The 57671-nt window shown below is 53.0% G+C and carries 51 protein-coding genes and 6 tRNA genes (2 of these 57 running past the window's edge); 41 read left to right on the top strand and 16 right to left on the bottom strand.

What is annotated here, in order from left to right:
- The 3 genes in view from pxpC to ybgI are tightly spaced (at most 15 nt apart) and all read right to left on the bottom strand, a layout consistent with a single transcriptional unit that may run on beyond the window.
- Nucleotides 1–671: the 5' portion of a 5-oxoprolinase subunit PxpC gene (gene pxpC, locus SK34_RS14060; RefSeq protein WP_032938517.1), read on the bottom strand. It extends 262 nt beyond the left edge of the window; the window shows 671 of its 933 coding nt (coding positions 1–671); its start codon is at nucleotides 669–671; the stop codon falls past the left edge of the window.
- The gene (pxpB, locus tag SK34_RS14055; RefSeq protein WP_003835457.1) at nucleotides 665–1321 is read right to left on the bottom strand and encodes a 5-oxoprolinase subunit PxpB; all 657 of its coding nucleotides are present in this window, start codon (nucleotides 1319–1321) and stop codon (nucleotides 665–667) included. The genes pxpC and pxpB overlap by 7 nt, the downstream gene beginning before the upstream one ends.
- A 15-nt stretch (nucleotides 1322–1336) precedes the next feature.
- Nucleotides 1337–2080: a radiation resistance protein YbgI gene (gene ybgI, locus SK34_RS14050; protein WP_003847346.1), complete on the bottom strand. Its 744-nt coding sequence runs from the start codon at nucleotides 2078–2080 to the stop codon at nucleotides 1337–1339.
- Nucleotides 2081–2369: 289 nt separating this feature from the next.
- Between ybgI and dtpD the strand changes: the two genes are divergently transcribed.
- The gene (dtpD, locus tag SK34_RS14045; protein ID WP_048233276.1) at nucleotides 2370–3851 is read left to right on the top strand and encodes a dipeptide permease DtpD; all 1482 of its coding nucleotides are present in this window, start codon (nucleotides 2370–2372) and stop codon (nucleotides 3849–3851) included.
- A gap of 50 nt (nucleotides 3852–3901) precedes the next feature.
- Here the strand turns inward: dtpD and SK34_RS14040 are convergent, their stop codons facing one another.
- From SK34_RS14040 to SK34_RS14025, 4 genes are all read right to left on the bottom strand, one after another.
- On the bottom strand, nucleotides 3902–4828 hold the full coding sequence (locus SK34_RS14040; RefSeq protein WP_048233275.1) for an Rpn family recombination-promoting nuclease/putative transposase: 927 nt from the start codon (nucleotides 4826–4828) through the stop codon (nucleotides 3902–3904).
- 160 nt (nucleotides 4829–4988) lie between these two features.
- Nucleotides 4989–6407 (bottom strand): deoxyribodipyrimidine photo-lyase, encoded by a 1419-nt coding sequence (gene phrB / locus SK34_RS14035; RefSeq protein WP_048233273.1) that lies wholly within the window; start codon nucleotides 6405–6407, stop codon nucleotides 4989–4991.
- A 20-nt stretch (nucleotides 6408–6427) separates the two neighbouring features.
- Nucleotides 6428–7381, bottom strand: a complete 954-nt coding sequence (locus tag SK34_RS14030; RefSeq protein ID WP_048233272.1) for a YbgA family protein — start codon at nucleotides 7379–7381, stop codon at nucleotides 6428–6430.
- A gap of 89 nt (nucleotides 7382–7470) precedes the next feature.
- Nucleotides 7471–7677, bottom strand: a complete 207-nt coding sequence (locus tag SK34_RS14025) for a YbfA family protein (RefSeq protein WP_003022870.1) — start codon at nucleotides 7675–7677, stop codon at nucleotides 7471–7473.
- Nucleotides 7678–7985: 308 nt separating this feature from the next.
- On the opposite strand from SK34_RS14025, the gene kdpF reads away from it, so the two are divergent.
- From kdpF to kdpE, 6 genes are read left to right on the top strand one after another with little or no spacing between them, the layout of a single operon-like run.
- A complete protein-coding gene (gene kdpF, locus SK34_RS24540; RefSeq protein WP_001670793.1) occupies nucleotides 7986–8075 on the top strand; it encodes a K(+)-transporting ATPase subunit F in 90 nt (29 codons plus the stop codon).
- Nucleotides 8075–9754 (top strand): potassium-transporting ATPase subunit KdpA, encoded by a 1680-nt coding sequence (gene kdpA / locus SK34_RS14015; RefSeq protein ID WP_048233271.1) that lies wholly within the window; start codon nucleotides 8075–8077, stop codon nucleotides 9752–9754. Before kdpF ends, kdpA begins: the two co-directional genes overlap by 1 nt.
- A gap of 20 nt (nucleotides 9755–9774) precedes the next feature.
- On the top strand, nucleotides 9775–11823 hold the full coding sequence (gene kdpB, locus SK34_RS14010; RefSeq protein WP_003022864.1) for a potassium-transporting ATPase subunit KdpB: 2049 nt from the start codon (nucleotides 9775–9777) through the stop codon (nucleotides 11821–11823).
- Between the two features lie 8 nt (nucleotides 11824–11831).
- Nucleotides 11832–12398, top strand: a complete 567-nt coding sequence (gene kdpC, locus SK34_RS14005; protein ID WP_003835531.1) for a potassium-transporting ATPase subunit KdpC — start codon at nucleotides 11832–11834, stop codon at nucleotides 12396–12398.
- A 10-nt stretch (nucleotides 12399–12408) separates the two neighbouring features.
- Nucleotides 12409–15093: a two-component system sensor histidine kinase KdpD gene (kdpD, locus tag SK34_RS14000; RefSeq protein ID WP_016149791.1), complete on the top strand. Its 2685-nt coding sequence runs from the start codon at nucleotides 12409–12411 to the stop codon at nucleotides 15091–15093.
- Nucleotides 15090–15767, top strand: coding sequence for a two-component system response regulator KdpE (gene kdpE, locus SK34_RS13995; protein ID WP_003022856.1), 678 nt, complete (start codon nucleotides 15090–15092; stop codon nucleotides 15765–15767). Before kdpD ends, kdpE begins: the two co-directional genes overlap by 4 nt.
- Before the next feature lie 100 nt (nucleotides 15768–15867).
- Here kdpE and pgm read toward each other — a convergent pair whose 3' ends face one another.
- Nucleotides 15868–17508 (bottom strand): phosphoglucomutase (alpha-D-glucose-1,6-bisphosphate-dependent), encoded by a 1641-nt coding sequence (pgm, locus tag SK34_RS13990; protein WP_003022854.1) that lies wholly within the window; start codon nucleotides 17506–17508, stop codon nucleotides 15868–15870.
- A 24-nt stretch (nucleotides 17509–17532) separates the two neighbouring features.
- Complete coding sequence (seqA, locus tag SK34_RS13985; protein ID WP_003022848.1) at nucleotides 17533–18075, bottom strand: replication initiation negative regulator SeqA; 543 nt, start codon at nucleotides 18073–18075, stop codon at nucleotides 17533–17535.
- A gap of 194 nt (nucleotides 18076–18269) precedes the next feature.
- On the opposite strand from seqA, the gene ybfF reads away from it, so the two are divergent.
- The 9 genes from ybfF (at nucleotide 18270) to SK34_RS13945 (ending at nucleotide 25912) form a co-directional block, all read left to right on the top strand.
- Nucleotides 18270–19043 (top strand): esterase, encoded by a 774-nt coding sequence (ybfF, locus tag SK34_RS13980; RefSeq protein WP_101739948.1) that lies wholly within the window; start codon nucleotides 18270–18272, stop codon nucleotides 19041–19043.
- Nucleotides 19044–19171: 128 nt separating this feature from the next.
- Complete coding sequence (ybfE, locus tag SK34_RS13975) at nucleotides 19172–19459, top strand: LexA regulated protein (RefSeq protein ID WP_003022842.1); 288 nt, start codon at nucleotides 19172–19174, stop codon at nucleotides 19457–19459.
- Between the two features lie 155 nt (nucleotides 19460–19614).
- The gene (fldA, locus tag SK34_RS13970) at nucleotides 19615–20145 is read left to right on the top strand and encodes a flavodoxin FldA (RefSeq protein WP_003022839.1); all 531 of its coding nucleotides are present in this window, start codon (nucleotides 19615–19617) and stop codon (nucleotides 20143–20145) included.
- 210 nt (nucleotides 20146–20355) lie between these two features.
- Entirely contained in the window at nucleotides 20356–20442 is an 87-nt protein-coding gene (locus tag SK34_RS24670) for a ryhB-regulated fur leader peptide (protein ID WP_049259739.1), read from the top strand.
- Nucleotides 20435–20881: a ferric iron uptake transcriptional regulator gene (fur, locus tag SK34_RS13965; RefSeq protein ID WP_003022836.1), complete on the top strand. Its 447-nt coding sequence runs from the start codon at nucleotides 20435–20437 to the stop codon at nucleotides 20879–20881. Before SK34_RS24670 ends, fur begins: the two co-directional genes overlap by 8 nt.
- Before the next feature lie 128 nt (nucleotides 20882–21009).
- Nucleotides 21010–21936 (top strand): tricarballylate utilization LysR family transcriptional regulator TcuR, encoded by a 927-nt coding sequence (gene tcuR, locus SK34_RS13960; protein WP_016149789.1) that lies wholly within the window; start codon nucleotides 21010–21012, stop codon nucleotides 21934–21936.
- A gap of 97 nt (nucleotides 21937–22033) precedes the next feature.
- Nucleotides 22034–23437, top strand: coding sequence for an FAD-dependent tricarballylate dehydrogenase TcuA (gene tcuA, locus SK34_RS13955; protein ID WP_016149788.1), 1404 nt, complete (start codon nucleotides 22034–22036; stop codon nucleotides 23435–23437).
- On the top strand, nucleotides 23424–24563 hold the full coding sequence (gene tcuB / locus SK34_RS13950) for a tricarballylate utilization 4Fe-4S protein TcuB (protein WP_003847369.1): 1140 nt from the start codon (nucleotides 23424–23426) through the stop codon (nucleotides 24561–24563). The genes tcuA and tcuB overlap by 14 nt, the downstream gene beginning before the upstream one ends.
- A 53-nt stretch (nucleotides 24564–24616) precedes the next feature.
- Nucleotides 24617–25912, top strand: coding sequence for an MFS transporter (locus SK34_RS13945; RefSeq protein ID WP_048233269.1), 1296 nt, complete (start codon nucleotides 24617–24619; stop codon nucleotides 25910–25912).
- A gap of 51 nt (nucleotides 25913–25963) precedes the next feature.
- Here the strand turns inward: SK34_RS13945 and chiQ are convergent, their stop codons facing one another.
- The 4 genes from chiQ to nagE all read right to left on the bottom strand — a co-directional run bounded on the left by chiQ (nucleotide 25964) and on the right by nagE (nucleotide 31991).
- Nucleotides 25964–26296, bottom strand: a complete 333-nt coding sequence (gene chiQ, locus SK34_RS13940) for a ChiQ/YbfN family lipoprotein (protein ID WP_048233268.1) — start codon at nucleotides 26294–26296, stop codon at nucleotides 25964–25966.
- A 49-nt stretch (nucleotides 26297–26345) separates the two neighbouring features.
- Complete coding sequence (chiP, locus tag SK34_RS13935) at nucleotides 26346–27752, bottom strand: chitoporin ChiP (RefSeq protein WP_003835544.1); 1407 nt, start codon at nucleotides 27750–27752, stop codon at nucleotides 26346–26348.
- A 435-nt stretch (nucleotides 27753–28187) separates the two neighbouring features.
- The gene (glnS, locus tag SK34_RS13930) at nucleotides 28188–29855 is read right to left on the bottom strand and encodes a glutamine--tRNA ligase (protein WP_003022809.1); all 1668 of its coding nucleotides are present in this window, start codon (nucleotides 29853–29855) and stop codon (nucleotides 28188–28190) included.
- A gap of 186 nt (nucleotides 29856–30041) precedes the next feature.
- Entirely contained in the window at nucleotides 30042–31991 is a 1950-nt protein-coding gene (nagE, locus tag SK34_RS13925) for a PTS N-acetyl glucosamine transporter subunit IIABC (protein ID WP_016149786.1), read from the bottom strand.
- Nucleotides 31992–32333: 342 nt separating this feature from the next.
- On the opposite strand from nagE, the gene nagB reads away from it, so the two are divergent.
- The 11 genes from nagB (at nucleotide 32334) to SK34_RS13870 (ending at nucleotide 39275) form a co-directional block, all read left to right on the top strand.
- A complete protein-coding gene (nagB, locus tag SK34_RS13920; protein ID WP_003022803.1) occupies nucleotides 32334–33134 on the top strand; it encodes a glucosamine-6-phosphate deaminase in 801 nt (266 codons plus the stop codon).
- Nucleotides 33135–33194: 60 nt separating this feature from the next.
- Entirely contained in the window at nucleotides 33195–34343 is a 1149-nt protein-coding gene (gene nagA, locus SK34_RS13915) for an N-acetylglucosamine-6-phosphate deacetylase (protein WP_003022800.1), read from the top strand.
- 8 nt (nucleotides 34344–34351) lie between these two features.
- On the top strand, nucleotides 34352–35572 hold the full coding sequence (gene nagC / locus SK34_RS13910; RefSeq protein ID WP_003022796.1) for a DNA-binding transcriptional regulator NagC: 1221 nt from the start codon (nucleotides 34352–34354) through the stop codon (nucleotides 35570–35572).
- A gap of 166 nt (nucleotides 35573–35738) precedes the next feature.
- Entirely contained in the window at nucleotides 35739–36491 is a 753-nt protein-coding gene (gene nagD, locus SK34_RS13905; RefSeq protein WP_003022792.1) for a ribonucleotide monophosphatase NagD, read from the top strand.
- Nucleotides 36492–36790: 299 nt separating this feature from the next.
- Nucleotides 36791–38455: an asparagine synthase B gene (gene asnB, locus SK34_RS13900; RefSeq protein WP_003835552.1), complete on the top strand. Its 1665-nt coding sequence runs from the start codon at nucleotides 36791–36793 to the stop codon at nucleotides 38453–38455.
- Between the two features lie 224 nt (nucleotides 38456–38679).
- Nucleotides 38680–38756, top strand: a tRNA-Met gene (locus SK34_RS13895).
- A 9-nt stretch (nucleotides 38757–38765) separates the two neighbouring features.
- Nucleotides 38766–38850: transfer RNA gene (locus tag SK34_RS13890), tRNA-Leu, on the top strand.
- Nucleotides 38851–38873: 23 nt separating this feature from the next.
- Nucleotides 38874–38948, top strand: a tRNA-Gln gene (locus tag SK34_RS13885).
- Between the two features lie 21 nt (nucleotides 38949–38969).
- Nucleotides 38970–39046 (top strand) — tRNA-Met (locus SK34_RS13880).
- 43 nt (nucleotides 39047–39089) lie between these two features.
- Nucleotides 39090–39164 (top strand) — tRNA-Gln (locus SK34_RS13875).
- A gap of 36 nt (nucleotides 39165–39200) precedes the next feature.
- A tRNA-Gln gene (locus tag SK34_RS13870) sits at nucleotides 39201–39275 on the top strand.
- A gap of 120 nt (nucleotides 39276–39395) precedes the next feature.
- Here the strand turns inward: SK34_RS13870 and ubiF are convergent.
- Nucleotides 39396–40571, bottom strand: coding sequence for a 3-demethoxyubiquinol 3-hydroxylase (gene ubiF / locus SK34_RS13865; RefSeq protein WP_003022782.1), 1176 nt, complete (start codon nucleotides 40569–40571; stop codon nucleotides 39396–39398).
- 145 nt (nucleotides 40572–40716) lie between these two features.
- Here ubiF and miaB point away from each other — a divergent pair, with 145 nt between their 5' ends.
- From miaB to rihA, 10 genes are all read left to right on the top strand, one after another.
- Entirely contained in the window at nucleotides 40717–42147 is a 1431-nt protein-coding gene (gene miaB / locus SK34_RS13860; protein WP_003022779.1) for a tRNA (N6-isopentenyl adenosine(37)-C2)-methylthiotransferase MiaB, read from the top strand.
- A gap of 206 nt (nucleotides 42148–42353) precedes the next feature.
- Complete coding sequence (locus SK34_RS13855) at nucleotides 42354–43400, top strand: PhoH family protein (RefSeq protein ID WP_003022776.1); 1047 nt, start codon at nucleotides 42354–42356, stop codon at nucleotides 43398–43400.
- Nucleotides 43397–43870, top strand: coding sequence for an rRNA maturation RNase YbeY (ybeY, locus tag SK34_RS13850; protein WP_003022773.1), 474 nt, complete (start codon nucleotides 43397–43399; stop codon nucleotides 43868–43870). The genes SK34_RS13855 and ybeY overlap by 4 nt, the downstream gene beginning before the upstream one ends.
- A gap of 157 nt (nucleotides 43871–44027) precedes the next feature.
- A complete protein-coding gene (corC, locus tag SK34_RS13845; RefSeq protein WP_003847383.1) occupies nucleotides 44028–44906 on the top strand; it encodes a CNNM family magnesium/cobalt transport protein CorC in 879 nt (292 codons plus the stop codon).
- A 24-nt stretch (nucleotides 44907–44930) separates the two neighbouring features.
- Nucleotides 44931–46469 carry an apolipoprotein N-acyltransferase gene (lnt, locus tag SK34_RS13840; RefSeq protein WP_003847385.1) on the top strand — a complete coding sequence of 513 codons (1539 nt, stop codon included), beginning with the start codon at nucleotides 44931–44933 and terminating at the stop codon, nucleotides 46467–46469.
- A gap of 409 nt (nucleotides 46470–46878) precedes the next feature.
- Complete coding sequence (gltI, locus tag SK34_RS13835; RefSeq protein WP_003022762.1) at nucleotides 46879–47787, top strand: glutamate/aspartate ABC transporter substrate-binding protein GltI; 909 nt, start codon at nucleotides 46879–46881, stop codon at nucleotides 47785–47787.
- Nucleotides 47788–47946: 159 nt separating this feature from the next.
- Nucleotides 47947–48687: a glutamate/aspartate ABC transporter permease GltJ gene (gene gltJ / locus SK34_RS13830; protein WP_003022759.1), complete on the top strand. Its 741-nt coding sequence runs from the start codon at nucleotides 47947–47949 to the stop codon at nucleotides 48685–48687.
- Nucleotides 48687–49361 (top strand): glutamate/aspartate ABC transporter permease GltK, encoded by a 675-nt coding sequence (gene gltK, locus SK34_RS13825; protein ID WP_003022757.1) that lies wholly within the window; start codon nucleotides 48687–48689, stop codon nucleotides 49359–49361. Before gltJ ends, gltK begins: the two co-directional genes overlap by 1 nt.
- On the top strand, nucleotides 49361–50086 hold the full coding sequence (gltL, locus tag SK34_RS13820) for a glutamate/aspartate ABC transporter ATP-binding protein GltL (RefSeq protein ID WP_003022754.1): 726 nt from the start codon (nucleotides 49361–49363) through the stop codon (nucleotides 50084–50086). Before gltK ends, gltL begins: the two co-directional genes overlap by 1 nt.
- A 116-nt stretch (nucleotides 50087–50202) precedes the next feature.
- Complete coding sequence (rihA, locus tag SK34_RS13815; RefSeq protein ID WP_048233267.1) at nucleotides 50203–51138, top strand: pyrimidine-specific ribonucleoside hydrolase RihA; 936 nt, start codon at nucleotides 50203–50205, stop codon at nucleotides 51136–51138.
- 96 nt (nucleotides 51139–51234) lie between these two features.
- Here rihA and SK34_RS13810 read toward each other — a convergent pair whose 3' ends face one another.
- The gene (locus SK34_RS13810) at nucleotides 51235–51717 is read right to left on the bottom strand and encodes a zinc ribbon-containing protein (protein WP_003022748.1); all 483 of its coding nucleotides are present in this window, start codon (nucleotides 51715–51717) and stop codon (nucleotides 51235–51237) included.
- 235 nt (nucleotides 51718–51952) lie between these two features.
- Between SK34_RS13810 and leuS the strand changes: the two genes are divergently transcribed.
- Genes leuS through nadD form a run of 4 tightly spaced genes read left to right on the top strand, consistent with a single transcriptional unit; the run spans nucleotide 51953 to nucleotide 56823 of the window.
- Entirely contained in the window at nucleotides 51953–54535 is a 2583-nt protein-coding gene (gene leuS, locus SK34_RS13805; protein ID WP_048998184.1) for a leucine--tRNA ligase, read from the top strand.
- 14 nt (nucleotides 54536–54549) lie between these two features.
- Nucleotides 54550–55149, top strand: coding sequence for an LPS assembly lipoprotein LptE (lptE, locus tag SK34_RS13800; protein ID WP_048233265.1), 600 nt, complete (start codon nucleotides 54550–54552; stop codon nucleotides 55147–55149).
- Complete coding sequence (gene holA, locus SK34_RS13795; protein ID WP_003022740.1) at nucleotides 55149–56180, top strand: DNA polymerase III subunit delta; 1032 nt, start codon at nucleotides 55149–55151, stop codon at nucleotides 56178–56180. The genes lptE and holA overlap by 1 nt, the downstream gene beginning before the upstream one ends.
- A 1-nt stretch (nucleotide 56181) precedes the next feature.
- The gene (gene nadD, locus SK34_RS13790) at nucleotides 56182–56823 is read left to right on the top strand and encodes a nicotinate-nucleotide adenylyltransferase (RefSeq protein ID WP_088732472.1); all 642 of its coding nucleotides are present in this window, start codon (nucleotides 56182–56184) and stop codon (nucleotides 56821–56823) included.
- Here nadD and cobD read toward each other — a convergent pair.
- A protein-coding gene (cobD, locus tag SK34_RS13785) for a threonine-phosphate decarboxylase CobD (RefSeq protein WP_044712712.1) crosses the window boundary here: on the bottom strand, nucleotides 56798–57671 show its 3' portion. Its footprint extends 221 nt past the window's final position; only the last 874 of its 1095 coding nucleotides appear in the window; the start codon falls outside the window, past its right edge; its stop codon occupies nucleotides 56798–56800. The two genes, nadD and cobD, sit on opposite strands and share 26 nt — an antisense overlap.

Below are 57671 nucleotides of genomic sequence, written 5' to 3'. Positions count from 1 at the left end.
AGCTCGCGATCGGTCGTACGCGTCAGCGGCTGCCCCTGAAGACGATACCCCATACGGTTACTTTGTGGGCTAAGTTGCCACGGTGAGCGCCAGAACGAAGCCTGCGATACCTCATCAAACTCCTGATATTCAGGTCCGGGCAGCGCACGAATGAGATTACCCCACATCAGTTGCTTAACACCTTGCGGCTCGCTGAATTTCCGGGTAGATACGCCAATCGCCAGTCGATCGCCATCACGCAGTAGACGCCCTTCAAACCCACCAATGCCCACTTTCAGATCGGTACTACGCGAGCCCATCACTTCAGGAACATCAATACCGCCCGCTACCGCCAGATAACTGCGCATGCCATGAAGCGGACGTTTTAGCGTCAGGCGCTGCCCGGCTTTTACCGGTAACCGCCATCCGCTCCACACGGGCGTACGATCCAGATGCGCTTCGCATCCGGCACCGGTCAGGGCAAACCAGCCATCGGCTTCAAACTCCACCACCAGTTGCCCCAGCGTGATTTCCAGCGCTGCGGCATTCGCATCATTACCCACCAGCAGGTTAGCCACGTTCAGCGCCGGTTTATCCAGCGCCCCACAGTGACTGATTCCGGATTGACGAAAACTATGACGTCCCCCGTCCTGTACTGAGGTGTACATGCCAGCGCGGATGATGTTTAACATATCCCCTCCTTCTGCGGGACAAAACGCACGGTATCGCCAGCCCGCAACAGAATCGGCTCCTCCCGTTTTGGATCAAATAACGAAACGGAAGTACGCCCAATCAATTGCCACCCGCCAGGCGTGGAAAGCGGGTAGATCCCCGTTTGAGATCCACCGATACCGACAGAACCTGCCGGAACAAGCAAACGCGGTTCCGCACGTCTGGGGGTATGAAGTTGTTCAGGTAAGCTCCCGAGATAGGGGAATCCCGGCTGAAAACCGATAAACCACACCACGTAATCAACCGACGCATGAAGTTCCACAACCTGCTTGTCACTTAATCCGCTGTGCCGGGCGACCTCTGCCAGATCGGGGCCGGCCTCACCGCCATAGGTAACAGGAATTTCAATAAAGCGCGAATCCGGCTCCAGTGCTTCGCTCTCTTCCCACCAGCGTTGTAGGCGCTCAATCGCATCCAGCGCCAGCGTTTGCGGGTCGCGCAAGGTCACCGTGATATTGTTCATGCCTGGAATAGCTTCCAGTACATTCGGGGCATCAACCAGACGCTGGGCCAGACGCCAGATGCGTTTCTGAGTCGCCAGCGTAATGGGTGGTTCCAGTTCAAGAACCACTGCCGTTTCACCTAACAGATAACAACGCGCTCGCTGCACTTTCGTCCCTCTTTATTACGCTGGATTAGGAATATCGATAAAAGTCACGTCCAGATCGGTATTTTCATTAAGCCAATCGCTTAATGCGCGAATGCCGCCGCGTTCGGTCGCATGGTGACCGGCAGCATAAAAATGCAGCCCCTGCTCGCGGGCTGAGTGAATGGTTTGCTCTGAAACTTCACCGGTGATAAAAGCGTCGACGCCAAACCGGGCTGCGCTATCAATAAAACTTTGACCGCCCCCCGTACACCAGGCGACGCGCTGAACCTTTTCCGGACCGGTATCACCACACCATAACGGTTTACGGCCTAAACGCGCTTCAATCCACGATGCTAACTCCAGTCCCGGAACCGGCATGGAGAGTTCTCCCCATGGCACCAGCGGTTCGATCTCACCCATCACGGTAATCCCCAACAGCGCGGCCAACTGCGCGTTATTCCCCAGTTCCGGGTGAGCATCCAGCGGCAGGTGCCAGCCATACAGGTTGATATCGTTTTCCAACAGCGTTTTCAGACGATGGCGCTTCATGCCGCGAATTACCGGAGATTCGCCTTTCCAGAAATAACCGTGATGAACGATAACCGCATCGGCCTGCAGGCGCACCGCCTCATCCAGCAGCGCCTGACTTGCGGTCACGCCGGTCACGATTTTATGCACCGTATCTTTGCCCTCAACCTGTAAACCATTCGGCGCATAGTCGCTAATGGCGGCGCTGTTCAGTTTGTCGTTGATTAGTTGTTCCAGTTCGGTGTTTTTCATCATCGTCCTCGTAGTCATTAATTCTGCCTGCTTAATCAGCAACACAGCTTAGGTTAAAATAGCGTCCTCGCCTGCGTTCGTCGATAGCCATTTCACTGACACATCAAGAAACAATCACACCCGCTTTGAACATGATTTGCTTACCACTACGCGATCCAATTCATGTATATTTATGCAATCAGACAGCATATTGCAAAAATAATCAGATCTGTATCAAAGTTACAACTTTAAGGAAACACGCTCGCGCAGTACGCTCAGCCTGTCGCGAGGCATTTACTTCGAGAAAATAATGAATAAACAAGCATCTCAACCACGGGCGATTTATTACGTCGTCGCGCTACAAATCTGGGAATATTTCAGTTTTTACGGCATGCGTGCGCTGCTGATCCTGTATCTCACTAACCAGCTCAAGTACGACGATAATCACGCATATGAACTGTTCAGCGCCTACTGTTCGCTGGTCTACGTCACCCCCATTCTCGGGGGATACCTGGCAGATAAAGTGCTCGGTAATCGAATGGCGGTGATGATCGGCGCATTTTTAATGGCGGTGGGACATCTGGTATTGGGCGCAAGCGAAATGGCTCCGGCGTTCCTTTATTTGTCGCTGGCGATCATTGTCTGCGGCTACGGTCTGTTTAAATCCAACATTAGTTGCCTGCTGGGCGAGTTATATCAACCTGAAGATCCGCGTCGCGACGGTGGATTCTCTCTGCTCTACGCAGCCGGTAACATCGGTTCGATCATCGCACCGATTGCCTGCGGATACGTGCAGGAAGAGTACAGCTGGGCGATGGGCTTTGCGCTGGCTGCGATTGGCATGCTGGCAGGGTTGGTGATTTTCTTATGCGGTAATCGCCATTTCGCTCATACCACTGGCGTCAACAAGGCTGTGCTGTGTGCGAAAAAGTATATGCTGCCAAACTGGGCCTGGCTGTTAGTTCTGCTGGTTGCAGCACCGTTACTGATTACCGTCCTGTTCTGGAAAGAGTGGTCCGTTTACGCACTGATTGTTGCCACGGTTATTGGTCTGGCGGTTCTGGCGAAGATTTACCGTCAGGCGCAAACCCAAAAGCAGCGCAAAGAATTGGGGCTTATCGTCACGCTGACCTTCTTCAGCTTGCTGTTCTGGGCCTTTGCTCAACAGGGCGGCAGCTCGATTAGCCTGTATATTGACCGCTTCGTAAATCGCGATATTTTGGGGTATTCCGTCCCGACCGCGATGTTCCAGTCGGTTAACGCCTTTGCCGTTATGCTGTGCGGTATCGTGCTGGCCTGGGTAATCAAAGAAAGCGTTGGCGGCAATCGTACCGTACGTGTTTGGGGTAAATTCGCCCTTGGCCTCGGTTTAATGAGCGCAGGGTTCTGCATTCTGACCTTAAGCGCCCGCTGGTCCGCAGCTTACGGCCACTCTTCCATGCCGCTGATGGTATTGGGGCTGGCGGTCATGGGCTTTGCCGAACTGTTTATCGACCCGGTGGCGATGTCGCAAATTACGCGTATTGAGATCCCTGGGGTGACTGGCGTATTAACAGGCATTTATATGCTGCTGTCCGGCGCCATCGCCAACTATCTGGCAGGCGTTATCGCCGATCAGACGTCGCAAGGCTCGTTTGATGCTGCTGGCGCTATCAACTACTCCATCAATGCGTATATTGATGTCTTTAGCGAAATTACCTGGGGCGCGCTGGCCTGCGTGGTGTTGGTGCTGCTGATTTGGCTGTACCAGTCGCTTAAGTTCAGAAACCGTCCGCTGGCGGTAGAATCCTGAGTGTAAGGGCCCGATGATGTAATACTATTCGGGCCTGTTTTTTCGGGTAATTACGCATAACTTGCAGCGAGTTCCTCTTCAGTAAGCCCCGTCACTAGTAGTACCATTGCGCGATCTATTCCCTGCTCCAGCATAGTTTGCGCTATACGTAATGCGGCTTCTCGCTTTCCTACTTCTTTGCCTTGTTGTAGCCCTTGTTGTAAACCTTCCTGTAATCCATCTAACCGTAACCGCTCCGCAATAGTCATCAGCCTCTCCTTATGTTGGGGGATCCGTTGTGCCATCTCTTGCATAAACTCATTAAAGCGAGATTCATCGCCGGATCGTAGGATGTAATTAAACATCGCCTGCAGTTGCGTGTCATTAGCGCATCCAGTAAGTAGTAGCGTGGTCAATTGCTCTACCAGCCCCATCAAATCCCGCTGACGGATATGTTTTTGCATTAATTCCAGCAACGCCATTCGCCTGTGAGCCATGATCTCATCATCGGGTACCGCCGTTATGTCTACCAACGGAAATGCGCTGGAATAAAGCTGTCTTGCCGCCACGGGGTCGGCAAAGGTATCCAACCAGCACAATGAGTACGGATAGGGGCTTCGGCAGCCATGATAAAACAGCATCGGTATCACCAGCGGCAGTTCCTTGTGCCCTGCGTCCAGATGGCGCTGCATCGCCGCCAGTGCATAACGCAACAGACGAAAAGCCATATGTGGCTCGGCTGAACTTTGATGCTCTATCACCACATAGACATAACCGTCACCGTTGCGTGTGTGCAAAGACCAGAGCACGTCGGAGTAGCGCGAACGTAAATCCGCTTCAATAAAGCTTTCTGACTCCAGTTGCAGCGAATTCAAATCGCAAAGCATCCGCAGTTCAGCTGGCAGGTGAATGTCGAGAAAATCTCGTGCAGTTTCGGGATGATGTAAAAACGTTTTAAACACCGCATCATGCGGGGTGGAGGTCGTTGGCGTTGTCATTAATTTCCGTCATTTTCATTCAGATGACGGAAATTTACTGCTGAGAGAAAACTTGTGCAGCAGGGTATTTACGGTACTGAACGCACGCTTCAGCGCTAAAATCACCCGACTGCAACATGTTCATTCTGTTGGAAGGTATTACGCAAAATCCACCATGCCTTTACCCCTTGCGCGCCGCCTCATATGCCGCCAGCGTCGCCAGCCTTGCCTGTTTATGATCCACAATCGGGCGAGGATAACTTAGTGTTACCTGCGCTTTTTCTGCCCACGACCACGGGTCATGAATGGCTTTACCCGGCACGTCGCGCAGTTCCGGCACCCACTGGCGGATAAACTCACCGTCACGGTCGAATTTTTCGCCCTGCGTCGTGGGGTTAAAGATACGGAAATACGGTGCGGCGTCAGTTCCGGTTGAGGCTGCCCACTGCCAGCCGCCGTTATTGGCCGCGAGGTCACCATCAATCAGTTGCGACATGAAATATTGTTCGCCTTTACGCCAGTCAATCAGCAGGTCCTTCACCAAAAAACTGGCGGTAATCATGCGTAATCGATTATGCATCCAGCCCGTGGCGTTGAGCTGACGCATCGCCGCATCCACAATAGGGTAACCCGTACTACCCGTTTTCCAGGCCTGCAAATGCGTCGGATTATTCTGCCATTGCACGCGATCGGTCCAGCGGATAAAGGGTTGATACCGACACAGCGCCGGATGGTAAGTCATCAGATGCCGATAAAATTCACGCCAGATAAGCTCGTTCAGCCAGACGCTACCCCTGCCGCCCTCAAGCGCCTGCGGCTGCTCCGCGAGCAGTCGATTCAGGCACTGGCGCGGTGATAGTCCTCCTGTCGCCAGGCTCGCGGATAATCGACTGGTCCCGTCAATCGCAGGAAAATCACGCTGCTGCTCGTATTCTCCCGCAGCCTGCTGGCAAAAATGGCGTAATTGCGCGATGGCCAATTTTTCATCTGCCACAAACCTCTGCGCATCAAAATCTTGCTGCGGATAGCTCAGCGTGATTGATGTTAACAGTGCGTCAAGAGCGCCGCTGTCCCTCATTTTCGGCGCGCTAACGCATTCTGGAATACCGTCATTAATCCGCTTCAGCCAGGCATTTTTAAACGGCGTGAACACTTTATACATCTCATGATTGCCGGTCATCACCGCCCCCGGGGGCAGGATCACGCTGTCGTCAAACCCTTCGCACACCACCTGAGGTAAGGACTTTTCGACGGCAGCATCACGCTGGCGTTCGTTTATTTCATATTGATAGTTATAAAATAATCGACTGACGTTATGCTGCAGACAAACACTTTTGACGGTGTCCACGCTGGCCGCAAAATCAGCCACTTCGTGAAACAGTAGAGGAATGCCTTTTTCTGCCAGCGCTGTTTGTAACGCATTCAACTGCGCGCAAGTAAATGCCGCCTGGCGCGGGGCCATATCGTGGGCCTTCCACTGCTCGGGGGTAGCGATATATAACGCCAGCACCTGCGCAGAACGATCCCGACAAGCCCCCGCCAGCGCGAGGTTGTCGTGCAGGCGTAAATCACGCCGAAACCAGACCAAATGGGTGGTCATAACACTCCTGAAGAAAAAACTTAACGCCCGTAGCGCAAACGCAGAGCCTCTGGCCAGGGATTGAAATAGCGCTGCCCGGAGAGATAAGCATCCGGATATTCCGCCATATAGTGTTTGAGTAATGTTATTGGCGCAAGCAGCGGTTGAGTCGAACGTCGATACCCGTCAATGAGAGAGGCCAGCTCCTGCCGCTGACGAGAATTTAATTGCGTACGGAAATAGCCCTGGACATGCATCAGCACGTTGGTATGGTTGCGCCGGGAGGGAAGATGCGCCAGCAAACTCATCAGCCTTAAGCGATACTCGACAAAATAAGCCTGCAAATCTTGCCATTCGCCGATCGCCGCGACAAAACGCCCGAGTTCGCGATAGTCCGGCTGGGAATGGGCCAACAGTAATAGCTTGTAACGGCTGTGATAATCGATTAGTGCTCCGCGCGTTAACCCTTGCTGACGGATACCGTTGAGCTCGTGCAAGGCATAAATGCGCTCAACAAAATTTTCCCGAATCTGCGGGTCGTGCAAACGCCCGTCCTCTTCCACGGGAAGCCAGGGTAACGTCGACATCAGCACAGACGTAAAGATCCCTCGTCCCGCTTTACGATTGTTTTTGCCTTCCGCGTCGTAGACCCGCACCCGTTCCATACCGCAACTGGGTGATTTTGCACAGACAATATAGCCGCACAAATGCTCCAGACGCTCGCTTTGTCGCTGACTAAAAGCCGTCATTACGTCTGTCAAATCACCCTCGCGCTTATCACTAAAACGTAGGGAAACAGCCTCGCCCTCTTTGACCAGATGCAGCGCAGGTCTCGGGACCGGTAACCCGATACCCATTTCAGGGCATACGGGTTCGAACGCGACCCACGGCGACAGTTCTTCCACAGCAAAGGCCAGCCGCTTATGCCCACCATCATAGCGAACCGCCTCCCCCAACAGACAGGCACTTATACCAATAGGGATTTTCTCGCTCATGATCGCTCCTTTCTCATTCCTGAGATAAGTGTAGCTATCATGAACAAAAAAGCCGCTGATATCAGCGGCTTTTGGGGATTTATTAGCTATCAGTAGAAATCGCAGGTGGCTTTTTCAGCCTGCTCCATCCACACCGGCTTATCACTGGTTTTAGACCAGACGCGGTGCAGGTAGCTGTAAAAACGGGCGCGGTCTTTCCAGAACAACATGACCGGCAGCGCCAGCACGCCCGCCACAACGGCAAAGGTACGGCGCAAGAAAACAATGTGTGCTGGATATTCTTTATAAAAGTCCATAATCCTCTCCCATATATCTGTTCGGTGAATCGCACCGGAAAAATAAACTTGGTTAACTGATGAAAATAATACCGCCTTGTGTGTAATTTTGCTACTCATCCGACCACTTATTTTTATCTATTGATGCTCCGTTTAGCTAAAAACTGTAATTAAGTTACATAAAAGTTAAATTAATACTAATCATTAGTTAAATAATGGTCTTTGCCATTTTTATACTTTTTTTACACCCCGCTCGCTGATTTTTGCGAAATCTTTGCAGGTAAAAATCTACGCTCTGGTTATCACATTTATGCCACTGGAGGTGCACTGTGAGTGCAGGCGTGATAACCGGCATTGTGCTGGTCTTTTTATTATTAGGTTATCTGGTGTATGCCCTGATTAATGCGGAGGCGTTCTGATGGCGGCCCAAGGATTTTTACTCATTGCCAGTTTCTTGCTGGTGCTGTTTGTCATCGCCAGACCGCTGGGCTTTGGGCTGGCTCGACTGATCAATAATACGTCCCTGCCGGGCCTGGCTGGCGTGGAACATATGCTGTGGCGCTCTCTGGGCATCTCGCAGCAGGAGATGAACTGGCGGCAGTATCTGTTGGCGATCCTCGCGCTCAATGTACTGGGCCTGCTGGTCCTGTTTTCGATGCTGATGGCGCAAAACCTGCTGCCGTTAAATCCCCAGCAACTGCCAGGGCTTTCATGGGATCTGGCGCTTAACACCGCGGTGAGTTTTGTCACTAATACCAACTGGCAATCCTATGCTGGTGAAACCACCTTAAGCTACTTCAGCCAGATGGTCGGGCTGACCGTACAAAACTTCCTGTCAGCGGCAACCGGGATTGCGGTGATTTTTGCCCTGACCCGCGCCTTCACGCGCCAGAGTATGAACACCTTGGGCAACGCCTGGGTCGACCTGATTCGCATTACGCTGTGGATCTTGCTCCCCATTGCATTGCTCATTGCGCTGTTCTTCATTCAGCAAGGTGTGCTGCAAAACGTGTTGCCCTATCAGCCCATCACCACCCTTGAAGGGGTGAAACAACTGCTGCCGATGGGGCCCGTCGCCTCACAGGAAGCGATTAAGATGCTTGGCACTAACGGGGGCGGTTTCTTTAACGCTAACTCATCACATCCGTTTGAAAACCCTACCGCGTTGACCAATCTGGTACAGATGCTGGCTATTTTCTTAATTCCTACCACGCTGTGTTTTGCCTTTGGTGATGTGGTGGGCGAGCGTCGCCAGGGACGGACCCTGCTGTGGGCCATGTCGCTGATATTTGTGGTCTGCGTAGCTGTGGTGATGTGGGCCGAAGTTCAGGGCAACCCGCACCTGATGGCATTCGGTGCAGACAGCAATATCAACATGGAAGGCAAAGAGAGCCGCTTTGGCGTGCTGGCCACGAGTCTGTTTTCCGTCGTGACGACAGCGGCATCTTGCGGCGCTGTCGATGCTATGCATGACTCCTTCACCGCACTGGGCGGCATGGTGCCGATGTGGTTAATGCAGATTGGTGAAGTGGTCTTCGGCGGCGTGGGTTCAGGTCTGTACGGCATGCTGCTGTTCGTGCTGCTGGCGGTATTTATCGCCGGGTTAATGATTGGCCGCACACCAGAGTATCTGGGTAAGAAAATCGACGTGCGCGAAATGAAAATGACCGCGTTGGCGATTCTGGTCACCCCTGCGCTGGTCCTGATCGGTACAGCGATCGCCATGATGACCGAAGCTGGCCGCAGCGCCATGCTAAACCCGGGTCCACACGGGTTTAGCGAAGTGCTGTATGCCGTGTCGTCCGCCTCGAACAACAACGGTAGCGCCTTCGCCGGGTTAAGCGCCAACAGCCCGTTCTGGAACTGCCTGCTGGCCTTATGCATGTTCTTCGGTCGCTTCGGCGTGATCATTCCCGTGATGGCGATTGCCGGATCGCTGGTCAGTAAAAAGATCCAGCCAGCCAGCTCCGGTACGCTACCTACCCACGGAGCGCTGTTTGTCGGGTTGTTGATCGGTACGGTGTTACTGGTTGGCGCTCTCACCTTTGTTCCTGCCCTGGCGCTTGGCCCGGTCGCAGAATACCTGTCATTACACTGAGTGATGCGGAGCACATTACTATGAGTCGCAAGCAACTGGCGCTGTTCGAACCCTCTCTGGTCGCACAGGCGCTGATGGACGCCGTGAAAAAATTAAGCCCACATACCCAATGGCGTAATCCGGTGATGTTTATCGTCTGGTTGGGCAGTCTGTTAACGACCCTGTTAACCGTGGCGATGGCAACAGGCCATATGCCGGGTAATCCTTGGTTTACCGGTGCGATAAGTCTGTGGCTGTGGATTACCGTTCTGTTCGCCAACTTTGCTGAAGCGCTGGCGGAAGGACGCAGTAAAGCTCAGGCCAACAGCCTGAAAGGCGTCAAAAAAACCGCCTTTGCCCGCAAGCTTCGCGAACCGAAATACGGCGCGGCAATGGATCACGTCCCTGCGGATGATTTACGTAAAGGCGATATCGTGCTGGTGGAAGCTGGCGATATTATCCCGTGTGACGGCGAGGTGATCGAAGGCGGCGCGTCGGTAGATGAAAGCGCCATTACCGGTGAATCCGCGCCGGTGATTCGTGAATCCGGTGGTGATTTCGCCTCCGTCACCGGCGGGACTCGCATCCTCTCCGACTGGTTGGTTATCGAATGCAGCGTAAACCCTGGTGAAACATTCCTCGACCGGATGATCGCCATGGTTGAAGGTGCACAGCGGCGTAAAACGCCCAATGAAATTGCCCTGACGATCCTGTTGATAGCCCTGACCATCGTCTTTCTACTGGCTACGGCCACGCTGTGGCCGTTTTCCGCCTGGGGCGGTAGCGCGGTCAGCGTCACGGTATTGGTTGCGCTGCTGGTGTGTTTAATCCCTACGACGATAGGCGGGCTGCTCTCCGCGATTGGCGTCGCCGGGATGAGCCGCATGTTGGGTGCGAACGTCATTGCCACCAGCGGACGTGCAGTAGAAGCGGCGGGTGACGTGGATGTACTGCTGCTGGATAAAACCGGCACCATTACGCTAGGTAACCGCCAGGCTTCAGATTTTCTGCCCGCCCACGGCGTGGACGAAAAAACGCTGGCCGATGCCGCGCAGCTTTCATCCCTGGCCGATGAAACGCCGGAAGGCCGCAGCATCGTGATTCTGGCTAAACAGCGCTTTAATCTGCGTATACGCGACGTGCAATCGCTGCACGCCACCTTTGTACCGTTTACCGCCCAAAGTCGGATGAGCGGGATCAACATCGACAACCGTATGATCCGCAAAGGGTCGGTCGATGCTATTCGTCGTCACGTCGAGGCCAACGGCGGCCACTTCCCCGCCGACGTTGAGCAGAAGGTCGAAAACGTCGCACGCCTTGGCGCTACGCCGCTGGTGGTTGCTGAAGGCTCCCACGTACTTGGCGTGATTGCCCTGAAAGATATCGTAAAAGGCGGGATTAAAGAGCGTTTTGCCCAGCTGCGTAAAATGGGGATCAAAACGGTGATGATCACCGGTGACAACCGTCTGACCGCCGCCGCAATCGCCGCGGAAGCCGGAGTGGATGACTTCTTAGCCGAAGCCACACCGGAAGCCAAGCTGGCGTTGATTCGTCAGTATCAGGCGGAAGGTCGTCTGGTGGCGATGACCGGCGACGGAACTAACGACGCACCAGCCCTTGCTCAGGCCGATGTGGCCGTTGCGATGAACTCCGGAACCCAGGCAGCGAAAGAAGCGGGCAACATGGTGGACCTCGACTCCAACCCCACCAAACTGATTGAAGTGGTGCACATTGGTAAACAGATGCTGATGACGCGCGGTTCGCTGACCACCTTCAGTATCGCCAACGACGTAGCGAAGTATTTTGCCATTATTCCGGCCGCGTTCGCCGCCACCTACCCGCAGCTCAATGCGCTGAACGTGATGGGGCTGCATTCGCCGGACTCGGCGATCCTCAGCGCGGTTATCTTTAACGCACTGGTTATCGTCTTTCTGATCCCACTGGCGCTGAAAGGCGTGAGTTACAAACCGTTATCCGCTTCCGCGATGCTGCGCCGCAATTTGTGGATCTATGGCCTGGGTGGTCTGGTTGTGCCGTTTATCGGTATCAAAGCAATTGATTTACTGCTGACCCTGCTGGGTCTGGTGTGAGGTTTCTGATGAGTGGATTACGTCCTGCATTATCAACATTGATTTTCCTGATGCTTATCACCGGCGGGGCATACCCGCTGCTGACCACTGCGCTGGGGCAATGGTGGTTTCCCCACCAGGCTAACGGTTCGCTTCTCCGCGAAGGTCAGATTGTTCGCGGCTCCGAGCTCATTGGGCAACAGTTTACCGCTGCCGGTTATTTTCAGGGACGCCCCTCAGCCACAGCGGAAATGCCCTATAATCCAATGGCTTCAGGCGGCAGTAATCTGGCAGCCAGCAACCCGGAACTGGATAAACAGCTGCAAAGCCGGATTGCCGCGCTGCGTGCCGCTAACCCGCAGGCAAATCCTGCCGTTCCGGTAGAGCTGGTAACAGCTTCCGCCAGCGGGCTGGATAACAACCTGACGCCAGCTGCGGTGGCCTGGCAAATCCCCCGCGTGGCGCAGGCTCGCAACCTCAGCGTTGAAGAGGTCACACGCCTGGTTGCACAATACACGCAAAAGCCGTTGGTCAGTTTTATCGGCCAACCGGTGGTGAACCTGGTGGAACTTAATTTAGCGCTGGATAAGCACTGAGAAAAAGGACATGCATAACGAACCCTTACGCCCCGACCCCGATCGCCTGCTGGAGCAGACCACCGCTCCGCACCGGGGAAAACTAAAAATTTTCTTCGGCGCGTGTGCCGGCGTCGGTAAAACCTGGGCCATGCTGGCAGAGGCCCAGCGGCTGCGGGCGCAGGGATTAGATGTGCTGATTGGCGTGGTGGAAACCCACGGACGCAAAGAGACCGCCGCGCTGCTGGACGGTCTCAGCATCCTGCCGCTAAAGCGACAGGCGCGCCATGGTCGTCATATCAGCGAATTCGATCTCGACGCGGCGCTGGCCCGCCGCCCGGCACTCATTTTGATGGATGAACTGGCGCACAGTAATGCGCCAGGCTCACGCCACCCTAAACGCTGGCAAGATATTGAAGAGCTGCTGGAAGCCGGTATTGACGTTTTTACTACCGTCAACGTGCAGCATCTGGAAAGCCTCAATGATGTGGTCAGCGGCGTCACCGGCATTCAGGTTCGCGAAACCGTCCCCGATCCTTTTTTCGATGCCGCTGACGATGTGGTGCTGGTCGATCTTCCCCCCGACGATTTGCGCCAGCGCCTGAACGAAGGCAAGGTCTATATCGCCGGTCAGGCGGAAAGAGCCATCGAGCATTTCTTTCGCAAAGGTAACTTGATCGCGCTACGTGAGCTGGCCCTGCGCCGCACGGCCGATCGGGTTGACGATCAGATGCGTGCCTGGCGTGGACGTCCGGGAGAGGAGAAAGTCTGGCATACCCGCGACGCCATATTGCTGTGTATTGGACACAACACCGGCAGCGAAAAGCTCGTGCGTGCCGCCGCGCGTCTGGCAGCGCGCCTCGGCAGCGTATGGCATGCAGTGTATGTCGAAACGCCAGCGCTGCACCGACTGCCCGAAAAACAGCGCCGCGCAATTTTAAGCGCCCTGCGATTAGCCCAGGAGCTGGGTGCAGAAACCGCCACCCTTTCCGATCCCGCTGAAGATAAAGCAGTAATCCGCTACGCCCGTGAGCATAATCTGGGAAAAATTGTCCTCGGACGTCCGACTACGCGACGCTGGTGGCGCAGTGATTCCTTTGCTGACAAACTGGCCCATCGCGCACCGGATCTCGACCTGATGATTGTTGCGCTCGACGAACCACCTTCGCGCCCTGTGCTGCAAACTGCAGATAGCCGCACCTTTAAGGATAAGTGGCGGGTTCAAATTCAGGGTTGCGTGGTTGCCGTCGCGCTGTGCGCCATCATTACGTTGATTGCCATGCAGTGGTTGATGGCCTTTGACGCCGCCAACCTGGTGATGGTCTATTTATTGGGTGTGGTGGTTATCGCCCTCTTTTACGGACGCTGGCCGTCAGTGCTGGCAACCTTTATTAACGTTGCCAGCTTCGATCTCTTCTTTATTGCCCCACGCGGTACGCTGGCCGTTTCCGACGTCCAGTACCTGCTTACCTTTGCCGTGATGCTAACGGTAGGGCTGGTTATCGGTAATCTCACCGCCGGAGTGCGTTATCAGGCACGGGTAGCGCGTTATCGTGAACAGCGTACGCGTCATTTATATGAGATGTCGAAAGCGCTGGCCGTCGGACGGAGCCAGCAGGATATCGCCGCCACCAGCGAACAGTTTATTGCCTCAACGTTCCAGGCCCGCAGCCAGGTTTTACTGCCCGGTGAGAACGGTAAGCTGGCCCCTCTCACTCATCAACAGGGCATGACGCCGTGGGATGACGCCATTGCCCAGTGGAGCTTTGATAAAGGGCAACCGGCCGGCGCAGGCACTGACACCTTACCCGGTGTGCCGTATCAAATTTTACCGTTAAAAAGCGCCGACAAAACGCATGGGTTGCTGGTTGTGGAACCAGGAAATTTACGCCAGCTGATGATCCCCGAACAGCAGCGCCTGCTGGAAACTTTCACTTTACTGGTCGCCAGTGCGCTGGAACGCCTGACGCTCACCGCCAGCGAAGAGCAGGCCCGGTTTGCCAGCGAGCGTGAAAGCATTCGCAATGCCCTGCTCGCCGCCCTTTCCCACGATTTGCGCACGCCGCTGACGGTGTTGTTTGGTCAGGCAGAGATCTTAACGCTGGATCTGGCAAGTGAAGGATCGCCGCACGCGCGCCAGGCCAGCGAAATTCGCCAGCACGTCCTGAATACGACCCGACTGGTTAATAACCTACTGGATATGGCACGAATTCAGTCTGGCGGCTTTAATCTTAAGAAAGAGTGGTTAACGCTGGAAGAGGTGGTCGGTAGTGCCCTGCAGATGCTGGAGCCAGGACTCTCTGCTCCTATTAATTTGTCGCTACCCGCGCCGTTGACGCTGATCCACGTCGATGGCCCGCTATTTGAACGGGTGCTGATTAACCTGCTGGAAAACGCTGTTAAATACGCAGGTCCAGCGGCGCAAATCGGTATTGATGCCAGCGTCGATGGCGAACATCTGCAACTGGACGTCTGGGATAATGGCCCTGGCATTCCATCGGGAATGGAGCAACGAGTTTTTGACAAGTTCTCCCGGGGAAACAAAGAGTCATCTGTACCAGGCGTTGGGCTGGGGCTGGCAATCTGCCAGGCCATTGTGGACGTGCACGGCGGTACAATTTCCGTCCACAATCGCGCACAGGGAGGAGCATGTTTCCGTGTTACACTGCCCCAGGAAATCCCCCCTGAACTTGAAGATTTTCATGAGGATATGTGACGAACGTACTGATTGTTGAAGATGAACAGGCTATCCGTCGCTTTCTGCGCACCGCGCTGGAAGCCGATGGTCTGCGTGTATATGAAGCGGAAACGCTGCAACGTGGTCTGCTGGAAGCCGCCACGCGAAAACCCGATCTCATCATTCTCGATCTCGGTCTGCCGGACGGTGACGGCATTGATTTTATTCGTGACCTGCGACAATGGAGCGCGATACCGGTAATTGTGCTTTCAGCCCGCAGCGAAGAAAGTGATAAAATTGCCGCCCTGGATGCCGGTGCCGATGACTATCTCAGTAAACCCTTTGGTATTGGCGAGCTACAGGCGCGATTGCGCGTGGCATTGCGTCGCCACGCCAGCGGCACGTCTCCCGAGCCGGTGGTGCATTTTTCCAACGTAAAAGTAGATATCGCCGCCCGGCTAGTACATCGTGGTGATGAAGAGATTCATTTGACGCCGATTGAGTTTCGCCTGTTAGCGGTACTGCTGAATAATGCCGGAAAGGTACTGACGCAGCGCCAGTTGCTCAATCAGGTTTGGGGACCAAACGCCGTCGAACACAGCCACTATCTGCGAATTTACATGGGACACCTGCGCCAGAAACTGGAACTGGACCCGGCACGTCCGCGTCATTTTCTGACCGAAACCGGGATTGGTTATCGGTTCATGCCATGACGTTAAGTTGAATATAAAAAGCCGGACCAGCGTATTTGCTGTCCGGCTTTTTCATTATTCATGCCGAATAGCGACGCTAGCGTCTTATCCGGCCTACGGTTTACGCGTTCTTCAGCACTTCGCTGACGATCTCAACCGCTTCTTTTTCGATCTGCTTGCGATGTTCTTCACCGAGGAAGCTTTCGCAGTAGATCTTGTAAGCGTCTTCCGTACCAGAAGGACGCGCGGCAAACCAGCCGTTGTCAGTCATCACTTTCAGACCGCCAATAGAAGCGCCGTTGCCCGGTGCAGCCGTCAGACGCGCGGTGATCGGGTCGCCCGCAAGCGTACTGGCGCTCACCATTTCCGGAGACAGCTTAGACAGCGCCGCTTTCTGCGCGGAGGTCGCGCTTGCCTGCAGGCGGTTGTAGCTCGGTGCGCCAAAGCGAGCAGCCAGTTCGTTGTAGTGCTCCTGCGGGTTCTTACCGGTCACTGCGGTAATTTCTGCCGCCAGCAGGCACATGATGATGCCGTCTTTGTCGGTTGACCACGGTGTACCGTCGAAACGCAGGAAAGATGCCCCCGCGCTCTCTTCCCCACCAAAGCCAAAACTGCCGTCAAACAGACCGTCAACAAACCATTTAAAGCCAACCGGCACTTCAACCAGTTTACGCCCTAAATCATTCACTACACGGTCAATCATCGCCGATGACACCAGCGTCTTACCGACGGCAACATCTTTGCCCCACTGCGGACGATGCTGGAACAGGTAGTTGATCGCCACCGCCAGATAGTGGTTCGGATTCATCAGCCCTGCCGGGGTGACGATACCGTGACGGTCGTAGTCTGGGTCATTGGCAAAGGCCAGATCGAACTTGTCGCGCAGCGCCAACAGCCCCGCCATCGCACACTCGGAGGAGCAGTCCATGCGGATTGCGCCATCTTTGTCGAGATGCATAAAGCGGAAAGTCTGATCAACGTGATCGTTAACGATAGTCAGGTTCAGGTTGTAGTGCTTTGCAATACGCTTCCAGTATTCGATACCGGAACCGCCCAGCGGATCGACACCCAGCGTCAGACCCGCTTTCTGGATCGCCGCCATGTCTACGATGTCAGCCAGTCCTTCAACAAACGGCTGAACCAGATCCTGCTCTTTCACATGACCAGATGCCAGCGCAGCGTCCAGCGACATACGCTTCACGCCTTGCAGACCGGCCGCCAGCAGCGCGTTGGCTCTGTCTTCCACCACTTTGGTGACATTGGTGTCTGCCGGACCACCGTTTGGCGGGTTGTATTTAATGCCGCCATCTTCCGGCGGGTTGTGGGACGGCGTGATCACAATGCCGTCAGCCAGCGGGCCGCCTTTTTTGTTGTGGACCAGGATAGCGTTCGATACAGCAGGGGTTGGCGTAAAGCCGTTATTTTCCTGCACGATGACGTCAACGCCGTTCGCCGCCAGCACTTCCAGTACAGAGATAAAAGCCGGTTCAGACAGCGCGTGGGTATCCTTGCCCACATAGCACGGACCAGTAATCCCGTTTTTCGCACGTTCTTCAGCAATCGCCTGGGCGATAGCCAGAATATGCGGCTCGTTAAAACTATGACGACCTGCACTGCCGCGATGTCCGGACGTACCGAACTTAACAGCGTGCTCAGCGTTCCCTGCCGTTGGTTTCAGTACATAGTACTGTGCCGTCAGTTGGGCGACGTTAATCAAATCACTCTGTTGCGCAGGTTGACCTGCACGATTGTGGATTGCCATTGCCTGGTCCTTCTAATGCAAGGATTAAATTGTTCCGCAAACCTTTTCAATCAATTCCGCAGGGAATTGCATTGACTGCATGATGTGTTCAACCATGCTGCATTTACGGCCGGTATTGGTATTGGTGATCACCCAGTACGGCGTGCCTGGCACGTGCTTCGGTTTGGTTTGATTACCATTTTTCAGCAGCGTCTGTTCATCAGCTGCAAAATAAACACGCGTACGACCATGCAACGATTCCGTTGCTTCGGCGAACGCGTTTTGATCCAGTGAATAGAGTGTAGACAGCACCAGCATAAAGCGATTTACTGCTTTCTTCTGTTCCGCGTATTCGTCGGACAGCAGCAGTTCACGCATCGCGCGCACTTTATCTTTTACGGGGTTAACCGGCTTGGCTTCCACGACAGGTTGCACAGCGCGGACTTCTTTGACTATCGGAGTGACAGGCTGTGATGCGGCGGAAAATTTCAACATACGCCGTAAAATGTCGGATGCGCTCTCGCCAATATGCTTGGTGTGGCTGGCAATATAGCTATAGAGTTCATCATCAACTTCAATCGTTTTCATCTTAATCCAGTGCAGTGTTTAGCTGAATACAAGTTGTCGGGGTAAACACACGTAGTGTAAAGGCAAATCCCAACAGCGGATAGCGTCAAGCCTGGTGGCCAGCAAAACTCAGAGTAACCGTAGTTGTTGCAGCCATGTGGCAGAATGGTCAACATGATACCCTAACCCGTGAGTGTGAAAAAAAGAACTTTGCCATGAAATTGAATATCCGAGCGCAATCTGCGCAAAACCTGCACAATAATTCTCCCATCGTCCTGGTTCACGGCTTGTTTGGCAGTCTGGATAACCTGGGGATCCTGGCACGCGATCTAGTAACCGACCACGACATCATCCTGGTCGATATGCGAAACCATGGCCTCTCCCCTCGTTCACCTGAGATGAATTATCCGGCCATGGCGCAAGATCTGCTGGATACGCTGGACGATCGGCAGATCGAAAAAGCGATCTTTATTGGCCACTCGATGGGCGGAAAAGCCGTCATGGCGCTGACTGCTCTGGCTCCGGAACGTGTCGAACGGCTGGTCGCCATCGACATTGCTCCCGTTGACTACCATGTTCGCCGCCACGATGAGATTTTTGCGGCAATCAATGCCGTAACCGATGCACAAGCGTCCTCACGCCAGCAGGCGGCAAGCGTCATGCGCCAGCACCTGCAAGAGGAAGGTGTTATCCAGTTTCTGCTGAAATCCTTTGTTGACGGCGAGTGGCGCTTTAACGTTCCCGTATTGTGGGATCAATATCCGCATATCGTCGGTTGGGAAACCATTCCTGCGTGGGAGCACCCGGCGCTGTTTATCCCAGGCGGCAACTCACCGTATGTTACCGAAGCGTATCGCGAACAACTGCTGGCGCAATTCCCACAAGCTCGTGCGCACGTTATAGCAGGCGCCGGGCATTGGGTGCATGCCGAAAAACCGGAGGCGGTGCTGCGCGCCATCCGTCGTTATCTGAGCGAGCAGGCTAACTGATTAAAAACTCAGCGTCTGCGCGCGATTACGCGCGCGGGCGTTGGCGTGTCTCCCCTGCTGATGTATTATGGCGCGCTATCCATCCGGGCAGACGCCTGGCTGATTGTTTCCCCGAAGTCACCAAGATCATGGCCAAAGAACAAACGGACCGTACGACATTAGATCTGTTCGCGCAGGAGCGTCGCCCGGGACGACCCAAAACTAATCCGCTCTCGCGTGATGAACAGTTACGTATTAATAAACGTAATCAGCTTAAGCGTGACAAAGTTCGCGGGCTTAAGCGTGTCGAACTGAAACTGAACGCTGATGCCGTTGACGCTCTGAACGAGCTGGCTGAGGCACGCAACATGAGTCGCAGTGAACTCATCGAAGAGATGCTGATGAACCAACTCAGCGCATTGCGCGGTCAGGCATAGTCTGAATTTCTGCTCTAAATCATAAATCGTGTAGCACAGAGTGCAGTCCTGCGTGTTTGCTGTTTCCGCATGCCAGACTGTTCTGCTATGATTGCCCTTATCCGTGGGCAATGCGCCACCACCATTTCAATAAGTTTCAAGAGGTTATTTTACTCATGGCAATCACTGGCATCTTTTTCGGCAGCGACACCGGTAATACCGAAAACATCGCAAAAATGATTCAAAAACAGCTTGGTAAAGACGTTGCCGATGTTCATGACATTGCAAAAAGCAGCAAAGAAGACCTCGAAGGGTATGACATTCTGCTGCTCGGCATCCCAACCTGGTACTACGGTGAAGCGCAGTGCGACTGGGACGACTTCTTCCCTACCCTCGAAGACATTGATTTTAACGGCAAACTGGTTGCATTGTTCGGCTGTGGCGACCAGGAAGATTACGCAGAATATTTCTGCGATGCGTTAGGGACCATTCGCGACATCATCGAACCGCGCGGCGCAACCATCGTTGGTCACTGGCCAACGGCGGGTTATCACTTTGAAGCGTCCAAAGGTCTGGCTGACGACGACCATTTTGTCGGTCTGGCTATCGATGAAGATCGCCAACCTGAACTGACCGCAGAACGCGTAGAAAAATGGGTTAAGCAGATCTCTGAAGAGCTGCACCTCGACGAAATCATTAATGCCTGATTTCGTGTGGCGCAGATTTCCATCTGCGCCGCATCAATAGATAAAACCAATCAAAATAATTGCTACAAATTTGTAACTTTTTCGTCTGACCCTGTACAATGGCTGGATGCCAATCGGGTGTTGCACAGTGTGTTTGTCGGCGATACCACGTTTTGATTAACAATATATGCCAGAGACTTGCAGTTTTCATTTAGCCATGGCAGTTCTATAATGAATCGCATTATCTCAAGTGCAATTTCTGTCACTTCTGTTAATGAAGTGAATCGTTTAGCTACAGGACAGATTCCGCATGACTGACAACAATACCGCATTAAAGAAGGCTGGCCTGAAAGTAACGCTTCCTCGTTTAAAAATTCTGGAAGTTCTTCAGGAACCGGATAACCATCACGTCAGTGCGGAAGACTTATACAAACGCCTGATCGATATGGGTGAAGAAATTGGTCTGGCGACCGTGTATCGCGTGCTGAACCAGTTTGATGATGCCGGTATCGTGACCCGCCATAATTTTGAAGGTGGTAAATCCGTCTTCGAATTGACTCAACAGCATCATCACGATCACCTCATCTGCCTTGACTGCGGCAAAGTGGTCGAGTTCAGCGATGATTCCATCGAAGCCCGCCAACGTGAGATTGCGGCTAAACATGGCATTCGCTTAACTAACCATAGCCTCTATCTTTACGGTCACTGTGCCGAAGGCGATTGCCGCGAAGATGAGCACGCCCACGACGGCAAATAATGTAATGCTTTCTGAAAAGCCAACCATCCGGTTGGCTTTTTTTATGGGCGTTACCTGCCCTTTTCCCCTTCCCTCCGCTCCTGTGTTGCTTTAATGTAAAAATCAATTGCCCCTTCCGGAGAGTCGAAATGGAACTTCGCCAGCTACGCTATTTTGTGCGCATTGTAGAAACCGGCAGCATGGGTAGCGCGGCGCTCGATCTCAATATCGGGGTTTCGGCACTCAGCCAGCAAATGTCGCGTCTGGAAAACGAACTCGCTATTCGCCTGCTGCAGCGCACTTCTCGAGGCGTGACACCCACCAGCGCCGGACTGGCTTTTTACTCCCAGGCGCAACTGGCGCTCCGTCACGCAGACGATGCAATCCTCGCCGCGCGTGAATCCCGGCTTTCCGGGCACGTCAGCGTCGGCATGGCTCCCAGTACCGCTTCAGTTCTCGGTATGCCTTTTATTCACGCCATGCGGGAAAGCTATAGCGATGTTCGCCTGCATGTGGTGGAAAGTCTCTCTGGTAATCTGGAACGGATGATTAATACCCGCCAGATTGATCTGGCTGTGGTGTTTCAAAAAGAAAAGATCCTGCGCTGGAGTGCCAGACCGATTCTCGAAGAACGGCTGTTTTTGATTGGGACCCATGCCCTACTGGCTGATATTACCGACGACAATATTGCCCCAGCCCAGTTGGCGAGTATTCCATTGATAATGCCCAGCCCAGGCCACGGTCTGCGCGGCAGGCTGGAAGCAATTTGTCAGGAACACTCGCTGAACATTGAGATCGCTACAGAAATTGATGGTCTGGCGCTGCTGATGCGCGCCGTGCGCAGTGGCATTGGCGCCACTCTTCAACCCGGAGCGGCGATTTCCCATCTCGATAAAGAGACGCTAAGAGTGATCGGCGTCCATAATCCGATACTTAGCCGCCCCAACTTTCTGGTGAGCCTCTCTGACGATGAGCTCACCCCGGCGGGCCTCGCAGCCCGCGTGGTGCTGACGAAAGTGATGCATCAACTGGTGGAAGCAGGAAGCTGGCCAGGTGCCATCCTTTACAATAACTAAAGCCCTCTTTAGCACTACGTCATAGCGCCCGCACAAGCCGTTCGCATACATTTTAATTACAAATTTAACAATTAGTTAAATGGTAATGGAGTATACGATGGTTGATGTTCTGGTGATTGGCGGTGGCAATGCTGCCTTATGCGCTGCCCTTACCGCCCGGGAGCAAGGCGCTTCCGTTTTACTACTCGAAGCGGCTCCCCGGGAATGGCGTGGGGGAAATTCCCAACACACGCGTAACCTGCGCTGTATGCATGATGCACCGCAGGATGTGCTGGTGGAAAGCTATCCGGAAGAGGAGTTCTGGCAAGATCTGCAGCGCGTCACGGAAGGAAATACCAACGAAGCCCTGGCTCGTCTGGTGATCCGCACCTCTTCACAGTGTCGCGACTGGATGCGCCGACACGGCGTCAATTTTCAACCTCCTCTCTCTGGCGCTTTACACGTGGCGCGAACCAACGCCTTTTTTATGGGCGGTGGCAAGGCCCTGGTGAATGCCTATTATCGCAGCGCAGAAAAACTGGGAGTGCAGATCCGCTATAACACCCCCGTTCAGGCGCTTGAACTGCGTAATGGCGAGTTCGTGGCGGCGCTGGCAGGTGAAGAGCGTATTACAGCGAAATCCTGCGTGCTTGCCGCTGGCGGGTTTGAGTCAAACCGCGAATGGCTGCGAGAAGCGTGGGGAGAGAACGAGCGCGGCGAATGGCCTGCAGATAACTTTCTGATTCGCGGCACGCGCTTTAACCAGGGCGTACTGCTCAAATTTATGATCGATGCCGGAGCCGACATCATCGGCGAACCCTCCCAGTCACACTGCGTAGCCATTGACGCCAGAGCGCCATTATATGACGGCGGGATTTGTACCCGCGTGGACTGTGTTTCGCTCGGCATAGTCGTCAACCGTGACGCTGAGCGTTTTTATGATGAAGGCGAAGATTTCTGGCCCAAACGCTACGCCATTTGGGGACGACTGGTCGCCCAACAGCCCGGGCAGATTGGCTACTCCATTATCGACAGTAAAGCCATCGGCCACTTCATGCCTCCGGTCTTTCCTGGCGCACAGGCCAATACGCTGGCGGAACTGGCTCATCAGTTGGGGCTGAATGGCGAACACTTTACCCACACCGTGACGGAGTACAACAACGCCTGCCAGCCCGGCCAGTTCAACCATACCATTCTGGATAACTGCACGACAAAAGCGTTAACCCCCGCGAAGACACACTGGGCGCGACCACTGGACCAGCCGCCTTACTACGGCTATGCCCTGCGGCCAGGGATCACCTTCACCTATCTCGGGTTAAAAGTAAATGAACGCGCTGCCGTACACTTTGCCGGGCAGCCAAGCCGCAACCTGTTCGTCGCCGGAGAGATGATGGCGGGCAACGTGCTGGGCAAGGGCTACACCGCAGGCGTGGGCATGTCAATCGGTACCACTTTTGGCCGTATTGCCGGAAAAGAAGCCGCGCTGGCCGCACGTAAGGAGACTCGTCATGAGGCAGCTTGAGAAACTGATTATCGACGCGCAAATTATCACCGAACCGGAAGCGGAAGTTGAACGCGTGATGCAGGTCTGCAACGCCTGTCGCTATTGTGAAGGATTTTGCGCCGTGTTCCCGGCAATGACGCAGCGCCTGGAATTCGGTAAAGCGGATATCAATTATCTGGCAAACTTGTGCCATAACTGCGGTGCCTGCCTGCACGCCTGTCAGTATGCCCCGCCTCATGAGTTTGCCATCAACGTGCCGAAGGCTATGGCAGAAGTCCGGCTTGAAACCTATCAGCACTACGCGCAACCCGCGGTCTTTGGCGCGCTTTATCGTCGCGCAGGCGTCACCGTGACGCTGGCGCTGGTTTTCGGTCTGATCCTGTTTTTACTGCTCGCCATGGGGTTAAAAGGCTCGTTACTCCATCCACCGCTGGCCGGAGATTTCTACCAAATTTTCCCGCATAACCTGCTGGCCTGGATGTTTGGTTCGGTATTTATTCTGGCGATAGGTCTGCTGATGACGGGCGTTATCCGCTTCTGGCGCGAGATTTCTCCCGGTATGCCACGTTCCGTCGAAATTGCTGAAGCTTCACACGATGCGCTGACACTAAAGTATCTCGATGGTGGGCACGGTAAAGGTTGTAATGAAGCAGATGATGCCTTCACTCTGATGCGCCGCCGTTTTCATCACTTCACTTTCTACGGTTTTCTGCTCTGCTTTGCCGCCACCGTGGTGGCGACGGGCTATCACTATTTCGCAGGTATAGAAGCACCCTATCCGTTCTTCAGCGTTCCGGTCATGCTGGGCACGTTGGGTGGCATTGGCCTGGTTGTCGGCCCGGCTGGCTTGCTATGGCTCAATCTCAAGCGCTCACCGCTACATGGCGACGCACGGCAAAAACCGATGGATCGCGGTTTTATTTTGCTGCTGCTGCTGACCAGTCTGACCGGTTTAGCCCTGCTGGCAGGAAGAGACTCGTCCTGGATGGCTATTTTGCTCGCCATTCACCTCGGCGTGGTCATGGCGCTCTTTCTGACCATTCCTTACGGAAAATTTGCCCATGGATTTTACCGCTGCGCAGCCTTACTCAAGTGGGCGATTGAGAAACGGCGCGGCAAACAGGCGGGGGTCACAGACAACTAACCCGCACACTCTTACCTCTATAAATATTATGATAAGACAGTGGAGCAAACCCAATGACACAACAACCATCGCGCGCCGGAACTTTCGGCGCAATACTGCGGGTAACCAGCGGTAATTTTCTCGAACAGTTCGACTTTTTTCTGTTCGGGTTTTACGCCACCTATATTGCAAAGACCTTCTTTCCCGCGGAGAATGAATTTGCCGGGCTAATGTTAACTTTCGCCGTTTTTGGCTCGGGTTTCTTAATGCGTCCCGTTGGCGCCATTGTGCTGGGTGCTTACATCGACAGAATTGGTCGTCGTAAAGGCCTGATGGTGACGCTGGCGATTATGGGCTGCGGTACCCTGCTGATTGCCCTGGTACCTGGCTATCACAGTATTGGCCTGCTGGCTCCCGTGCTGGTATTACTTGGACGATTATTACAGGGATTTTCTGCAGGCGTAGAGTTAGGCGGCGTCTCGGTTTATCTTTCGGAAATCGCCACGCCTGGCAATAAAGGCTTCTACACCAGTTGGCAGTCGGCCAGTCAACAGGTCGCCATTGTGGTGGCGGCGCTGATTGGTTACTGTCTGAACGCTACCCTGGGACACGATCAGATCTCGGAATGGGGCTGGCGCATTCCCTTCTTTATTGGTTGCATGATTATTCCTTTGATCTTCGTGCTCCGCCGCTCGCTGCAGGAAACAGACGCATTTTTACAACGCACGCACCGCCCCGACACTCGGGAAATTTTCACCACTATCGTCAAAAACTGGCGTCTTATCGCTGCAGGTACGCTGCTGGTGGCGATGACCACAACGACATTTTACTTCATCACCGTCTACACCCCGACCTACGGCAGGGCTGTACTCCACCTGAGCGCTCGCGACAGCCTGGTGGTCACCATGCTGGTCGGTATTTCTAACTTTATCTGGCTGCCCATTGGCGGGGCCATTTCTGACCGAATTGGTCGTCGTCCGGTGTTAATGGGGATTACCGTACTCGCTCTGATCACCACCTGGCCGGTAATGCACTGGCTCACCGCCGCGCCAGATTTCACTCGCATGACATTGGTCCTGCTTTGGTTCTCATTCTTTTTTGGTATGTATAACGGGGCGATGGTAGCCGCACTCACCGAGGTGATGCCGGTCTATGTGCGTACGGTAGGCTTTTCACTGGCATTCAGTCTTGCCACGGCGATTTTTGGCGGCCTAACGCCGGTCATATCCACGGCACTGGTTCAGCTAACCGGGGATAAAAGCTCACCGGGATGGTGGCTGATGTGCGCGGCACTTTGCGGACTCGCCGCCACGGCAATGCTGTTTGTCCGGCTAAGTCGGGGTTATCAACCAGTGGAAAATAAGCTCTGAAATGCAAACGGGCGGAAAATTCTCCGCCCGTTATCTTTTTCATTTTTTGAATTACTGTGCGGCATTCTTGCTGCGAATTTCCTGCCAGACTTTATCGCAATCAGCATTAACGGCCTGATCGTTACCCGTGCGCGTGGCCTGGATACACTGCTGATAATCCAGCACGCGTACGCTTTCTTCATTGGCAAACTGCTGGTGCTGTTTTTCTTTCTTCAGTACATTCAACACGCTTTGGCAGGCTTCTATTTTTTCCGGCGATCCTTGAGCAGTATTAATACACGCGCTGTAGGCTTCTTTCAGACGGCTGTCTTCTTCCGGTGCAGGGGATTGCGTACAAGCCACCAGCCCTGATGCCATAACGGCGATGAGTATCAGTTTTTTCATAGCACGTTCCTCAACGAGGCGGCAGGAGCACGGCCTGCCGCTATTGGCATTAGAAGATAGTGAACGGAGCAATAACGATGAATTTCACGTCACGCTCATCCTGGAAGATGTTGCCGTAACCACCACCCCAGCTCGGAATATCTGAATGGTTGTCGTACTGGGTGAAGTGCAGTTTAAACATAGTGCCCTTCGCACGACCATCCTGCAGGGTGTAGACCGCATCCAGGCTGTAAGAAGATTCTTCGATAGTGCGGTTTTTGTCGTAGTACGCATCCGGGTTGAGCTGCCAGGTAGCGGGTTTGGCATCCCATGCATAAACGTAGGACGCGCCCACTGCCCAGCCCGGCAGGTTCCAGTTCTTCAGGTCATACATTGCGCCGAAGAAGACTGCCTTTTCGCCGTTGGCGTTGAAGTCAGAACGGTTATCCCACCACACGTCCAGGCGACCGTTTGATGAGGCGTAGGTCGGGGTCATACGCTGCAGGAAGTAGCCTTGCTGCCCATCTGCTTTAACCCATGTGCCTTCCAGACGCAGGTCAACCACTTCCGCTACTTTATAACCGAAGGTCAGCGCCTGCAGCCAAGCCGTGCCGTCATAAATATCGTTCACGGTGCGATCGTCAACTTTGTCACGTGCGCCGTAGAATTGATAGCTGGTAGTAAACGGGTTACCGCCTAAATCGAATTTGTAGCTGGCTTTGGCGAAGTACTGATCGACGTAGCCTTCAGACTGACCAAATGCCGCTTCCAGTAACAGGTTATTTTTGAAGTCATATTTCGCGCCGATTGAATGCAGGTAATCAACGCTGGTCTTTTTATCAGCCTGATAGAATTTATCGACTTCGGTGTGCCACGGCGCTTTATATTCGTTAGCCCACATATAGGAGAAGCTTAGTGCGCCAGCATCACCATAGTCGAAGTTGGCACCGGCTTCAGCCCCCTGATAGGTACCTGGCATAAAGCTCCAGTGCGGTGCCAGCAAAGTCTGCCCGGTTGGTTGAATGTAACCGGCACGCGCCCAGGTTGGGCCGTATTTAAATTTAGCTGCTGCTTTATAAAGGCTAATCCCGCTCTTATCGCCGGAGTAATCCTCGTCATAGCCTTTATTTTTGGAAGAGAATGCGATTTCGTTTGGATGGCCGCTTTCGCTACTTTCGTTCATTTCAATAGCGGTAAATGCTGCGATATCAATACCAAACATATCGGCCGCATAACCGGACTGGAAGTCGAGGTTAGCGTTCCAGGTGGAGTGAGAAAGGTTGGTTTTGTATTTGTCATGATCGGTCACATCTTTACGGTCACGCTCACGCTGCCAGTAATAGATGCCGCCGGTTAAGGTTGAGTCATCAATAAATCCTTCGGCGTGTACCTGCGGAGCGACAACAAAACCCGACATTGCTGTGATACCGGCGATAGCCAGCGCCAGCGTACTACGTTTGCCACTAAACGTACGCATATGTTAATCCTCTTTGACATAAAAATGCTGCCGATATAAGCGGACAGCGAAAAAACAAAAATTAAAAAAGTAGCGCCAAGAAAACCTCAGTGACTACAATGAATAGACTATTTTTCGCGACGCGAATTATCAATCTCTTTCTGTAACGAGTATGTAATAGTATGAGCAACCGCACATATTTCATTGCTTTCTGTTACATTTTCATTGGGAGATAAAAAAGCGTTGATAAAATGAAAAAATCGCTTGTTTTCCATAGAGATGAAATCGGTTTCAGCCCATTTCACATTGAGGTAAGTTATTTAAACGTAAAAACATTCAGCCGATTTATTATTACAGACATGTAATTAATTCGCTGCGCAAACGGAGCCTGTCAAACGGTTTTTTTGCGAAAAAAAACGCCGCATGAAGCGGCGTTTAGAGAGGATGTGTTGCGACTTATTCGCCCGCTTTAGCCCACGTATCACGCAGACCAACGGTACGGTTAAACACCAGCTTGTCAGCCGTTGCATAACGGCTGTCCAGGCAGAAGTAACCTTCACGCTCAAACTGGAACGCTTTACCTGCAACCGCAGCCTGCAGCGACGGCTCACCGTAACCCTGCTTAATGACTAGCGATTCCGGGTTAATAACGGACAGGAAGTCTTCCGCCGCACCTGGGTTTGGCACGCTAAACAGACGGTCGTACAGACGGATTTCAATCGGTAGCGCATGGGACGCGCTCACCCAGTGAATAACGCCTTTAACTTTACGACCATCGGCCGGATCTTTGCTCAGGGTGTCAGCATCGTAGGTGCAGAAAATGGTGGTGATCTTACCTTCTGCATCTTTCTCAACACGTTCGGCCTTGATCACGTATGCATTACGCAGACGTACTTCTTTACCCATCACCAGACGCTTGTACTGCTTGTTCGCTTCTTCGCGGAAGTCTGCGCGATCGATCCAAATTTCACCGCTAAACGGTACTTCACGGCTGCCCATTTCCGGTTTATTCGGATGGTTAGGCATAGTGACCAGCTCGCTTTCGCCCTGCGGGTAGTTTTCGATAACCAGTTTCACCGGATCGATAACCGCCATCGCGCGCGGAGCATTTTCGTTCAGATCTTCGCGGATGCAGGATTCCAGAGAAGCGATCTCAATGGTGTTGTCCTGTTTGGTCACGCCAATGCGTTTGCAGAACTCACGGATCGCGGCAGCGGTGTAACCGCGACGACGCAGGCCAGAGATCGTCGGCATACGCGGATCGTCCCAGCCTTCAACGTGCTTGTCGGTCACCAGCAGGTTCAGCTTGCGCTTAGACATCACGGTGTATTCCAGATTCAGGCGCGAGAATTCGTACTGGCGCGGATGAACCGGAATGGTGATGTTGTCCAGCACCCAGTCGTAAAGACGACGGTTATCCTGGAACTCCAGCGTACACAGTGAATGCGTAATGCCTTCCAGCGCATCGCTGATGCAGTGGGTAAAGTCGTACATCGGGTAGATGCACCACTTGTTGCCGGTCTGGTGGTGTTCGGCGAACTTAATGCGGTACAGCACCGGATCGCGCATCACGATAAACGGCGAAGCCATATCGATTTTCGCACGCAGGCAGGCCTTACCTTCTTCAAAGCCACCGGTACGCATTTTTTCGAACAGCGCCAGGTTCTCTTCAACGCTACGATCGCGGTACGGGCTGTTTTTGCCTGGCTGAGTCAGCGTGCCACGGTATTCGCGGATTTCGTCCGCTGACAGTTCGTCAACGTACGCCAGCCCTTTATTAATAAGCTCTACCGCATAGGCGTGAAGCTGATCGAAGTAATCCGAAGAGTAGCGAATGTCGCCAGTCCAGTGGAAACCTAACCATTCAACGTCGTTTTTAATCGACTCAACGTACTCGATATCTTCTTTAACCGGGTTCGTATCATCAAAACGCAGGTTGCACTGGCCCTGGTAATCTTGCGCAATGCCAAAGTTCAGACAAATGGATTTCGCGTGGCCAATGTGCAGATAGCCATTTGGCTCCGGCGGAAAACGGGTATGGATAGTGGTGTGCTTACCACTGGCCAGATCTTCATCGATGATCTGACGAATAAAGTTACTCGGGCGGGCTTCAGCCTCACTCATCGTGGATTCCTCAAAGCGTAAACAACGTATAACGGAGTATGATCTTATAAGCCAGGCAGACTGACAACCCTTAGTTACGTAAAATACGTATCAAACGAAAATATTGGGGCCGATTGCTGCAAAAAAAAGCGGCGGAGGACTATCCCCCGCCGCTTAAGGCACTTAACTCACTTTACTCAGGAGCAGTTACTTACCTTTAATCTCATACAGTGGTGTTTGACCAGCAACCACATGACCTTCGGCTTTAATGACCAGAGCGCCGAAATCATCGCTGTTGCTGCACACAACCGGGCTTATCATAGAACGTGCATTAGCGTTCAGGAACTCCAGATCCATTTCCAGAATCGGTTGACCTGCAGTAACTTCCGCACCTTCTTCAACCAGACGCTTAAAGCCTTTACCTTCCAGCGCGACGGTGTCGATGCCCATATGGACCACGATTTCCGCGCCTTTAACAGTTTCCAGGCAGAACGCATGGTTAGTGTTGAAGATTTTCACGATGGTGCCCGCAGCCGGAGCAACCACGATTTTATCCGTTGGTTTCACCGCCACGCCGTCACCTACAGCTTTGCTGGCGAAGGCTTCATCAGGAACCTGCTCCAGCGCAACTACGTCACCGGTAATCGGAGAAACCAGCGCTTCAACGGTGACTGCATTCGCTACAGCCTGCGGTTTTGCTACCGGAGCCGCTGCTGCTGGCGCACTTTCACCAGACGCTGCTGCCACCGGGCCACGCGCGACAACTTTCTTCATTTCGTCGCCGATGGATTCAGCTTTCGCACCCACGATGACCTGAATTGTTTGCTTATTCAGCTTAACGACACCCGATGCTCCTAAACGTTTACACATCGCATCGTTTACGCGACCGGAGTCGGCAACGGTCAGACGCAGACGAGTGATACAGGCATCAATCGCTTTCAGGTTATCAGTGCCACCAACCGCTGCAATGTAGCTGGTTGCCAGTTGAGCCAAACCTTCTTCAGTGTTGCTGTTGGCTTCTTCAGTAACGATATCGTCTTCTTTATCTTCGCGGCCCGGCGTTTTCAGGTTAAACATACGAATAACCGCGCTGAACAACACAAAGTAGATAACGAAGAACACCAGCCCCATCACTACCAGCATCCAGACGTTCTGGCTTGCTGCCGGCAGGTTGTACATCAACACGTAGTCGATCGCACCTGCGGAGAAGGAGAAGCCTGCGTGGATCCCCAGCAGTGTTGCAACGAACAGGCTGATACCCGTTAACAGTGCGTGCAGGAGGTACAGCAGCGGAGCCAGGAACATGAACAGGAATTCCAACGGCTCGGTAACACCGGTCAGGAACGCGGTGATCGCAACGGACAGCAGCATACCGCCAACCATCGGACGACGTGCTTTCGGAGCCGCGAAGTACATCGCCAGCGCCGCACCCGGCAGACCAAACATCATGATCGGGAAGAAGCCAGACATGAACATACCCGCAGTGCCGTCACCCGCGTAGAAGCGGTTGATGTCACCGTGGAATACGGTACCTGCAGCGTTAGTAAATTCGCCAATCTGGAACCAGGCGATAGTATTCAGCACCTGATGTAGACCGGTTGGGATCAGCAGACGGTTGATGAAACCAAAGATACCGGAACCCAGCGCGCCAGCGCCCACGATCCACTCACCACCCGCATGGATGGCGTTCTGTACCGGTGGCCATACGTAACCGAAGATAGCAGCCAACACCAGACAGAAGAAGCCAGTGGCGATCGGCACGAAGCGTTTGCCGCCAAAGAAGCTCAGGAAGTCAGGCAGTTTGATACCAGACCAACGGTTATACACGGCACCGCCGACCAGACCGGTGATGATACCAGCCAGCACGCCCATATTGATTGCAGGGTTAATGGTAACCATTGCTTTGGTCAATATGAAATAACCGACCGCACCTGCCAGCGCTGCTGCACCTGCGCTGTCTTTTGACCAGCTGGAAGCAACACCGATCGCAAATATTAACGCGAGGTTATCAAAGATGGCCCCACCCGCTTGCGCGATGAAGGGTACGTTAAGTAAATCTGGTTGGCCGAATCGCAGCAGCAGTGCCGCGACTGGCAGCACAGCGATGGGGAGCTGTAACGCCCTACCCAGCCGCTGGAAAAAACCTAAAATATTCATTTTATTCCCCCTACGAGACCCCGATTAGGCTTCTTTGAAGCCATATTTTTATTGTGTGACCATTCCTGACAGCAAGATTCTGGAACAACGATATTAACCATTCATCTACATTCAGAGTGTGTGAAAAATTAATTCGTATCGCAAATTAAACGCGTGTTTTTTGTGATTTCAGTCACCAAATATCGTTATTAACCCTCCCTTCCACTGGCTAACTACGAAAACTTATTTTATCATTCAAAAAATCGAAACGGATTGATCCTTACCGATGCAAAACCAGGTTACGCTTAATACTGCACAGAGACTCAATCCGCCAATTGCTTACATTTACTTTTGAGGTGAAGAATGAGACTGATCCCCCTGAATACCGCTGAACAAGTCGGCAAATGGGCTGCTCGCCATATCGTTAACCGTATTAACGCGTTCAAACCAACGGCAGATCGTCCGTTCGTTCTGGGCCTGCCGACTGGCGGTACTCCGCTGACAGCTTATAAAGCATTGGTTGAAATGCACAAAGCGGGCCAGGTGAGCTTCAAGCATGTTGTTACTTTCAATATGGACGAATATGTTGGCCTGCCGAAAGAGCATCCGGAAAGCTACCACAGCTTTATGCACCGCAATTTCTTTGATCACGTTGATATTCCAGCAGAAAACATCAACCTCCTCAATGGTAATGCGCCGGATATTGATGCAGAATGCCGTCAGTATGAAGAAAAAATCCGTTCTTACGGTAAAATCCACCTGTTTATGGGCGGTGTAGGCAACGATGGTCACATCGCGTTCAACGAACCGGCTTCCTCTTTGGCTTCCCGTACCCGTATCAAAACGTTGACTCACGACACACGTGTTGCTAACTCACGCTTCTTTGACGGCGACGTAAGCCAGGTGCCTAAATATGCGCTGACCGTTGGCGTGGGTACCCTGCTGGATGCCGAAGAGGTGATGATCCTGGTTCTGGGCCACCAGAAAGCACAGGCGCTGCAAGCCGCCGTTGAAGGCAACGTTAACCACATGTGGACCATCAGTTGCCTGCAGTTGCATCCAAAAGCCGTTGTGGTCTGCGATGAGCCTTCCACCATGGAACTGAAAGTGAAGACGCTGAAATACTTCAACGAGTTAGAAGCGGAAAATATTAAAGGTCTGTAATTGATGTCTCCGCCCTGTCGATGAGTTGCAGGGCGGCATTTTTTGAAATCGGGGGTCGGAATGTATGCTTTAACCCAGGGCCGGATCTTTACCGGTCACGAAATTCTTGATGACCATGCGATTGTTGTCGCCAATGGCCTGATTGACAGCGTTTGCCCACTGGCTGAGTTACCGTCAGGAATTGAACAGCGCTCACTGAATGGGGCCATTGTTTCCCCCGGTTTTATTGATGTACAGCTAAACGGCTGCGGCGGTGTACAGTTTAACGATACGGCAGAAGCCGTGACCGTTGAAACGCTGGAAATCATGCAGAAAGCCAATGAAAAATCTGGCTGCACCAACTATTTACCAACGCTTATCACCACCAGCGATGACCTGATGAAACAGGGTGTTCGCGTGATGCGTGAATACCTGGCGAAACACCCGAATCAGGCATTAGGACTTCATCTTGAAGGCCCGTGGCTGAACCTTGTGAAAAAAGGTACCCATAATCCTGGATTTGTCCGTCAGCCGGACGCTGCGTTGGTTGATTTCCTGTGCGATAATGCGGATGTGATCACCAAAGTCACACTGGCACCAGAAATGGTCCCGGTAGAGGTCATCACCAAACTGGTTAATGCCGGTATCGTGGTTTCTGCGGGTCACTCCAATGCAACGGTCAAAGAAGCCAAAATCGGTTTCCGCGCAGGCATCAGCTTTGCGACCCATTTGTTCAACGCGATGCCGTACATTACCGGTCGTGAACCAGGTCTGGCGGGCGCAATTCTTGATGAAGCCGATATCTACTGCGGTATCATCGCCGATGGCCTGCACGTTGATTACGTTAACATTCGTAATGCTAAGCGCCTGAAAGGCGACAAGCTGTGCCTGGTCACTGACGCGACCGCGCCAGCAGGTGCAAACATTGAACAGTTCATTTTCGCTGGTAAAACAATATACTACCGCAATGGACTGTGTGTTGATGAAAACGGTACGTTGAGCGGTTCATCATTAACCATGATTGAGGGTGTACGCAATCTGGTCGAACATGCGAATATCGCTCTCGACGAAGTCCTGCGCATGGCAACGCTCTACCCTGCTCGCGCCATTGGCGTCGACAAACAACTCGGCAGTATCGCGCCAGGCAAAGTAGCCAACCTGACTGCGTTCACGCACGACTTTAAAATTATCAAGACCATCGTTAATGGCAACGAGGTCGTTACTGAGTAAGAGAAAGAATGACACCAGGCGGACAAGCTCAAATAGGTAATGTTGATCTCGTAAAACAGCTTAACAGCGCGGCGGTTTATCGCCTGATTGACCAGCATGGGCCAATCTCGCGAATTCAAATTGCCGAGCAAAGCCAGCTTGCCCCCGCCAGCGTAACCAAAATTACGCGTCAGTTGATCGAACGCGGGCTGATCAAAGAAGTCGATCAGCAGGCCTCCACCGGGGGCCGCCGCGCTATCTCTATCGTCACAGAAACCCGCAATTTCCACGCCATTGGCGTACGCCTGGGTCGCCACGATACGACGCTCACTCTCTATGATATGAGCAGTAAAGTGGTCGCCGAAGAGCATTACCCTCTCCCGGAGCGCACCCAGGAAACGCTGGAATATGCGCTGCTCAACACCATTGCCATCTTTATTGAGAGCTGCCAGCGGAAAATCCGCGAGTTGATCGCAATTTCTGTCATTCTGCCAGGCCTTGTCGATCCTGAAAGCGGCGTCATCCGCTATATGCCACACATTCAGGTCGAAAACTGGGGGCTGGTCGAAGCGCTCGAAAAACGCTTCAAAGTTACCTGCTTTGTTGGCCACGATATTCGCAGCCTGGCGCTGGCTGAGCACTATTTCGGGGCAAGCCAGGATTGCGAAGACTCCATTTTGGTGCGAGTGCACCGCGGAACCGGCGCGGGAATTATTTCCAATGGCCGCATTTTCATCGGTCGCAATGGCAACGTCGGTGAAATTGGTCATATTCAGGTTGAGCCGCTGGGTGAGCGCTGTCACTGCGGTAATTTCGGCTGTCTGGAAACCATTGCGGCCAACGCCTCTATCGAACACCGCGTACAAAACTTGCTAAAGCAAGGCTATCCAAGCCGGCTCACGCTGGATGATTGCAGTATCAAAGCCATCTGTAAGGCAGCGAATAAAGGCGATAATCTGGCAGCAGAAGTCATTGAGCACGTTGGTCGCCATCTGGGTAAAACCATCGCTATCGCCATCAACCTGTTTAATCCGCAGAAAATCGTCATTGCGGGCGAAATTACCGAGGCTGATAAAGTGCTGCTGCCTGCAATAGAAAGCTGTATCAACACGCAGGCGTTGAAGGCGTTTCGCCATAATTTACCGGTGGTTCGGTCCACGCTGGATCACCGCTCCGCCATTGGCGCCTTTGCGCTGGTGAAACGCGCAATGCTTAACGGGACTTTGCTGCAACGTTTGCTGGAAAGCTAATACACGTCATCCTTCAAGCTGCCTCTGCGTTAGCTGCATCTGCTCACCCCGGTCACTTACTTCAGTAAGCTCCGGAGGTTCGCAGACTTGCCGCCTTGATGCGACTCGAATGATGTAGTGTATTTTGTGTATAGTAATGCCTTCTTTTTTTAATGTCGGATTGTCCATGGCCATTAAGAATGTAATTTGTGATATCGACGGCGTGCTGATGCACGACAATGTTGCTGTACCGGGTGCGGCAGAATTTCTGACTGGGATCCTGGAAAAAGGTCTGCCGTTAGTCCTGCTGACTAACTACCCTTCGCAGACCGGGCAAGATCTGGCAAACCGCTTCGCCACCGCAGGTGTGAATGTCCCTGATAGCGTCTTTTATACTTCCGCGATGGCTACCGCTGATTTTCTTCGTCGCCAGGAAGGAAAAAAGGCCTATGTGGTTGGTGAAGGCGCGTTAATTCACGAACTGTATAAAGCTGGATTTACCATTACCGACGTGAACCCCGATTTTGTGATTGTTGGCGAGACGCGTTCCTATAACTGGGACATGATGCATAAAGCGGCGTATTTTGTCGCCAACGGCGCTCGTTTTATCGCCACTAACCCGGATACCCACGGTCGCGGCTTTTATCCCGCCTGTGGAGCACTCTGTGCCGGTATTGAGAAGATCTCAGGTCGTAAACCATTTTATGTCGGCAAACCCAGCCCGTGGATTATTCGCGCGGCGCTCAACAAAATGCAGGCGCACTCAGAAGAAACCGTCATTGTTGGCGACAACCTGCGCACCGATATTTTGGCAGGTTTTCAGGCGGGTCTGGAAACTATCCTGGTACTGTCTGGCGTATCCAAGCTCGATGATATTGACAACATGCCGTTCAGACCAAGCTGGATTTACCCGTCTGTTGCTGAAATTGATGTGATTTGATTCGCAGGCCGGATAAGACATGAGTTCATCTTATTCGGCAATTTTGCTGCGTTATTGCCGGATGGCGGCGTCATCGTCTTATCCGCCCCACGAAGTCTCTCCATTCAATAAAACCGCCATAAAACTGTCGATTCATCAATAAACACGTCTATTCTGTAATCTTTTTTCACCAATCCACAATGACCATTGCAGTTTTTATTTTCTGACCCGCAATTCGCTTGCGCCCTCTTCCGCTTTGCGGCATTTTCTTTATCAAGCAAACATAAAAAGCATCACGCAACAGGTTAACGGAGAAGGTTATGTGTTCTATTTTTGGCGTATTCGATATTAAAACTGACGCAGTTGAACTGCGTAAAAAAGCCCTGGAATTGTCTCGTCTGATGCGCCATCGCGGCCCGGACTGGTCGGGTATTTACGCCAGTGATAACGCCATTCTGGCACACGAACGTCTGTCCATCGTCGACGTCAACGCCGGTGCTCAGCCGCTGTACAACGTGAAGAAAACGCATATCCTGGCGGTTAACGGTGAAATTTATAACCACCAGGCGCTGCGCGCTGAGTACGGCGATCGCTATCAGTTCCAGACCGGTTCCGACTGCGAAGTTATCCTCGCGCTGTATCAGGAAAAAGGCCCAGAGTTTCTGGATGATCTGCAAGGCATGTTTGCCTTTGCCCTGTATGACAGCGAGCAGGACGCTTATCTGATCGGTCGCGATCATATTGGGATCATCCCGCTGTATATGGGTTACGACGAACACGGTAACTTCTATGTTGCGTCTGAAATGAAAGCGCTGGTTCCTGTCTGCCGCACAATCAAAGAATTCCCGGCCGGTAGTTATTTATGGAGTAAAGACGGCGAAATTCGTCAGTACTACCAGCGCGACTGGTTTGAATACGATGCAGTCAAAGACAACGTTACCGATAAAAACGAGCTGCGCCAGGCGCTGGAAGATGCGGTGAAAAGCCACCTGATGTCAGATGTTCCTTATGGAGTACTGCTGTCCGGCGGTCTGGATTCATCCGTCATTTCCGCGATCACTAAAAAATACGCGGCACGCCGTGTTGAAGATCAGGAACGTAGCGAAGCCTGGTGGCCACAGCTGCACTCCTTCGCCGTCGGCCTGGAAGGCGCTCCGGATCTGAAAGCTGCGCAAGAGGTGGCAAACCATTTGGGTACCGTGCACCACGAGATCCACTTCACCGTGCAGGAAGGTCTGGATGCTATCCGCGACGTGATTTATCACATCGAAACTTACGATGTCACGACGATTCGCGCCTCGACGCCAATGTACTTAATGTCGCGTAAAATTAAAGCGATGGGCATTAAAATGGTGCTGTCGGGCGAAGGTTCGGACGAAGTATTTGGCGGTTATCTCTATTTCCACAAAGCGCCAGATGCAAAAGAACTGCACGAAGAAACCGTGCGCAAGCTGCAGGCACTGCATATGTTCGACTGCGCCCGTGCCAACAAAGCGATGTCAGCCTGGGGCGTGGAGGCACGCGTGCCGTTTCTGGATAAGAAATTCCTTGATGTGGCGATGCGCATCAACCCGCAGGACAAAATGTGCGGCAACGGCAAAATGGAAAAACACGTTCTGCGCGAATGTTTTGAGTCCTACCTGCCAGCAAGCGTCGCATGGCGTCAGAAAGAGCAGTTCTCTGACGGTGTCGGTTACAGCTGGATTGATACACTGAAAGAAGTCGCTGCTGAACAAGTTTCTGACCAACAACTGGAAACCGCCAGCTTCCGTTTCCCATACAACACGCCATCATCTAAAGAAGCGTATTTGTACCGTGAGATTTTCGAAGAGTTGTTCCCGGTTGCGAGCGCTGCGGAATGTGTGCCTGGCGGACCGTCTGTAGCCTGTTCTTCCGCTAAAGCGATCGAATGGGATGAAGCGTTTAAAACCATGAACGATCCGTCTGGTCGTGCGGTTGGCGTACACCAGTCCGCTTATAAATAAGTTAATCCTGAGAAAAGGGCCCTGCGGGGCTCTTTTTTTATGTCTGTTTTCTGTGCAAAAAAACAATTAATAACTAATAATTGCCGAATATTGCGTCATGCTGTTCGCAACCTAACCAAACAGTCACATTCCAGCTATTTTCAATGAAAAAGGGGTTGACGCTTCAAGGCTCAATACGCATAATGCGCCCCGCAACGCCGATAAGGTTACGCGAAAAAAAAGATGGCTACGTAGCTCAGCTGGTTAGAGCACATCACTCATAATGATGGGGTCACAGGTTCGAATCCCGTCGTAGCCACCATCTTTTTTTGCGGGAGTGGCGAAATTGGTAGACGCACCAGATTTAGGTTCTGGCGCCGCAAGGTGTGCGAGTTCAAGTCTCGCCTCCCGCACCATTCACCCGTAAGCGTTGCACGGATGGGGTATCGCCAAGCGGTAAGGCACCGGTTTTTGATACCGGCATTCCCTGGTTCGAATCCAGGTACCCCAGCCATCGAAGAATATGATAGTATCTGGCTACGTAGCTCAGCTGGTTAGAGCACATCACTCATAATGATGGGGTCACAGGTTCGAATCCCGTCGTAGCCACCATATTAAGGACGTATCGACTCGTTCGGTAAATCCAAAAAATTGTTGGGGTATCGCCAAGCGGTAAGGCTCTGGTTTCTGATACCAGCATTCCGAGGTTCGAATCCTCGTACCCCAGCCAATTTCAAAAAGTCGTCCACTTTGTGGGTGCACCCGTTGGGGTATCGCCAAGCGGTAAGGCTCTGGTTTCTGATACCAGCATTCCGAGGTTCGAATCCTCGTACCCCAGCCATATTAAAAAAGCTCGCTTCGGCGAGCTTTTTGCTTTTCTAACGTCGGGTGATGGCAAGACTTACCAAGCCTACATGACTTGTAGGCCTGATAAGCGTAGCGCCATCAGGCACCACTCGAGCTACAACCCTAACGCATACTTCAGTGCCTGACGTTTCAGTACGCCAGCGCGCTCTGCGGCCATGAGCCCGAGATTACGCATGATACGCAGCGGCTGCAGGTTATTGCTGAATCCGGCATAGAACAGATCCATACCGCTTTGCATGATGAAATTGTCAGTCATACGGCGATTCTGATAACGCTTGAGCACCGGCTGACTGGCCCAGGATTCACCGTAGCTGCGCGCATTCACCAGCACATCAATCAACGCATCGACATCACGAAAACCCAGATTAACGCCCTGCCCCGCCAGTGGGTGAATGGTATGCGCGGCATCACCTACCAGCGCCAGCCCCGGTTGCACATATTGCAGCGCATGACGACGCGTAAGTGGGAATGCCCCCGCCGCCACAGGCGTAACGTTACCGAGTCTTGAAGGGAAATGTTTAGCGATCTCCGCCTGCAGTTGCGGCATATTTAGCGCTTGCAATTGGCGGATGCGAGCTGGTGAGTCGTACCACACCAGCGAGGCCCAGTTATCGAACAACGGTAAAAACGCGCGCGGACCGTCAGGGGTAAATTGCTGCCAGGTGCTGTCTCCCGGCGAATGCTCGCATTGCACGGTAATCAACATACAGGACTGCGCATACTGCCAGGCATGAATGCCAATCCCGGCCATTTTCCGCACCTGAGAATTTGCACCATCCGCGCCGATAACCAGCTTCGCGCTGATTTTTTCACCGTCTGCCAGTTCAAGTTCATGCCGATCGTGATGTTGATGCAAAGAGAGAAGCGACGCCGGCACGCGCAGCGTAACTTTAGGGTGAACTTCCAGCGCCTGCCAGAGCGCCTGTTGCAGGACCGTGTTCTCCACCATATAGCCCAACAGAGGCAGCTTAAGCTCGGCGGCATCAAACATCACATGGGCATTTTCCCATTCCCACGTTTCCAGACGACGGTAAGGATGGCTACGCATTCCCTGAACCGTATCCCAGACGCCCAGCCCTTTCAGCAACGACACGGAGGCGGAGCTAATGGCCGAGATTCTGACATCAGGCTGTCCGCCAGCAACAAACGGCGCAGGAGCGGCATGTTCAATCACCGTTACCGAAAATCCATGCTGCGCCAGTCCCAGCGCCAGCGCGCCGCCGACCATCCCCCCGCCGACAATGGCAATTTCCGTTGGTTGATTTGTCATGGTCAATTTTCCAGTTACATGTATTGTGTAAGTTTACAGGATTTTTTACCCCTTGAGGCTGACATCCGTCATACTGGTCACAACCGCGCCAAAGCAGTACACTATGCGCCCTGCATTTCAGCCACAATTTCGCAAGAGCAAGTCGATGACCAAAAAACTCCATATTAAAACCTGGGGCTGTCAGATGAACGAATACGATTCATCGAAGATGGCCGATCTGCTGGATGCCACTCATGGGTATCAACTGACTGACGTGGCGGAAGAAGCGGATGTGCTGCTGCTGAATACCTGCTCAATCCGTGAGAAGGCTCAGGAAAAAGTGTTCCATCAACTGGGCCGCTGGAAACTGTTAAAAGAGAAAAATCCCAAGCTCATCATTGGGGTCGGTGGCTGTGTTGCGTCTCAGGAAGGCGATCATATTCGCCAGCGTGCGCATTACGTCGATATTATTTTTGGGCCGCAAACGCTGCATCGCCTGCCGGAAATGATCAACAAAGTGCGTGGAAGCACGACCCGTAGCCCGGTGGTTGATATCAGTTTCCCGGAGATCGAAAAGTTCGACCGCCTGCCGGAACCGCGTGCTGAAGGTCCAAGCGCGTTTGTGTCCATCATGGAAGGTTGCAATAAATATTGTACTTACTGCGTGGTTCCCTACACCCGCGGTGAGGAAGTCAGCCGTCCGGCGGATGATATTCTGTTTGAAATCGCCCAACTGGCAGCCCAAGGCGTGCGTGAAGTGAACCTGCTGGGGCAAAACGTGAACGCCTGGCGTGGTGAAAACTACGACGGCACGATCGGCTCCTTTGCCGACCTGCTGCGTCTGGTAGCAGCGATCGACGGCATTGATCGTATCCGCTTCACCACCAGCCATCCGATCGAATTCACCGATGATATCGTTGAAGTTTATCGCGATACGCCAGAGCTGGTGAGCTTCCTGCACCTGCCGGTACAGAGCGGCTCAGACCGCGTACTGAACCTGATGGGACGTACCCACACGGCGCTGGAATACAAAGCGATCATCCGCAAACTGCGCGCTGCGCGTCCGGATATCCAGATTAGCTCCGACTTCATCGTTGGCTTCCCAGGTGAAACCACGCAGGATTTCGAGCAGACCATGAAGCTGATCGCTGACGTCAATTTTGACATGAGCTACAGCTTTATCTTCTCTGCGCGTCCTGGCACCCCTGCCGCCGATATGGTTGATGACGTACCAGAAGAAGAGAAGAAACAGCGTCTGTACATTCTACAGGAGCGTATTAACCAGCAAGCTATGGCCTGGAGCCGTCGTATGGTTGGTACGACCCAGCGCATCCTGGTTGAAGGCACATCGCGTAAGAGCATTATGGAACTGTCAGGGCGTACCGAAAATAACCGCGTGGTGAACTTTGAAGGTACCCCGGATATGGTCGGTAAGTTTGTGGATGTTGAAATTACCGATGTCTGGACGAACTCCCTGCGCGGAAAAGTGGTGCGTACCGAAGACGAAATGGGCCTGCGCATCGCAGAATCCCCTGAATCGGTCATTGCGCGTACCCGCAAAGAAAACGATCTGGGTGTTGGTATTTATCAGCCTTAATCCTGCTGAAAGACGTAAAAAAGGCCCGATACCGCTACACTTATCGGGCCTACACTTCTGGGCTCGCTGTCCCGGCGGGCCTTGTAATCAGCCCTGGCATCCCCATATTTATTGCAATGCTTGCGCCTTTCCCCCATGGCGTGAATAATTTCCTTAGATGCCGGTAAATGTTCAGCGTCCGGCGAGACATGCATAAGAGGAACAGTTTGAACATAGACACTCGCGAAATCACCCTTGAACCCGCAGACAACGCCCGCCTGTTGAGCCTTTGCGGCCCATTTGATGACAACATCAAACAGCTGGAACGTCGCCTCGGCATCGAAATTAACCGCCGTGATAACCACTTTAAACTGACCGGCCGCCCAATTTGCGTCACCGCTGCGGCAGATATTTTACGTAGTCTGTACGTCGATACCGCCCCAATGCGCGGTCAGACGCAGGACATCGAGCCTGAACAAATTCATCTGGCGATCAAAGAAGCGCGTGTGCTTGAGCAAAGCGCAGACAGCGTGCCTGAATTTGGCAAAGCGGTGAACATCAAAACCAAGCGCGGGGTAATTAAGCCGCGTACGCCGAACCAGGCACAGTACATTGCGAATATCCTCGATCACGACATCACCTTCGGCGTTGGCCCTGCGGGTACGGGTAAAACGTATCTCGCTGTTGCCGCTGCGGTTGATGCGCTTGAGCGTCAGGAGATCCGTCGTATTCTGCTGACCCGTCCGGCAGTGGAAGCGGGCGAAAAACTGGGATTCCTGCCGGGGGATCTCAGCCAGAAAGTCGATCCCTATTTACGACCGCTGTATGACGCGCTGTTCGAAATGCTCGGTTTTGAGAAGGTTGAAAAGCTGATTGAACGTAACGTCATTGAAGTTGCACCGCTGGCCTATATGCGCGGACGTACACTCAACGATGCGTTCATCATTCTTGATGAGAGCCAGAACACCACCATCGAACAGATGAAAATGTTCCTGACCCGTATCGGCTTTAACTCCAAAGCGGTTATCACCGGCGATATCACCCAGATTGACCTGCCGCGTAGCACCAAGTCCGGTCTGCGTCATGCCATTGAAGTGCTGGCTGAGGTCGACGAGATTAGTTTTAATTTCTTCCATAGCGAAGACGTGGTTCGCCATCCGGTGGTGGCTCGTATCGTCACGGCGTATGAAGCCTGGGAAGAAGCAGAACAGAAACGTAAAGCCGAGCAGGCTGCAGAACGCAAGCGCGAAGCTCAGGAGCAGGAACAAAAATGAGTCAGGTTATTCTCGATTTACAGCTGGCATGTGAAGACGAATCCGGTTTACCCACAGAAAGTCAGTTTCAGGGGTGGCTGGATGCGGTGATCCCGCAGTTTCAGGAAGAGTCTGAAGTAACCATTCGTCTGGTCGATGACGCGGAAAGCCATGAGCTCAACCTGACCTATCGCGGGAAAGATAAATCCACCAACGTGCTCTCTTTCCCGTTTGAAGCCCCGCCGGGCATTGAGATGCCGCTGCTGGGTGATTTGATCATCTGCCGTCAGGTCGTCGAGAAAGAAGCGCAGGAACAAGGTAAGCCGCTTGAGGCCCACTGGGCGCACATGGTGGTGCACGGAAGCTTGCATTTACTCGGCTACGACCATATTGAAGACGATGAAGCGGAAGAAATGGAATCCCTCGAAACAGAGATTATGCTTGCTCTGGGCTATGAGGATCCGTACATTGCCGAGAAGATTGCAGAATAGTAGCTTGCCGGATGGCGCCGCTTGCGCCTTATCCGGCCTACATTCATGCCTTTCGTAGGCCTGATAAGCGTTGCGCATCAGGCAAAACATGCCGTCAACAGCTGAGTATACGCATGACGCGCTTTGTATTAACTAACATGAGAACCCATACGACGCCATGAGCGACGACAATTCACACAGTAGTGACACCTTAAACAGCAAAAAGGGATTTTTTTCCCTGTTACTGAGCCAACTTTTCCACGGTGAACCGAAAAACCGCGACGAACTGTTGGAGCTGATCCGTGATTCCGGGCAAAACGACCTTATCGATGAAGATACGCGCGATATGCTCGAAGGGGTAATGGATATTGCGGACCAACGCGTGCGCGACATCATGATCCCTCGCTCTCAGATGATTACCCTGAAACGCAACCAGACCCTGGATGAATGTCTCGATGTCATTATCGAGTCTGCTCACTCGCGTTTCCCGGTGATTAGCGAAGACAAGGATCACATTGAAGGGATTCTGATGGCCAAAGATTTGCTGCCGTTTATGCGCAGCGATGCCGAAGCCTTCAGCATGGAGAAAGTGTTACGCCAGGCGGTTGTCGTACCTGAAAGCAAGCGGGTTGACCGCATGCTGAAAGAGTTCCGCTCCCAGCGTTATCATATGGCTATCGTCATCGACGAGTTTGGCGGTGTCTCAGGTCTGGTGACCATTGAGGACATCCTTGAACTGATTGTCGGTGAAATTGAAGATGAGTACGACGAAGAAGACGATATTGATTTCCGTCAGCTCAGTCGCCACACCTGGACTATTCGCGCGCTGGCATCGATTGAAGACTTCAACGAAGCTTTCGGGACCCACTTTAGCGACGAAGAAGTCGATACCATTGGCGGGCTGGTCATGCAGGCCTTTGGTCATCTGCCCGCGCGTGGGGAAACTATCGACATTGATGGTTACCAGTTTAAAGTGGCAATGGCCGACAGCCGCCGTATTATTCAGGTTCATGTCAGAATTCCGGACGACTCACCCCAGCCAAAACTGGACGAATAAACCCGAAACTGGATCTAAGACTACATGGCATTTGCCCCATTAATTGAACGCCAGCGCATTCGCCTGCTACTGGCGTTATTATTCGGTGCCTGCGGGACACTGGCTTTCTCACCGTATGACATCTGGCCCGCTGCGATTGTTTCGCTGATGGGCCTGCAGGCTCTCACCTTCAACCGCCGTCCGCTCCAGTCTGCCGCTATCGGCTACTTCTGGGGGCTGGGACTGTTTGGCTCAGGCATCAACTGGGTTTACGTCAGTATCGCGCAGTTTGGCGGTATGCCCGGCCCGGTTAACATTTTCCTCGTGGTTCTGCTTGCCGCATACCTTTCCCTCTACACCGGTCTGTTTGCCGGCGTGTTGGCGCGCTTGTGGCCGAAAACCACCTGGCTGCGGGTGGCAATTGCCGCGCCGGTAGTCTGGCAAATCACGGAATTCCTGCGCGGTTGGGTACTGACCGGCTTCCCGTGGCTGCAGTTCGGTTATAGCCAGATCGACGGTCCGTTAAAGGGGCTGGCGCCGGTAATGGGCGTTGAGGCGATTAACTTCCTGCTGATGATGGTTAGCGGCCTGTTGGCGCTGGCGCTGGTGACACGTAACTGGAAGCCGCTGGTTGCCGCACTCGTGCTCTTTGCTCTGCCTTTTCCACTGCGCTATATCCAGTGGTACACGCTTGAGCCGGAAAAAACCACCCAGGTCTCGATGGTACAGGGCGACATTCCGCAGTCGCTCAAATGGGATGAAGGTCAGTTACTCAACACTCTGAAAATTTATCTCGACGCCACCCAGCCCGAGATGGGCAAATCACAGCTCATCATCTGGCCAGAATCTGCTATTCCGGATCTGGAAATTAACCAGCAGCGCTTTCTGAGCATGATGGATGACCTGCTGAAATCGAAAAACAGCACACTAATTACCGGTATCGTGGACGCGCGTCTGAACAAACAGAATCGTTACGACACCTACAACACCATCATCACGTTGGGTAAAGACAGTCCGTACAGCTACGATTCCAGCAACCGTTACAATAAAAACCATTTGGTACCTTTTGGCGAGTTTGTCCCACTGGAATCGATCCTGCGCCCGTTAGCGCCGTTCTTTGACCTGCCAATGTCTTCGTTCAGCCGTGGCCCGTACGTACAGCCACAGTTGCATGCACACGGCTTTAAGCTGACCGCTGCCATTTGCTACGAAATCATTCTTGGCGAACAGGTTCGGGATAACTTCCGTCCGGATACGGACTACCTGCTGACTATCTCCAACGATGCCTGGTTTGGTAAGTCTATTGGCCCGTGGCAGCACTTCCAGATGGCGCGGATGCGTTCCCTTGAGCTGGCGCGCCCCTTGCTGCGTAGCACCAACAATGGTATTACGGCGGTGATTGGTCCTCAGGGTGAGATTCAGGCGATGATCCCGCAGTTTACCCGTCAGGTGCTGACCACCAGCGTGACGCCAACCACGGGCCTGACCCCTTATGCCCGTACCGGTAACTGGCCGCTCTGGCTGCTGACTGCACTGTTTGGCTTTGGCGCAGTGGTAATGAGCCTGCGCCAACGTCGCAAATAAAACAGTGCCCCATCAAATTCAGGCCGGATAAGGCGGTACGCCGCCATCCGGCCGTTGTGCAGCATCTTGCCTGATGGCGCTACGCTTATCAGGCCAACTCCCCTCCAAAAGACCATTCTGGCACGTCTATTGCTTTGTTCTACAAGGCAAACGCTGTTTTGGCTGAATGTGCAACCTGGTCGCACCAAAGTTGAGCGCCGGTAGCACCTGAAAAGTGCAACAAGATATTTTTGCCCCCAAATGGTGCGGCGCACTTCGCAAAAATAAACAATAACACAGCAAATTCTTTACATTCATCCAAACTAAATGTTAACAAACACATACAAGACTGCACGTTTTAGTAGCAAACAATAACAACATCACAATGGGTATCAATGCGTCCCTGGCGCAGACGATAAAGGAGTTGGATATGCAATTACGTAAGCTCGCCACTGCCATGCTGGTCATGGGAATGTCCGCCGGTCTGGCGCACGCAGAAGACGCAGCACCCGCGGCAGGCAGCACGCTGGATAAGATCGCCAAAAATGGCGTGATCGTTGTCGGTCACCGTGAATCATCGGTACCGTTTTCTTACTACGATAATCAGCAAAAAGTGGTCGGTTATTCACAGGATTACTCCAACGCGATCGTTGAAGCGGTGAAGAAAAAGCTGAACAAGCCCGATCTGCAGGTAAAACTGATCCCGATTACTTCACAAAACCGTATCCCGCTGCTGCAAAACGGCACCTTCGACTTTGAATGTGGATCCACCACCAACAACGTCGAGCGCCAGAAACAAGCAGCCTTCTCTGACACCATTTTCGTTGTCGGTACCCGTCTGCTGGCGAAAAAAGGCGGCGACGTCAAAGATTTCGCTGACCTGAAAGGCAAAGCCGTGGTCGTGACTTCAGGTACCACCTCAGAAGTGCTTCTGCACAAGCTGAACGAAGAGCAAAAAATGGATATGCGCATCATCAGCGCGAAAGACCATGGTGACTCTTTCCGTACTCTGGAAAGCGGTCGCGCCGTTGCCTTTATGATGGATGACGCCCTGCTGGCTGGCGAACGCGCGAAAGCGAAGAAACCAGACAACTGGGAGATCGTTGGCAAGCCGCAATCTCAGGAAGCCTACGGCTGCATGCTGCGTAAAGATGACCCTGAGTTCAAAAAGCTGATGGACGACACTATCGCCAAGGCGCAGACCTCAGGCGAAGCTGAGAAATGGTTTGATAAGTGGTTTAAAAATCCAATTCCACCGAAGAACCTGAACATGAATTTCGAACTGTCAGACGAGATGAAAGCCCTGTTCAAAGAACCGAATGATAAAGCGCTTAACTAACTAAAATAAATGGGAGGCTTCCCCTCCCTCTCGATTGTTACTCGGCACGGACAGACTATAAGCCTGATGGTCGTTCCCCATCAGGCCTGAAAACCGCAAAACGCCGAATAACAATCTTCGAGGGTAGCGCTGCTACCCTTTTTTTTCTGGAGTAGATTTATGTCTATAGACTGGAACTGGGGTATTTTTTTACAACAGGCCCCGTTCGGCAACACCACCTATCTCGGCTGGCTCTGGAGTGGTTTCCAGGTCACGGTCGCGTTATCTATCACCGCCTGGATTATCGCTTTCCTCATAGGCTCTTTATTCGGCATCTTACGTACCGTCCCAAATCGTTTCCTTTCCGGGATCGGCACGCTATACGTTGAGCTGTTTCGTAACGTTCCGCTCATCGTTCAGTTCTTTACCTGGTATCTGGTCATTCCTGAACTGCTGCCGGAAAACATTGGCATGTGGTTCAAGTCGGAACTGGATCCCAACATTCAGTTCTTCCTCTCATCCATGCTTTGTCTGGGGCTGTTTACCGCCGCGCGCGTCTGTGAGCAGGTTCGCGCAGCGATTCAGTCCCTGCCTCGCGGGCAGAAAAACGCCGCGCTGGCGATGGGGCTGACTTTGCCGCAGGCCTACCGCTATGTGCTGCTGCCAAACGCATACCGCGTAATTGTTCCGCCAATGACCTCAGAGATGATGAACCTGGTGAAGAACTCCGCGATCGCCTCTACCATCGGCCTGGTCGATATGGCGGCGCAGGCGGGAAAACTATTGGATTACTCCGCCCACGCATGGGAGTCGTTTACCGCCATCACGCTGGCCTACGTCCTGATTAACGCCGTCATCATGCTGGTGATGAATCTCGTCGAACGCAAAATCCGCCTGCCTGGCAATTTGGGAGGCAAATAATGTACGAATTTGACTGGAGTTCTATCGTCCCTTCCCTGCCGTATCTGCTGGACGGGCTGATCATCACCCTAAAAATCACCGTTACGGCGGTCGTCATTGGTATTGTCTGGGGAACCATCCTTGCAGTAATGCGTCTGTCCAGCTTCGCGCCGATTGCCTGGTTTGCGAAAGGCTACGTCAACGTATTTCGTTCTATTCCGCTGGTCATGGTGCTGCTGTGGTTCTACCTGATTGTGCCCGGCTTTTTGCAAAACGTACTGGGTCTGTCGCCTAAAACCGATATTCGCCTGATCTCAGCGATGGTCGCGTTTTCGATGTTTGAAGCTGCGTACTATTCCGAGATTATCCGTGCCGGTATCCAGAGTATTTCTCGTGGGCAATCCAGCGCCGCGCTGGCGCTGGGGATGACACACTGGCAGTCGATGAAGCTGATCATTCTGCCACAGGCATTCCGCGCGATGGTACCACTGCTGCTGACCCAGGGCATCGTACTGTTCCAGGATACCTCGCTGGTCTATGTATTGAGTCTGGCAGACTTCTTCCGTACCGCCTCCACCATTGGCGAGCGTGACGGCACACAGGTTGAAATGATCCTGTTTGCTGGCGCCGTTTATTTTGTATTCAGTCTGAGCGCATCGTTGTTGGTCAGCTATTTGAAGAAAAGGACAGTTTAATGATTACCCTGAAAAATGTTTCTAAATGGTATGGTCACTTTCAGGTGCTGACCGACTGCTCCACGGAAGTGAAAAAAGGTGAAGTGGTGGTGGTCTGCGGCCCGTCAGGTTCAGGTAAATCAACGCTTATCAAAACGGTAAACGGGCTAGAGCCGGTGCAACAGGGCGTCATCACCGTTGATGGTACCGTGGTGAATGATAAAAAAACCGATCTGGCCAAACTGCGCTCTCGTGTTGGTATGGTGTTCCAGCACTTTGAACTGTTCCCGCATCTGTCGATCATTGAGAACCTTACTTTGGCGCAGGTAAAAGTGCTTAAGCGCGATAAAAAGCCTGCTCGCGACAAAGCGCAAAAGTTACTGGAACGCGTTGGCCTGTCGGCACATGCCGAGAAGTTCCCGGCCCAACTCTCCGGGGGCCAGCAACAGCGTGTCGCCATCGCCCGGGCACTATGTATGGATCCTATTGCCATGCTGTTTGACGAACCGACATCGGCGCTTGATCCTGAAATGATCAACGAAGTACTGGACGTTATGGTTGAACTGGCCAATGAAGGGATGACCATGATGGTGGTGACCCATGAAATGGGCTTTGCGCGTAAAGTGGCGAACCGGGTGATCTTCATGGATGAAGGGAAAATTGTTGAAGACTCACCGAAAGAAGAGTTCTTCGCTAATCCGAAATCGGACCGCGCCAAAGACTTCCTCGCGAAAATCCTGCACTAATCTTGCTGGCGCGCATCTCCATGTGCGCGCCACCTCACGCTTTATCCCTTCGCCTCTCGAAACACATACAGCCCAGCGTTAACCTTGTCACAAAGTCCCACTTACAAGGAGCAACAATGGCACTTCCGATCCTGTTTGATTGCGATCCAGGTCATGACGACGCTATCGCAATTGTACTCGCCCTCGCCTCACCTGAACTGGATGTGAAAGCGATAACCTCGTCAGCCGGGAATCAGACTCCCGACAAAACGCTGCGTAACGTATTGCGCATGCTAACGTTGCTCAAGCGTACAGATATTCCCGTCGCCGGTGGCGCTGTGAAACCACTGATGCGCGATCTGATTATCGCCGATAACGTCCATGGCGAGAGTGGGCTGGATGGTCCGGCGCTGCCGGAACCCACTTTTGCGCCACAAGACTGTACCGCTGTGGAACTGATGGCGAAAACCCTGCGTGAAAGCCCGGAACAGATGACGATTGTCTCCACCGGCCCGCAAACTAACGTGGCATTGCTACTGAATAGCCATCCTGAGCTGCACGCCAAAATCGACCGTATCGTGATTATGGGTGGTGCTATGGGCCTCGGAAACTGGACACCCGCCGCCGAGTTCAACATCTTTGTGGATCCCGAAGCTGCGGAGATCGTATTCCAGTCGGGTATTCCGGTGGTGATGGCTGGTCTGGACGTGACGCATAAAGCGCAAATACATCGTGAAGATACCGAACGGTTCCGCGCTATTGGCAATCCTGTTTCAACGATCGTTGCTGAACTACTCGATTTCTTCTTTGAATATCACAAAGACGAAAAATGGGGATTCATCGGCGCACCGCTGCATGACCCATGTACCATTGCCTGGCTGCTGAAACCTGAACTGTTTACCACCGTTGAACGCTGGGTTGGCGTGGAAACTCAGGGTAAATATACCCAGGGAATGACCGTGGTGGACTACTACTTCCTGAGCGGCAATAAGCCAAATGCCACCGTGATGGTGGATGTTGATCGCCAGGGGTTTGTCGATTTGCTGGCAGAACGGCTGAAGTTTTACGCCTAATACGCGCCGGATGGCGCTAACGCTTAGCCGGCCTACAAAATCGTGCAATTTGTAGGCCGGATAAGACGCTTTGCGTCGCCATCCGGCAATAAGCAATTACGGTTCAAACGGTCGGCGCTGAAACTGATCGTGTCCGCATTTCGGACACAGCGGCAGCACATCCGGGGTGTAAACCGCTAAATGGAAGTGGCACTTCTCGCAGACCAGATTACCTAATCCGACCACCTCGCCGCTGTGATAAACACCGTGATGACTGAGGTCCTGGAACACTTCGCGCCATTCGAGCTGCGTTTTATCGGTAATATCGGCCAGTTCCTGCCAGATACTCTCCTTGATAACCCGCATAAAGACGCTGTCTGTCTCCTCATCGAGACTTTCTTCATAGCTCAGAGCAAACTCTTCCAGGTCACGTCTGACGGCCCGAGTGAGCTCTTCCACCTCGGTTCGCGTTAACTCCCCGGTCTGCATAACTCGTTGACGCGCCTGCTCCACCAACGCATCGATATCGCGTTCGCCATTACGCAGACGTTCGCTCAGTGAAGCTACCAGTTCACGGTAATATTGAGCAACCTTGTTCATCGCTTCGCCTCCTGGGTCGTTAACTGTCTATAATAATAGACGTTATTTACGCTACGCTTTGCAAGACTGTCCACAGAGTGTGTAAATTCGTGCAAGAATTATCCTTGCGGGAATTCAACGCTGAATGCGCGAAAGGCTGTTTTGGCGCGGGCGTTTGGGCTATGCTATGCGGATCTGAAACACCACATCTAGAGCTACGTTTGTAGCTGTATTGAAAACAGGACCACTGGCTGCCATGCAAGAGCAATACCGCCCGGAAGAGATAGAATCCAAAGTACAGCTTCACTGGGATGAGAAGCGCACATTTGAAGTTACCGAAGACGAGAGCAAAGAGAAGTATTACTGCCTGTCTATGCTTCCCTATCCTTCTGGTCGACTACACATGGGCCACGTACGTAACTACACCATCGGTGACGTGATCGCCCGCTACCAGCGCATGCTGGGCAAAAACGTACTGCAGCCAATTGGCTGGGATGCGTTCGGTCTGCCAGCAGAAGGTGCTGCGGTTAAAAACAACACCGCGCCGGCACCGTGGACGTACGACAACATCGCATACATGAAAAACCAGCTCAAAATGCTGGGTTTCGGTTACGACTGGAGCCGTGAGCTGGCGACCTGCACCCCGGAATATTACCGTTGGGAACAGAAATTCTTCACCGAGCTGTACAAAAAAGGCCTGGTGTACAAGAAAACGTCTGCGGTCAACTGGTGCCCGAATGACCAGACCGTACTGGCGAACGAACAGGTTATCGACGGATGCTGCTGGCGTTGTGATACCAAAGTCGAGCGTAAAGAGATCCCGCAGTGGTTCATCAAAATCACCGCTTACGCTGACGAACTGCTGCGTGACCTGGATAACCTGGATCACTGGCCTGACACCGTGAAAACGATGCAGCGCAACTGGATTGGCCGTTCTGAAGGCGTAGAAATCACCTTCGATGTGAACGATTACGACAACACGCTGACCGTTTACACCACCCGTCCGGACACCTTTATGGGTGCGACCTATCTGGCCGTTGCCGCAGGTCACCCGCTGGCGCAGAAAGCCGCTGCAAATAACCCGGAACTGGCCGCCTTCATTGACGAATGCCGCAACACCAAGGTTGCTGAAGCCGAAATGGCAACCATGGAGAAGAAAGGCGTCGACACGGGCTTTAAAGCCGTTCACCCGCTGACTGGCGAAGAGATCCCGGTTTGGGCAGCAAACTTCGTCCTGATGGAATACGGTACGGGCGCAGTCATGGCCGTTCCGGGGCACGATCAGCGCGATTACGAGTTTGCGACTAAATATGGCCTGACCATCAAGCCTGTAATTCTGACCGCTGAAGGCGCAGAGCCGGATCTGTCCGAACAAGCTCTGACCGAAAAAGGGGTGCTGTTTAACTCCGGTGAGTTTGACGGCCTCGACTTCGAAGCAGCCTTCAATGCCATTGCTGACAAGCTGGTGGCTCTTGGCGTGGGTGAGCGTAAAGTGAACTACCGTCTGCGTGACTGGGGTGTTTCCCGTCAGCGTTACTGGGGCGCGCCGATTCCGATGGTGACATTGGAAGACGGTACCGTACTGCCGACGCCAGAAGACCAGTTGCCGGTTATTCTGCCGGAAGACGTGGTTATGGATGGTATTACCAGCCCAATCAAAGCCGATCCGGAGTGGGCAAAAACCACCGTTAACGGCATGCCTGCACTGCGCGAAACCGACACTTTCGATACTTTTATGGAATCCTCCTGGTACTACGCGCGCTACACCTGCCCGCAGTACAACGAAGGGATGCTGGATCCAGAAGCTGCAAACTACTGGCTTCCGGTTGATATCTACATTGGTGGTATTGAACACGCCATCATGCACCTGCTCTACTTCCGCTTCTTCCACAAGCTGATGCGCGATGCGGGTATGGTCAACTCTGACGAACCGGCTAAACAGCTGCTGTGCCAGGGTATGGTGCTGGCCGATGCGTTCTATTACGTTGGTGCAAACGGTGAGCGTAACTGGGTTTCTCCGGTTGATGCCATCGTTGAGCGCGACGAGAAAGGTCGTATCGTCAAAGCTCAGGACGCAGAAGGCCATGAACTGGTGTATACCGGCATGAGCAAAATGTCCAAGTCGAAAAATAACGGTATCGACCCGCAGGTTATGGTTGAACGTTACGGCGCCGACACCGTACGTCTGTTCATGATGTTCGCTTCTCCGGCTGATATGACGCTGGAATGGCAAGAATCCGGCGTTGAAGGGGCGAACCGCTTCCTGAAACGTGTCTGGAAGCTGGTTTACGAACATACCTCCAAAGGTGATGTAGCTGAACTGAACGTTGATGTGTTGAGCGAAGACCAAAAAGCGTTGCGTCGCGACGTGCATAAAACCATTGCTAAAGTGACCGATGATATTGGTCGTCGTCAGACCTTTAACACCGCAATTGCGGCGATTATGGAGCTGATGAACAAGCTGGCGAAAGCACCGCAGGAAGACGAACAAGACAGAGCCCTGATGCAGGAAGCGCTGCTGGCCGTTGTACGCATGCTCAACCCGTTCACCCCACACGTTTGCTTCACGATGTGGCAGGCGCTGAAAGGCGAAGGCGATATCGACAATGCGCCGTGGCCGGTAGCTGACGAAGCAGCAATGGTTGAAGACTCGACGTTGGTTGTTGTTCAGGTGAACGGTAAAGTCCGTGGCAAAATTACCGTTCCGGTAAATGCCACTGAAGAGCAGGTTCGTGAACGTGCTGGCCAGGAGCATCTGGTGGCAAAATATCTTGATGGCGTTACCGTACGTAAAGTGATTTATGTACCGGGTAAACTCCTCAATCTGGTCGTTGGCTAAGCGCGGGAGGAAGCGTGCGACTTCTGACAACATTGTTGTTATCTCTGGCGGTGCTTGTCACCGCCGGGTGTGGCTGGCATCTGCGTAGTACTACGCAGGTTCCACCCTCAATGAAAACCATGATCCTGAACTCTGGCGATCCGAACGGCCCGTTAAGCCGTGCGGTCCGTAACCAGCTGCGTCTGAACGGTGTGACGCTGCTTGAAGACGGTACAATGCGTAAAGACGTAACATCCTTACGTCTTGGCGCGGTCAGCATTTCGCAGGATACGGCGTCGGTATTCCAGAACGGCCAAACGGCTGAATACCAGATGGTGATGTCCGTTAGCGCTACTGTGCTGATTCCAGGTCATGATATATACCCAATCAGCGCCAAAGTTTATCGTTCGTTCTTTGACAACCCACAGGCTGCACTGGCGAAGGATAACGAGCAGGACATGATCATCAAAGAGATGTATGACAAAGCGGCTGAACAGTTAATTCGTAAGCTGCCAAGCGTACATCTGGCTGATACTCTGTCATCCAATGCTGATGATGATGCTAAGCCAGCTGCGACAAAAGCCGCAGAGCCAGCGTCATCACCGGCGCGTGTCTCCACCACGCTGGGTAACTGATGCTCAAGTTGTACCCTGAACAACTCCGCGCACAGCTCAATGAAGGGCTGCGCGCGGCGTATTTGCTCTTAGGTAACGATCCCCTCTTATTGCAGGAAAGCCAGGATGCCATCCGTCAGGCTGCTGCCACACAAGGGTTCGAAGAACACCACGCCTTCACTCTGGACAACAGCACCGACTGGGGAGAGATTTTTTCACTCTGCCAGGCGATGAGCCTGTTTGCCAACCGTCAAACCCTGCTCCTGCAACTGCCTGAAAATGGCCCCAATGCCGCCATTAACGAACAGCTCGCTTCACTCGTCACACTGCTACATAACGACCTGCTGCTGATTGTTCGTGGTAACAAGCTGACTAAAGCGCAGGAAAACGCCGCATGGTATACCGGACTTGCCAATAATGCGGTGCAGGTCAGCTGCCAGACGCCGGAGCAAGCACAGCTCCCGCGTTGGGTCGCCGCGAGGGCTAAACTCAATAACCTGCAACTGGATGACGCAGCCAATCAGCTGTTGTGCTATTGCTATGAAGGTAACCTGTTAGCACTGGCGCAAGCGCTGGAACGGTTAGCATTGCTTTGGCCTGATGGCAAACTAACGCTGCCTCGCGTAGAGAAAGCCGTTAACGATGCAGCGCACTTTACCCCGTTCCACTGGGTGGATGCGTTGCTGATGGGCAAAAGCAAACGCGCGCTGCACATTCTGCAACAGCTACGTCTGGAAGGCAGTGAGCCGGTTATTTTGCTGCGTACTATACAGCGTGAATTGCTGTTGCTGGTCAACCTAAAACGGCAGTCGGCGAATACCCCCTTGCGCACGTTGTTTGATAAACACCGGGTGTGGCAAAATCGCCGGGGCATGATGGGTGATGCGCTAAACCGGCTGAACCCGGCACAGCTGCGTCAGGCGGTAACGCTGTTAACGCGTACGGAAATTACGCTTAAACAAGACTATGGTCAGTCAGTGTGGGCGGAACTTGAGGGACTGTCCCTTTTGCTCTGCCATAAATCACTGGCCGATGTTTTTATTGATGGTTGATATGAAATCATTGCAGGCTATGTTCGGCGGCACCTTTGATCCGGTGCATTATGGTCATCTTAAACCGGTTGAAATTCTGGCGAATCTGATTGGTCTTTCCCGGGTCATCATCATGCCCAATAACGTGCCGCCGCATCGTGCGCAGCCTGAAGCGTCCGGTGAGCAACGTAAGCGCATGGTTGAACTGGCCATTGCTGATAAACCGCTGTTTTCCCTGGATGAACGCGAACTGAAACGCGACACGGCCTCCTACACCGCGCAAACGCTAAAAGAGTGGCGCGAGGAACAAGGCCCGAATGTGCCGTTAGCGTTTATCATTGGTCAGGATTCGCTGCTGACCTTCCCTTCCTGGCACGACTACCACACGATTCTGGATAATACCCATCTCATCGTATGCCGACGTCCAGGTTATCCTCTCGAAATGACGCAGGAAAAGCACCAGCAATGGCTGGAAGATCACCTGACTCATTCGCCGGATGACCTGCACAACCTGCCTTGCGGGAAAATCTACCTGGCCGAAACGCCGTGGTTCAACATCTCCGCCACGCTCATTCGCGAGCGACTGGAAAAAGGCGAGCCGTGCGACGACCTGATGCCAGGCGCAGTGCTTGACTATATTAATCAGCAGGGGTTGTACCGCTAAGCGTGTTGTTTAATGCCGCCAGCAGGCGGTCATTTTCTTCCTGACTGCGAACAGCAACTCGGTAATAACGCGCGTCCAACCCAGGGTAATTGGCACAACTGCGAATCAAGACATGCTGTTCCAGCAACATCCGTTGCAAATCAATATCCGCGCGATCGCAGCGTAATAAACGATAATTTGCCTGGCCGGGATACACCGTCAGGCCGGGCAGGTTTTGTAGCTGCTGCTCAAACCGCGCTCCCTCTTGTTCCAGCCATTTCCACGTCGCCTGCTGATAAGCGCTGTCGCGTAAAATAATCTCGCCAGCCAGAGCAGCAAACGCATTAATTGACCACGGCATTTGTCGGCTGCGCATTTGTACAACGGCCTGCTCGTTACTGTTGACCAGATACCCCAGACGCAGCCCCGGTATCGCATAGAACTTGGTGAGCGAGCGCAGCACCCAAATATGCGGGTTATCCCGAAGTAGCGGAATAAACCCCGGCTCCCCGGCAATAAAATCGATAAACGCTTCATCAAGGATCAGATTGATCCCAAGCCGCTCACAACGTGAGGCAATCTCACGTAGCAGGCGGTTATCCGGTAGTAACCCGGTGGGGTTGTTGGGCGTGCAGAGAAACAGGCAGTCCAGCTCTGAGGTTAACGCATCGAGGATCGCATCGGTAAGCTGCCAGCCATCATCTTCGCGCAGCGCAAACTCATGGATCGTACAGTCTCCCCATTGCAGCGCCCGACGATATTCAGCAAACCCAGGCGTCACGATCATCGCGTGACGCGGCTTCAGGCCATCTACCAGGGTAAAAATAGACTCGGTCTCACCGTTTCCGGCCAGGATCCACGAGGCCGGA

The organism is Citrobacter sp. MGH104 (assembly GCF_001034485.1).
In the GTDB taxonomy this organism is placed as follows: Bacteria; Pseudomonadota; Gammaproteobacteria; order Enterobacterales; family Enterobacteriaceae; genus Citrobacter; species Citrobacter freundii.
Note: the sequence above shows the minus strand (reverse complement) of the source record. Positions and strands in the feature narration are given on the sequence as shown.

Coding starts and splice junctions, on each gene's coding strand:
- ybgI (WP_003847346.1), bottom strand. CDS start 2,080: ATGAAAAACACCGAACTGGAACAACTAATCAACGACAAACTGAACAGC.
- dtpD (WP_048233276.1), top strand. CDS start 2,370: ATGAATAAACAAGCATCTCAACCACGGGCGATTTATTACGTCGTCGCG.
- SK34_RS14040 (WP_048233275.1), bottom strand. CDS start 4,828: ATGACAACGCCAACGACCTCCACCCCGCATGATGCGGTGTTTAAAACG.
- phrB (WP_048233273.1), bottom strand. CDS start 6,407: ATGACCACCCATTTGGTCTGGTTTCGGCGTGATTTACGCCTGCACGAC.
- SK34_RS14030 (WP_048233272.1), bottom strand. CDS start 7,381: ATGAGCGAGAAAATCCCTATTGGTATAAGTGCCTGTCTGTTGGGGGAG.
- SK34_RS14025 (WP_003022870.1), bottom strand. CDS start 7,677: ATGGACTTTTATAAAGAATATCCAGCACACATTGTTTTCTTGCGCCGT.
- kdpA (WP_048233271.1), top strand. CDS start 8,075: ATGGCGGCCCAAGGATTTTTACTCATTGCCAGTTTCTTGCTGGTGCTG.
- kdpB (WP_003022864.1), top strand. CDS start 9,775: ATGAGTCGCAAGCAACTGGCGCTGTTCGAACCCTCTCTGGTCGCACAG.
- kdpC (WP_003835531.1), top strand. CDS start 11,832: ATGAGTGGATTACGTCCTGCATTATCAACATTGATTTTCCTGATGCTT.
- kdpD (WP_016149791.1), top strand. CDS start 12,409: ATGCATAACGAACCCTTACGCCCCGACCCCGATCGCCTGCTGGAGCAG.
- pgm (WP_003022854.1), bottom strand. CDS start 17,508: ATGGCAATCCACAATCGTGCAGGTCAACCTGCGCAACAGAGTGATTTG.
- seqA (WP_003022848.1), bottom strand. CDS start 18,075: ATGAAAACGATTGAAGTTGATGATGAACTCTATAGCTATATTGCCAGC.
- ybfF (WP_101739948.1), top strand. CDS start 18,270: ATGAAATTGAATATCCGAGCGCAATCTGCGCAAAACCTGCACAATAAT.
- ybfE (WP_003022842.1), top strand. CDS start 19,172: ATGGCCAAAGAACAAACGGACCGTACGACATTAGATCTGTTCGCGCAG.
- fldA (WP_003022839.1), top strand. CDS start 19,615: ATGGCAATCACTGGCATCTTTTTCGGCAGCGACACCGGTAATACCGAA.
- SK34_RS24670 (WP_049259739.1), top strand. CDS start 20,356: ATGAATCGCATTATCTCAAGTGCAATTTCTGTCACTTCTGTTAATGAA.
- fur (WP_003022836.1), top strand. CDS start 20,435: ATGACTGACAACAATACCGCATTAAAGAAGGCTGGCCTGAAAGTAACG.
- tcuR (WP_016149789.1), top strand. CDS start 21,010: ATGGAACTTCGCCAGCTACGCTATTTTGTGCGCATTGTAGAAACCGGC.
- tcuA (WP_016149788.1), top strand. CDS start 22,034: ATGGTTGATGTTCTGGTGATTGGCGGTGGCAATGCTGCCTTATGCGCT.
- tcuB (WP_003847369.1), top strand. CDS start 23,424: ATGAGGCAGCTTGAGAAACTGATTATCGACGCGCAAATTATCACCGAA.
- SK34_RS13945 (WP_048233269.1), top strand. CDS start 24,617: ATGACACAACAACCATCGCGCGCCGGAACTTTCGGCGCAATACTGCGG.
- chiQ (WP_048233268.1), bottom strand. CDS start 26,296: ATGAAAAAACTGATACTCATCGCCGTTATGGCATCAGGGCTGGTGGCT.
- chiP (WP_003835544.1), bottom strand. CDS start 27,752: ATGCGTACGTTTAGTGGCAAACGTAGTACGCTGGCGCTGGCTATCGCC.
- glnS (WP_003022809.1), bottom strand. CDS start 29,855: ATGAGTGAGGCTGAAGCCCGCCCGAGTAACTTTATTCGTCAGATCATC.
- nagE (WP_016149786.1), bottom strand. CDS start 31,991: ATGAATATTTTAGGTTTTTTCCAGCGGCTGGGTAGGGCGTTACAGCTC.
- nagB (WP_003022803.1), top strand. CDS start 32,334: ATGAGACTGATCCCCCTGAATACCGCTGAACAAGTCGGCAAATGGGCT.
- nagA (WP_003022800.1), top strand. CDS start 33,195: ATGTATGCTTTAACCCAGGGCCGGATCTTTACCGGTCACGAAATTCTT.
- nagC (WP_003022796.1), top strand. CDS start 34,352: ATGACACCAGGCGGACAAGCTCAAATAGGTAATGTTGATCTCGTAAAA.
- nagD (WP_003022792.1), top strand. CDS start 35,739: ATGGCCATTAAGAATGTAATTTGTGATATCGACGGCGTGCTGATGCAC.
- asnB (WP_003835552.1), top strand. CDS start 36,791: ATGTGTTCTATTTTTGGCGTATTCGATATTAAAACTGACGCAGTTGAA.
- ubiF (WP_003022782.1), bottom strand. CDS start 40,571: ATGACAAATCAACCAACGGAAATTGCCATTGTCGGCGGGGGGATGGTC.
- miaB (WP_003022779.1), top strand. CDS start 40,717: ATGACCAAAAAACTCCATATTAAAACCTGGGGCTGTCAGATGAACGAA.
- ybeY (WP_003022773.1), top strand. CDS start 43,397: ATGAGTCAGGTTATTCTCGATTTACAGCTGGCATGTGAAGACGAATCC.
- corC (WP_003847383.1), top strand. CDS start 44,028: ATGAGCGACGACAATTCACACAGTAGTGACACCTTAAACAGCAAAAAG.
- lnt (WP_003847385.1), top strand. CDS start 44,931: ATGGCATTTGCCCCATTAATTGAACGCCAGCGCATTCGCCTGCTACTG.
- gltI (WP_003022762.1), top strand. CDS start 46,879: ATGCAATTACGTAAGCTCGCCACTGCCATGCTGGTCATGGGAATGTCC.
- gltJ (WP_003022759.1), top strand. CDS start 47,947: ATGTCTATAGACTGGAACTGGGGTATTTTTTTACAACAGGCCCCGTTC.
- gltK (WP_003022757.1), top strand. CDS start 48,687: ATGTACGAATTTGACTGGAGTTCTATCGTCCCTTCCCTGCCGTATCTG.
- gltL (WP_003022754.1), top strand. CDS start 49,361: ATGATTACCCTGAAAAATGTTTCTAAATGGTATGGTCACTTTCAGGTG.
- rihA (WP_048233267.1), top strand. CDS start 50,203: ATGGCACTTCCGATCCTGTTTGATTGCGATCCAGGTCATGACGACGCT.
- SK34_RS13810 (WP_003022748.1), bottom strand. CDS start 51,717: ATGAACAAGGTTGCTCAATATTACCGTGAACTGGTAGCTTCACTGAGC.
- leuS (WP_048998184.1), top strand. CDS start 51,953: ATGCAAGAGCAATACCGCCCGGAAGAGATAGAATCCAAAGTACAGCTT.
- holA (WP_003022740.1), top strand. CDS start 55,149: ATGCTCAAGTTGTACCCTGAACAACTCCGCGCACAGCTCAATGAAGGG.
- nadD (WP_088732472.1), top strand. CDS start 56,182: ATGAAATCATTGCAGGCTATGTTCGGCGGCACCTTTGATCCGGTGCAT.